General features: G+C 74.5%; 50 protein-coding genes and 2 pseudogenes. 31 read left to right on the top strand and 21 right to left on the bottom strand.

The features are described 5' to 3' along the window. Window positions 1–959: 959 nt before the first annotated feature. From AB0P03_RS25975 to AB0P03_RS25955, 5 genes are all read right to left on the bottom strand, one after another. The gene (locus tag AB0P03_RS25975) at window positions 960–1592 is read right to left on the bottom strand and encodes a hypothetical protein (RefSeq protein ID WP_363589409.1); all 633 of its coding nucleotides are present in this window, start codon (window positions 1590–1592) and stop codon (window positions 960–962) included. A gap of 2 nt (window positions 1593–1594) precedes the next feature. Continuing rightward, the gene (locus tag AB0P03_RS25970; protein WP_363631012.1) at window positions 1595–3544 is read right to left on the bottom strand and encodes a DNA-binding protein; all 1950 of its coding nucleotides are present in this window, start codon (window positions 3542–3544) and stop codon (window positions 1595–1597) included. A 337-nt stretch (window positions 3545–3881) separates the two neighbouring features. Beyond that, complete coding sequence (locus AB0P03_RS25965; protein ID WP_363631010.1) at window positions 3882–4247, bottom strand: hypothetical protein; 366 nt, start codon at window positions 4245–4247, stop codon at window positions 3882–3884. A 949-nt stretch (window positions 4248–5196) separates the two neighbouring features. After that, window positions 5197–5397 (bottom strand): hypothetical protein, encoded by a 201-nt coding sequence (locus AB0P03_RS25960; protein ID WP_363631009.1) that lies wholly within the window; start codon window positions 5395–5397, stop codon window positions 5197–5199. A 42-nt stretch (window positions 5398–5439) separates the two neighbouring features. Continuing rightward, complete coding sequence (locus AB0P03_RS25955) at window positions 5440–5946, bottom strand: cupin domain-containing protein (protein WP_363631008.1); 507 nt, start codon at window positions 5944–5946, stop codon at window positions 5440–5442. 80 nt (window positions 5947–6026) lie between these two features. Between AB0P03_RS25955 and AB0P03_RS25950 the strand changes: the two genes are divergently transcribed. The 4 genes and pseudogenes from AB0P03_RS25950 to AB0P03_RS25935 all read left to right on the top strand — a co-directional run bounded on the left by AB0P03_RS25950 (window position 6027) and on the right by AB0P03_RS25935 (window position 8905). Continuing rightward, a complete protein-coding gene (locus tag AB0P03_RS25950) occupies window positions 6027–6884 on the top strand; it encodes a LysR family transcriptional regulator (RefSeq protein ID WP_363631007.1) in 858 nt (285 codons plus the stop codon). Window positions 6885–7088: 204 nt separating this feature from the next. Then, window positions 7089–7508 (top strand): YciI family protein, encoded by a 420-nt coding sequence (locus AB0P03_RS25945; RefSeq protein ID WP_363589418.1) that lies wholly within the window; start codon window positions 7089–7091, stop codon window positions 7506–7508. Further along, window positions 7460–7756: pseudogene (locus AB0P03_RS25940) on the top strand (sigma factor); the annotation flags it as partial. The gene AB0P03_RS25945 and the pseudogene AB0P03_RS25940, both read left to right, overlap by 49 nt. Before the next feature lie 411 nt (window positions 7757–8167). Beyond that, on the top strand, window positions 8168–8905 hold the full coding sequence (locus AB0P03_RS25935; RefSeq protein ID WP_363631023.1) for a DUF6596 domain-containing protein: 738 nt from the start codon (window positions 8168–8170) through the stop codon (window positions 8903–8905). A 78-nt stretch (window positions 8906–8983) separates the two neighbouring features. Here the strand turns inward: AB0P03_RS25935 and AB0P03_RS25930 are convergent, their stop codons facing one another. Next, the gene (locus tag AB0P03_RS25930; RefSeq protein ID WP_363631006.1) at window positions 8984–10171 is read right to left on the bottom strand and encodes a serine hydrolase domain-containing protein; all 1188 of its coding nucleotides are present in this window, start codon (window positions 10169–10171) and stop codon (window positions 8984–8986) included. Window positions 10172–10396: 225 nt separating this feature from the next. Here AB0P03_RS25930 and AB0P03_RS25925 point away from each other — a divergent pair, with 225 nt between their 5' ends. The 5 genes from AB0P03_RS25925 (at window position 10397) to AB0P03_RS25905 (ending at window position 16733) form a co-directional block, all read left to right on the top strand. Then, the gene (locus tag AB0P03_RS25925) at window positions 10397–11119 is read left to right on the top strand and encodes a MarR family transcriptional regulator (RefSeq protein WP_363589426.1); all 723 of its coding nucleotides are present in this window, start codon (window positions 10397–10399) and stop codon (window positions 11117–11119) included. 265 nt (window positions 11120–11384) lie between these two features. Beyond that, a complete protein-coding gene (locus tag AB0P03_RS25920) occupies window positions 11385–11585 on the top strand; it encodes a hypothetical protein (RefSeq protein WP_363631005.1) in 201 nt (66 codons plus the stop codon). Between the two features lie 23 nt (window positions 11586–11608). Continuing rightward, on the top strand, window positions 11609–11809 hold the full coding sequence (locus AB0P03_RS25915) for a hypothetical protein (protein ID WP_363631003.1): 201 nt from the start codon (window positions 11609–11611) through the stop codon (window positions 11807–11809). A 585-nt stretch (window positions 11810–12394) separates the two neighbouring features. Continuing rightward, window positions 12395–15181 (top strand): M4 family metallopeptidase, encoded by a 2787-nt coding sequence (locus AB0P03_RS25910; RefSeq protein ID WP_363631001.1) that lies wholly within the window; start codon window positions 12395–12397, stop codon window positions 15179–15181. A 274-nt stretch (window positions 15182–15455) separates the two neighbouring features. Beyond that, on the top strand, window positions 15456–16733 hold the full coding sequence (locus AB0P03_RS25905) for a serine hydrolase domain-containing protein (protein WP_363631000.1): 1278 nt from the start codon (window positions 15456–15458) through the stop codon (window positions 16731–16733). Here the strand turns inward: AB0P03_RS25905 and AB0P03_RS25900 are convergent. Further along, window positions 16727–20281, bottom strand: a complete 3555-nt coding sequence (locus AB0P03_RS25900) for a BTAD domain-containing putative transcriptional regulator (RefSeq protein WP_363630998.1) — start codon at window positions 20279–20281, stop codon at window positions 16727–16729. The two genes, AB0P03_RS25905 and AB0P03_RS25900, sit on opposite strands and share 7 nt — an antisense overlap. Window positions 20282–20638: 357 nt before the next feature. On the opposite strand from AB0P03_RS25900, the gene AB0P03_RS25895 reads away from it, so the two are divergent. Next, the gene (locus AB0P03_RS25895; protein ID WP_363589091.1) at window positions 20639–20914 is read left to right on the top strand and encodes a hypothetical protein; all 276 of its coding nucleotides are present in this window, start codon (window positions 20639–20641) and stop codon (window positions 20912–20914) included. Between the two features lie 103 nt (window positions 20915–21017). Here AB0P03_RS25895 and AB0P03_RS25890 read toward each other — a convergent pair whose 3' ends face one another. Then, window positions 21018–22343, bottom strand: coding sequence for a cytochrome P450 (locus AB0P03_RS25890; RefSeq protein WP_363630996.1), 1326 nt, complete (start codon window positions 22341–22343; stop codon window positions 21018–21020). Window positions 22344–22589: 246 nt separating this feature from the next. On the opposite strand from AB0P03_RS25890, the gene AB0P03_RS25885 reads away from it, so the two are divergent. The 3 genes and pseudogenes from AB0P03_RS25885 (at window position 22590) to AB0P03_RS25875 (ending at window position 25142) form a co-directional block, all read left to right on the top strand. Continuing rightward, window positions 22590–23693 (top strand): NADH:flavin oxidoreductase/NADH oxidase, encoded by a 1104-nt coding sequence (locus AB0P03_RS25885; protein WP_363630994.1) that lies wholly within the window; start codon window positions 22590–22592, stop codon window positions 23691–23693. A 299-nt stretch (window positions 23694–23992) separates the two neighbouring features. Continuing rightward, window positions 23993–24310: pseudogene (locus AB0P03_RS25880) on the top strand (maleylpyruvate isomerase); the annotation flags it as partial. Between the two features lie 127 nt (window positions 24311–24437). Further along, window positions 24438–25142, top strand: coding sequence for a hypothetical protein (locus AB0P03_RS25875; RefSeq protein ID WP_363630993.1), 705 nt, complete (start codon window positions 24438–24440; stop codon window positions 25140–25142). Window positions 25143–25172: 30 nt separating this feature from the next. Here the strand turns inward: AB0P03_RS25875 and AB0P03_RS25870 are convergent, their stop codons facing one another. Beyond that, on the bottom strand, window positions 25173–26306 hold the full coding sequence (locus tag AB0P03_RS25870; protein WP_363589083.1) for a HAMP domain-containing sensor histidine kinase: 1134 nt from the start codon (window positions 26304–26306) through the stop codon (window positions 25173–25175). Continuing rightward, window positions 26303–26974, bottom strand: a complete 672-nt coding sequence (locus AB0P03_RS25865) for a response regulator transcription factor (protein ID WP_063353004.1) — start codon at window positions 26972–26974, stop codon at window positions 26303–26305. Before AB0P03_RS25865 ends, AB0P03_RS25870 begins: the two co-directional genes overlap by 4 nt. 188 nt (window positions 26975–27162) lie before the next feature. Between AB0P03_RS25865 and AB0P03_RS25860 the strand changes: the two genes are divergently transcribed. Together AB0P03_RS25860 and AB0P03_RS25855 are read left to right on the top strand one after the other, a co-directional pair. Next, entirely contained in the window at window positions 27163–27813 is a 651-nt protein-coding gene (locus AB0P03_RS25860; protein WP_363630991.1) for a M15 family metallopeptidase, read from the top strand. 192 nt (window positions 27814–28005) lie between these two features. After that, entirely contained in the window at window positions 28006–28932 is a 927-nt protein-coding gene (locus tag AB0P03_RS25855) for an endonuclease/exonuclease/phosphatase family protein (protein WP_363630990.1), read from the top strand. 48 nt (window positions 28933–28980) lie between these two features. Here AB0P03_RS25855 and AB0P03_RS25850 read toward each other — a convergent pair whose 3' ends face one another. The 4 genes from AB0P03_RS25850 to AB0P03_RS25835 form a co-directional block, all read right to left on the bottom strand. After that, window positions 28981–30015 (bottom strand): hypothetical protein, encoded by a 1035-nt coding sequence (locus AB0P03_RS25850; protein ID WP_363630989.1) that lies wholly within the window; start codon window positions 30013–30015, stop codon window positions 28981–28983. After that, a complete protein-coding gene (locus tag AB0P03_RS25845; RefSeq protein ID WP_363589075.1) occupies window positions 30012–30902 on the bottom strand; it encodes a hypothetical protein in 891 nt (296 codons plus the stop codon). Before AB0P03_RS25845 ends, AB0P03_RS25850 begins: the two co-directional genes overlap by 4 nt. Further along, window positions 30899–31816, bottom strand: coding sequence for a hypothetical protein (locus AB0P03_RS25840; RefSeq protein WP_363630987.1), 918 nt, complete (start codon window positions 31814–31816; stop codon window positions 30899–30901). Before AB0P03_RS25840 ends, AB0P03_RS25845 begins: the two co-directional genes overlap by 4 nt. Before the next feature lie 87 nt (window positions 31817–31903). After that, complete coding sequence (locus tag AB0P03_RS25835; protein ID WP_363630985.1) at window positions 31904–32830, bottom strand: hypothetical protein; 927 nt, start codon at window positions 32828–32830, stop codon at window positions 31904–31906. 335 nt (window positions 32831–33165) lie between these two features. Here AB0P03_RS25835 and AB0P03_RS25830 point away from each other — a divergent pair, with 335 nt between their 5' ends. The 4 genes from AB0P03_RS25830 to AB0P03_RS25815 all read left to right on the top strand — a co-directional run bounded on the left by AB0P03_RS25830 (window position 33166) and on the right by AB0P03_RS25815 (window position 37211). Next, window positions 33166–34134 carry an ATP-binding cassette domain-containing protein gene (locus AB0P03_RS25830; protein WP_363589069.1) on the top strand — a complete coding sequence of 323 codons (969 nt, stop codon included), beginning with the start codon at window positions 33166–33168 and terminating at the stop codon, window positions 34132–34134. Beyond that, entirely contained in the window at window positions 34131–34982 is an 852-nt protein-coding gene (locus AB0P03_RS25825; protein WP_363630983.1) for an ABC transporter permease, read from the top strand. Before AB0P03_RS25830 ends, AB0P03_RS25825 begins: the two co-directional genes overlap by 4 nt. A gap of 175 nt (window positions 34983–35157) precedes the next feature. Beyond that, window positions 35158–36537: a histidine kinase gene (locus AB0P03_RS25820; RefSeq protein ID WP_363630981.1), complete on the top strand. Its 1380-nt coding sequence runs from the start codon at window positions 35158–35160 to the stop codon at window positions 36535–36537. Next, entirely contained in the window at window positions 36534–37211 is a 678-nt protein-coding gene (locus AB0P03_RS25815) for a response regulator transcription factor (protein WP_363586833.1), read from the top strand. The genes AB0P03_RS25820 and AB0P03_RS25815 overlap by 4 nt, the downstream gene beginning before the upstream one ends. A gap of 32 nt (window positions 37212–37243) precedes the next feature. On the opposite strand, the gene AB0P03_RS25810 is transcribed toward AB0P03_RS25815, so the two are convergent. Then, complete coding sequence (locus AB0P03_RS25810; RefSeq protein WP_363630979.1) at window positions 37244–37705, bottom strand: SRPBCC family protein; 462 nt, start codon at window positions 37703–37705, stop codon at window positions 37244–37246. 221 nt (window positions 37706–37926) lie between these two features. Here AB0P03_RS25810 and AB0P03_RS25805 point away from each other — a divergent pair, with 221 nt between their 5' ends. The 3 genes from AB0P03_RS25805 to AB0P03_RS25795 are packed head-to-tail and all read left to right on the top strand — an operon-like array spanning window position 37927 to window position 39768. Further along, on the top strand, window positions 37927–38514 hold the full coding sequence (locus AB0P03_RS25805) for a hypothetical protein (RefSeq protein ID WP_363586831.1): 588 nt from the start codon (window positions 37927–37929) through the stop codon (window positions 38512–38514). A 53-nt stretch (window positions 38515–38567) separates the two neighbouring features. Next, window positions 38568–39281, top strand: a complete 714-nt coding sequence (locus tag AB0P03_RS25800) for an AraC family transcriptional regulator (RefSeq protein ID WP_363586830.1) — start codon at window positions 38568–38570, stop codon at window positions 39279–39281. Window positions 39282–39291: 10 nt separating this feature from the next. Continuing rightward, entirely contained in the window at window positions 39292–39768 is a 477-nt protein-coding gene (locus AB0P03_RS25795) for a hypothetical protein (RefSeq protein ID WP_363630978.1), read from the top strand. A 65-nt stretch (window positions 39769–39833) separates the two neighbouring features. On the opposite strand, the gene AB0P03_RS25790 is transcribed toward AB0P03_RS25795, so the two are convergent. Beyond that, a complete protein-coding gene (locus AB0P03_RS25790) occupies window positions 39834–40487 on the bottom strand; it encodes a class I SAM-dependent methyltransferase (RefSeq protein WP_063352855.1) in 654 nt (217 codons plus the stop codon). Window positions 40488–40724: 237 nt separating this feature from the next. Here AB0P03_RS25790 and AB0P03_RS25785 point away from each other — a divergent pair, with 237 nt between their 5' ends. Continuing rightward, a complete protein-coding gene (locus AB0P03_RS25785) occupies window positions 40725–43484 on the top strand; it encodes a M4 family metallopeptidase (protein WP_363630976.1) in 2760 nt (919 codons plus the stop codon). 51 nt (window positions 43485–43535) lie between these two features. Here the strand turns inward: AB0P03_RS25785 and AB0P03_RS25780 are convergent, their stop codons facing one another. After that, window positions 43536–44645, bottom strand: a complete 1110-nt coding sequence (locus AB0P03_RS25780) for a LuxR C-terminal-related transcriptional regulator (protein WP_363630975.1) — start codon at window positions 44643–44645, stop codon at window positions 43536–43538. A gap of 300 nt (window positions 44646–44945) precedes the next feature. On the opposite strand from AB0P03_RS25780, the gene AB0P03_RS25775 reads away from it, so the two are divergent. The 5 genes from AB0P03_RS25775 (at window position 44946) to AB0P03_RS25755 (ending at window position 49712) form a co-directional block, all read left to right on the top strand. Beyond that, window positions 44946–46070 carry an alpha/beta hydrolase-fold protein gene (locus AB0P03_RS25775; RefSeq protein WP_363586826.1) on the top strand — a complete coding sequence of 375 codons (1125 nt, stop codon included), beginning with the start codon at window positions 44946–44948 and terminating at the stop codon, window positions 46068–46070. 91 nt (window positions 46071–46161) lie between these two features. Then, complete coding sequence (locus AB0P03_RS25770) at window positions 46162–47265, top strand: RICIN domain-containing protein (RefSeq protein ID WP_363630973.1); 1104 nt, start codon at window positions 46162–46164, stop codon at window positions 47263–47265. A gap of 184 nt (window positions 47266–47449) precedes the next feature. Then, on the top strand, window positions 47450–47872 hold the full coding sequence (locus AB0P03_RS25765) for a hypothetical protein (RefSeq protein WP_363630971.1): 423 nt from the start codon (window positions 47450–47452) through the stop codon (window positions 47870–47872). An 11-nt stretch (window positions 47873–47883) separates the two neighbouring features. Beyond that, on the top strand, window positions 47884–49107 hold the full coding sequence (locus AB0P03_RS25760; RefSeq protein WP_363586823.1) for a histidine kinase: 1224 nt from the start codon (window positions 47884–47886) through the stop codon (window positions 49105–49107). After that, window positions 49104–49712: a response regulator transcription factor gene (locus tag AB0P03_RS25755; RefSeq protein WP_363586822.1), complete on the top strand. Its 609-nt coding sequence runs from the start codon at window positions 49104–49106 to the stop codon at window positions 49710–49712. Before AB0P03_RS25760 ends, AB0P03_RS25755 begins: the two co-directional genes overlap by 4 nt. A 71-nt stretch (window positions 49713–49783) precedes the next feature. On the opposite strand, the gene AB0P03_RS25750 is transcribed toward AB0P03_RS25755, so the two are convergent. Continuing rightward, window positions 49784–50305 carry a peptidylprolyl isomerase gene (locus tag AB0P03_RS25750; RefSeq protein WP_363630969.1) on the bottom strand — a complete coding sequence of 174 codons (522 nt, stop codon included), beginning with the start codon at window positions 50303–50305 and terminating at the stop codon, window positions 49784–49786. Between the two features lie 255 nt (window positions 50306–50560). Here AB0P03_RS25750 and AB0P03_RS25745 point away from each other — a divergent pair, with 255 nt between their 5' ends. Together AB0P03_RS25745 and AB0P03_RS25740 are read left to right on the top strand one after the other, a co-directional pair. Continuing rightward, complete coding sequence (locus AB0P03_RS25745) at window positions 50561–50803, top strand: hypothetical protein (RefSeq protein WP_363630967.1); 243 nt, start codon at window positions 50561–50563, stop codon at window positions 50801–50803. Beyond that, a complete protein-coding gene (locus tag AB0P03_RS25740) occupies window positions 50742–51083 on the top strand; it encodes a hypothetical protein (protein WP_363630966.1) in 342 nt (113 codons plus the stop codon). The genes AB0P03_RS25745 and AB0P03_RS25740 overlap by 62 nt, the downstream gene beginning before the upstream one ends. Window positions 51084–51128: 45 nt before the next feature. Here the strand turns inward: AB0P03_RS25740 and AB0P03_RS25735 are convergent, their stop codons facing one another. After that, the gene (locus tag AB0P03_RS25735; RefSeq protein WP_363630964.1) at window positions 51129–52748 is read right to left on the bottom strand and encodes an ALF repeat-containing protein; all 1620 of its coding nucleotides are present in this window, start codon (window positions 52746–52748) and stop codon (window positions 51129–51131) included. 148 nt (window positions 52749–52896) lie between these two features. On the opposite strand from AB0P03_RS25735, the gene AB0P03_RS25730 reads away from it, so the two are divergent. Continuing rightward, window positions 52897–53850, top strand: a complete 954-nt coding sequence (locus tag AB0P03_RS25730) for an NAD-dependent epimerase/dehydratase family protein (protein WP_363586817.1) — start codon at window positions 52897–52899, stop codon at window positions 53848–53850. A 13-nt stretch (window positions 53851–53863) separates the two neighbouring features. On the opposite strand, the gene AB0P03_RS25725 is transcribed toward AB0P03_RS25730, so the two are convergent. Next, a complete protein-coding gene (locus AB0P03_RS25725; RefSeq protein WP_363586816.1) occupies window positions 53864–54187 on the bottom strand; it encodes a DUF1330 domain-containing protein in 324 nt (107 codons plus the stop codon). A 183-nt stretch (window positions 54188–54370) separates the two neighbouring features. Further along, on the bottom strand, window positions 54371–55786 hold the full coding sequence (locus AB0P03_RS25720) for an MFS transporter (RefSeq protein ID WP_363631022.1): 1416 nt from the start codon (window positions 55784–55786) through the stop codon (window positions 54371–54373). Window positions 55787–55818 lie beyond the last annotated feature (32 nt).

The following is a 55818-nucleotide window of genomic DNA, read 5'->3' as shown; positions in this document are numbered from 1 at the left end:
GCCGTCTGCTCCGCAGACATGACGCGCCGTCACTAGCGTGACGGAGCGTTGCGGCGCCCCTCCGGGGCGCAGTTACGGAAAGTGCTGTTTCGGCGCGTCCGCGCCGTGGGTCTGCGGGGGCCTGGACTTGGCGGTGAAGTGCTGCTGAGTGGGTGGCCGGCGCTCCGCGCCTGGCCCTACGGGCCCGTCCCTGGTTGGCCTTGGCGGGTATTTCTGCTGGTCAGTTGGGGTTTGGCGCACTCCGTGCGCTGGGCTGACTGGGAGGAGGGGGGTCGGGGTCCTGCCTCGGCTTCCCCTGGTCAACTGGTCGCCGATCCGCCGGCCTTCCCCGTTCGCCATCGCATTCTGTCGCCAACACGCCCAACAGCGCAACCTCTCCCCACCATGACCGACACAATCAGTGAGTGGTCTAGTCCTCTCACAATGGTCTAGACCCATATGTCTAAGGATCGACCCGGGAACGTCCGAACAATGCACCCGACGCCGTATCAGAAACACCGCGTCAGAAAATCCCGCCGCAGCCCACATACCCCCGGAGAATGCCCACCGAGCAGGCCCCTCCACACCGTTGACGATGTAACGTGAAATCCCGCTACAACCACCAACCCGACCACCCGACCCCGTATCAGAAAACCCCCGTCAGAAAACCCTGCCGAAACCGCCACCCCAACCCATGGAAAACCCCCATAAAAACCGACCCGCCCCGGACGGCGGCCCGGCGCAGCACAGCGGGCGGGCGGGCGGGCGGGCGGGCGAGCCCGGACAGCGACGAGCGGGCACTGGGCCACACAGCGCCCGCCCCTCGCCCCCGTCGGCGGCCCGGCGTAGGACCACCAGGACCAGGCCGACCCCACACCCACGACCGTCGCCGACGTCACTGTGTGGGGTCTGAGCTGGGGGATGGGGTTGGTGCCGCGCCCGGTGGGGTGGGTGTGGCGCCGAGGTGTGGTGGCGGGTGGTCAGGCTCCGAGGCCGATGTGGGAGACGTAGGTGTAGGCGCCCCAGTCGGAGTCGAGGTCGGCGATGATGTCGTCCCAGATGCCGTCCAGGGCGTCGGCGTCGCCGGTGGTGAGGGCGTCGACGGCGTCGTCCCAGACGTAGCGGACCTGGAGGGGGCGGATGCGCAGGTTGTCTCGGCGGCGGGGTTCGTCTACCACCTGCTGGTTGATGGGGTGGATTTCCACTTTGGTGCCGCGGCCGCTGTTGTTCAGGTGGTCCTTGAAGATCTGGGGGTTGTTCAGGACGTTGCGGGCGCGCAGCGTCCAGTAGGCGGTGTCGATGGCTTCGATGTTGACGCGGCGGGGGGTGCGGGTGCCCTTGGTCCAGGCCCGGAGGGTGGCGGCGTTGGCGGTGCTGCCGGCGTCGGCGAGGGCCTGGGCGAGGGTGGCGGGGCCGCCCTTGTGGCTCGTCAGGTAGCGCATGCGGGCGGTGAGGCCGCGGCGGGTGGTCGGTGGGGACTTGATGCCGCCTTCGATGATCATGCGTTCCAGGGCGTCTTCGAGGGCCCGGCCGAGGGCGATTTTTCCGTGGACGTTTCCCTGGTCGCGGTCGGCGCCGTAGCGGCCGAAGTTTTTCCATCCGTCGGTCGACATTTTCAGGTGCTCCGGGTGCGGGTGCGGGGCAGGGTGTACTGGTCTTTGAGTTTCAGTTGCGTGGTCAGGCGGCCTTCTTCGAATACGCCGCCGTTGGCCTTTCGCCATTCGCCGCCGGTGACGTGGAGTTCGTCGGTTCCGCGCAGCGCGACAATCGTCAGTCCGGCTTTGTGGGCGCGCTGGGACTTGTACCAGAGGTTCGCGAATGCCTGGGAGCGGATGATGTGCATCCAGTCGGGGCGGCGGATGTCGCGGTTGTAGGTGGATTCGCCGATGGTCGATGCGAATTTTGCGTAGATGGCCTTGATGTACTTCTCGGTCACCTGGTCGCCGTCGCGGATCGCGTTCTCGCGGGCGATGGTGAGGATGCGTCGGAATTTCTCCAGCATTCCTTCGGTGGCGCCGCTTGTCCAGGCCTCGGTGATGTGTGGGGCGTCGGCCAGGCCGAGCTTGTGGCAGCGGATCAGCAGGCGCATGGTGGCTTCGTCCAGGAGTACTGGGCCGGCTTCGTGGCGGTTGCCGATCGGGTCGGGCAGGTGCGGGTGTTCCCAGGCGGGGCGGGCGGGGAGCAGGTAGATGCCGGAGCGTTTGGGGTCCCAGCCGCCGTCGGGGCGGTGCTGGAGGGCGCCGATCGGCAGGTGGGTCTTGAGGGCGGAGCAGTAGGCGGCGTTGGTGTCCAGGACGTCCACCGTCACTGGGTCGGCGCCCGCCTTGAGGGAGGCCGTCAGCGGGGCGTTCTCCCATTTGTGGCGTCCTTCCCAGATTTCGTCGGCGCCGTTCCGGGATTTCTTGGAGAGGAATTCCAGGCGTTCCGGGTAGGCGGTGTGCTCGTACGCGGCGCCGACCCGGGTCGCGTCGAAGAGGGCCATCGCGGCCGGAATCGCTTTCTTCTCCAGCGCTGCGGACGTGGCTTCGATGTCGCCGTCGTGTTCCTCCAGGGCCTGCTCGACCGCCGAGGTGATCGTGTCGAGGTAGTAGCCGAGCTCGCGGCCGGTGCTGGCGTACTCGCGGAACTTCGCGGACGGCGCCGAGGTGGTGACCGGGTCGGGCGTAGCGGATGGGGAGTTGGTGCGGGCAGGGGTGGGCTGGGTGTCCTGGTTGGCGACGTCGGCGGTTTGGGTGGGTGTGGCGGGTGCGGGGGCGGTTCGGGCCGGGGTGGGCATCGCGGTCGGGCCAGCTGAGGTGGTCGGGGTGTTTTGGTCACTCGGGACGAGCGGGGTCTGGTCGGTGGTGGTGGTCGGGCCTGCGGGTGCGGGGGTCGGGGTGGTCGGGGCCGCCTGGGCGAGCGCGGTGGCCGGGGGAGCGGCGCCGGCGGGGGTGCACCAGCCGCCGGGGTGGAGCGCGCGGCCTCTGATGCGGTGGGTGACCGGGCGTTCGCACTGCTCGCACGGCGTGGCGGGGTGGGTGAGGACTTCGCCGTCCGGGCCTCGGTCGTAATCGGCGCCGAGTACGTCCCCGGGGGCGGCTTCAATCAGCAGGAGCGGCTGCCGTTGGTCGGTTGCCGGGGCGGGAGCGGCCGGGGCGGGGGCCTGTTGCTTGGTGGGCGAGGTGGCGCTGGCCTCGGCGGCCGTGATGGCTGCGGACGAGGCCTCGGAGGCTACCGGGGCGAGCGGCGCTGTCGGGGCGGGCGCAGCGACCGGGTTCGCGGGGATGGGTGCGGAGGTGGCGGGTACCGGCAGCGGTGCTGCTGTGGGGGCGGTGGTGCCGGGGGGCCAGGTCAGGGATTGGGCGGCATGGGTGGGGCCGGCGAGCAGGTCGAGTGGGCGCATGCCCCAGTGGTCGGCGAGCGCGTCGATCTCGTCCAGGGACCAGGGTTGTGCGCCGGACTGACGGCGGCTGATCTTGTCTTGGGTTAGGCCGAGGGCGGTGGCGAGCTGGCGCTGGCTCTCGCCGGTGCGCTGCTTGATGGCGGCGATGGTGAGTCGCAGCGTTTCCAACGTGCTCAACGTCATGGAGGCATCATACCCATTTCTGATGGGTATTTTCCATCAGAAATGGGTGGGGTCGCTGCTTTTGAGTGATGGGGTGAGCAGCGTGTTGACGTGCAGGCCCGGCGCGGCGCGGGCGGCTTGGACGGGCGCGCCCTGGCGGTATCCCGGAGCGCCCTCGCCCTGGGGGTCCCGGGTCCGACCTGCGAGCGCTGGTCGGTACGGTGGCCGCCGGGGTCCGCTCGGCGGTGGCGGACCTGCGGCTGGCCGGCGAGAAGAGAGCCCGGCCACTGCCGAGATGCTCGCGCGCCCTCGGCCCGTGGGTCGTCACAGGAGGCCGACAGTCGGCCCTCGCCGAACGTCAGGGCTGGGCGCGGGGGTGGTCCGGCTCGCCGAACCGTACCGTCGGGATCGTGCACGCCGCACGGTGTGGCCCGGTCACCGCGGTGGCCGGGCCAGACTGCTTCGCGGCCCTGCTCGGCGCCGGCCCCCGGGCGGTGGACCGGGCCCGCCCCGCAGCGGTCCGGGACGGGCAGGGCGGCCGGGCTCTGAAGGTGCGCAGCTCGCGAGCGGTGCCCACGGCGTTCGCGGCGGCCGGGGTGTCCGAGACGACGGAGATGACGGAGACGGCGTTGCGGACGGCATGGGCGAGCTGGTCGGCCTGCGAGCCGGTCGGGTCGGCGACGACCCCGGCGAGGGGTTGCAGAACGAGCTGAACGGGCGCCATGACGCCCTTCTTCGGAAGAGATGTCTTCCTTCACCCCTCCGAGGTGCACAGATCACACACTGCGTCCTGCCGCCGACCGGACGGTTCCGTGGCTTTGATCAGCGTCGTGGACTGCGGTCTGGGCAGATGTTGTCGTCGTTGAACTCAAAGTGCACGTCGCTCGGCTGTAGATGGTGAGACCTGCGGACAGTGCACAAGTTCCCGTCGCGGTTTCCGCGGCCTGCGTTGCGGGCGCCGGCGTACTCATGACGCCGCTTCTCGGTCCATGGGGCATCACATGCCATGCCAGGTTTCCCTTCAGCGAGATCATTTTCTTTCACCTCGGGCCGACGAGTGCGCTCACACGATGGTTACAGGAGGCAGGGCGTACGGCTGCCGAGGATATTTCCATGGCCGGGGACCGGTGGCGCCCTTGGAGGCCCCTCGGCCATCGCTTTGAACGGCCTGTGTGAGGGGGTGGTCCCAGGGGCTTGCGGATGTGGTGTGCGCCGCCCGGTCTGTGGGGACTGTTTGTCCGGAAGGGCAATGAGGATTTGCCCGTCGGGCTACGGACAGCGCCAGAACGGAGACGGTGCCAGAGCCCGTCCCATTGGTTCGGTCGAGGATCTCCAGCGTCGTGGTCGGGGTCGTAGCGCTCGGCCCTGGTCTCGGCGGGGTGGTCGCGTACGCGCCGCCACTTGGCGCAGATGTCGGCCGCGGTGGCGAAGGCGGTTCCGTCTCCGGCGCCGGCGTACGGGTCGGCGGCGCGCTCGCCCTCCCGGGCCCGGTGCAGGGCCTGCTGGATGGTCTCCAGGGTCGTCCCGGCCGCCCGGCGGCGGACGTCGCCGGGCGGCCCGCGGGCGGGACGGGGCGGGACGGGGCGGGGCGGGGCGGGGCGGGGGCGGGGGCGGGGGCGGGGGCGGGGGCGGAACGGAGGGGCCGAGCGGGGGGGGGCTGGGGCGACTCCCGGTCACATCCCGGCGGCGGCCGGCCAGGTGACCGCCGCCGCGGCGGCGAGGAGCCCGGCGTTGAGCGCGACGCGGCGGTCCCCGCCGGTCAGGTGCACGGCGATCGGGCGCAGCCGGTCGCGGTCGCGGGTCGCCTTGAGCGCGCCCGCGTAGAGGTAGAAGGCGGCGAGCGGTGCGGCGAGGAACCAGTAGGCGATGGTCATGACGTCCTTTCACGGTCACCGCCGGCGGGTGACCCGTGGGCTTCAGGCCACGTCGGTGGCGGGCCCGGTGGCGGGCTCGGTGGCGTAGCGGCTCATCGTGCGCAGGCCGGCCTCGGGGGTCGGCGGCCTGCCGTCGGCGGTCATGTCCCGCAGGTCCCGGAAGTACTGCACGTACAGGTCGGGGGTGAACACGCTGAGCATGACGGCGCTGTGGTCGGTCACGTTGGCGAAGGTGTGCGGGGCGCCGGGCGGGACCATCACGAACGTGCCCGCGCTCGCGTCGTGGTGCCGGTCCCCGACGGTGAAGCGCACCGTGCCGGAGATGACGTAGAAGCCTTCGTCGTGGCGGGCGTGGCGGTGCTGCGGCGGTCCGGGGGTGTGCGGGGCGAGGAGGGACTCGGTCATCGCCAGGCGGTGCCCGGTGCGGCTGCCGTCCTCCAGGACGCGCATGCGCGTGGTGCCCAGGACGATCGTCTCGCCGTCGCCGGGGGCGACCACCGATACGGTGGGGCCGGCCTGCGGTTCGCTGGTCTTCGCTGTGTCGGTCATGTTCCGAGTCCACCGCCGGGGCCCTGCCGGTGTCCAAGACCCGTTGCGCCACGCCGATACCCGGGGGGTATCGTCGCAGCGTGGAGCTACGTACCCTGCGCTACTTCGTGGCGGTCGCCGAGGAACTCCACTTCGGCCGGGCCGCCACCCGCCTGCACATGAGCCAGCCGCCGCTGAGCCGGGCGATCAAGCAGTTGGAGAAGGAGAGCGGCGCCCTGCTGTTCGCCCGCTCCCCCGCCGGTGTCACCCTCACCCCGGCGGGGGCCGTGCTGCTCGACGAGGCGCGGGACCTGCTCGACCGGGCCGAGCGCCTGCGCGCGCGCGTCGCCGCGGCGGCCGGCACCGCGACCCTGACCGTCGGCATCCTGGGCGACGGCACCGACCCCGGCATCACCAGGCTGGCGGCAGCCTTCCGCCGCGGCCACCCCGGCGTCGAGATCCGCGTACGCGACACCGACCTGACCGACCCGACCTGCGGACTGCGCGCCGCACTGGTCGACGTCGCCCTGACCCGCGCGCCGTTCGACGACACCGCCCTGGCGGTGCGCGTCCTGCGCACCGACCCGGTCGGCGCGGTCCTGCGCGCCGACGACCCGCTGGCCCGGCGCGGCCGCCTGGAACTGGCCGACCTGGCCGACCGCCGCTGGTTCCAGTTCCCCCCGGGAACCGACCCCCGGTGGCAGTCGTACTGGAACGGCGGCACCCCACGCGAGGGCCCCGTGGTACGCGGCGTCCAGGAATGCCTCCAGGCCGTGCTCTGGAACAGCACCGTCGGCCTGGCCCCGCTGCTCGGACACGACCTGCCCGAGAACCTCACCACGGTCCCGCTGGCCGACATGGCACCCAGCCCGGTGGTCGCGGTGTGGAACGACGGCGACACCAACCCGCTGGTCCGCTCGTTCGCCGAGATCGCGACGGCCGCGTACCGCCAGACGTGAACACCGCCAGGCCTGAACACCGCCAGACGGGAGCACCGCCAGGCCTGAACACCGCCAGACGGGAGGGGACGGCGCCCCGCGGGAGGGTGGCGTCCGTCGAAAAAAGTGGTCCCGGTCCGCCCGCCGTGTCGATCCGCGGCCACGCCGTTCGACCTGGGACGGAGAGCGGGGCGGGCACCGTGCCGCGGGCAAGGGAGAGTGACGATGCCGACGTACATGCTGATCATGCGGGGCACGGACGAGAGCATCGCGAAGATGATGGAGACGCCCTTCGAGGAGATGCTCGAGACGGTGGGCCGCTTCAACGAGGAACTGATCCAGGCGGGCGCGCTCGTCACCGCCGAGGGACTGGACGACCCCACCCAGGGCGTGGCGGTCGACTTCAGCGGACAGACCCCGGTGGTCACCGACGGCCCGTACGGCGAGACGAAGGAACCGTTCGGCGGCTTCCACGTGATCGACGCCGCGTCGAAGGAGGAGGCCGCCGAGTGGGCCAAGCGGCTCCCCGCCACCACCGGCTCGAAGGCCGAGATCCGCCACGTGCCGGGCATCGACGAGTTCCCGCAGGACAACGAGTGGATCGCCAAGGAGCGGGCGTGGCGCGAGCGGACCGGCCAGCACTGACGCCCACCACCCCCGACGGCCCGCCGAGCACCGAATCGGCTCGGCGGGCCGCCGAGGCCCTCCGGCGGATCGAGTCCGCCCGGATCGTCGGCGCGCTGACCCGCTACACCGGGGACTTCGCGCTCGCCGAGGACGTCGCCCACGAAACGCTCGCCGAAGCACTCGTCAGCTGGGCGCGCGGCGGCGTGCCCACCAGCCCGGTGGGCTGGCTGCTGGCGACCGCGCGCCGGCGGGCCATCGACGCCTTCCGCCGCGCCTCGGCACGCGACGAGCACCACACCCTGCTCGCGGGCCAGCCCGCCGAGGGCCAGTCAGCTCCGGCCCGGCGACCGCGCCCAACCCGCCGCACGAACTGCCGTGGGACCCCGACCGGGTCGACGACGACGTCCTCGCGCTCATGTTCACCGCCTGCCATCCGGTGCTCTCCCCGAGGCCCGGGTCGCGCTCACCCTGCGCACGGTGGGCGGCCTGTCCAGCGACAACGCCCTCGCACTCATGTTCACCACCTGCCATCCGGCGCCCCCAGGCCCGGGTCGCACCCACCCTGCACACGGTGGGCAGCCTGTCCAGCGAGGAGATCGCCCGGGCGTTCCTCATGCCCACAGCCACCGACCGAGGACCGGATCACCCGGGCGAAGAAGACGATCACCGCGACGCACGTGCCGTTCGAACTGCCACCGTCCAAGGACCGGCGCGAACGGCCCGGCGCGGCCCTGAGCGTCCTGTACGTGACCTCCACCGAGGGCTCGACGGCGACCACCGGCGACCACCCGCTACGCCCCGACCTCGCCTACGAGACACTCCGACCGGCCCGGATGCCGACCGCCCCGCCGACCGTCGAACCGGAGGCGTGCGCACCGCTCGCGTTGCTCGAACTCGGCCCCGCGCGTTTTCCGGCCCGCACCGGACCCCACGGGGAGGCGGCGCTCCTGGAGGACCAGGACCGGCACCGGCGGGACCGGTCGGCGGTCCGCCGCGGCCCGGCCGCGCTCGGCCGGGCCACCGCCACCGGCCGGGGCCCGGGCCCGTACGGCCTCCAGGCCGCGATCGCCACCTGCCACACGGCCTCGCCCTCGACGCAGGAGACCGACGGGGAACGCGTCGTGCTCCTCCACGAGGTACTCGGCCGTGTGGCCCCCTCCCCCGTCGTCGAGCTCAACCCGGCCGTGGCCGTCGCCATGGCGAACGGACCCCGGCAGGCGCTGCACATGGTCGACGAACTGGCCGTCTCCGGCCGGCTCTCGGGGTCACACCTGCTCCCGGGCGTACGCGGCGAACTGCTGACCCGGCTCGGCCGCACCACCGAGGCTCGGGCCGAGCTGGAACTCGCCGCCCGGCCGGGCCGCAACACCCGCGAACGGTCGGTACTGCTGCGCAAGGCGGCCGCGTTGCCCTGACGCCCCGGCCGGACGCCGTCACCAACCCGGCCCTCACGAGCGGGGCCGTCACGAGCCCGGCCCTCACGAGCCGGGCCGTCACGAGCGGGGGCAGAACTCCGCCTCCAGCTCGGAGGTGAACACCGCGATCGGCCAACTCCCCTCGACCCAGTCGCCGTTGACGTTGGTGGCGAGCAGGTGCCGGCCGTCGCGGGTGCCGAACGCGTAGGACCACGAGCCGTTGACGGCGCCGCCCATGCCCCAGACGGTGGGACCGCAGTCGAGCCTGATGCCGGCGACGCCCAGACCGTAGTCCGCCTGGTCGATCCACTGGTGCCCGGTCGGGACCATCGTGAACATCTCCCGCTGCTGGACGGGCGGCAGGAGCCGCCCGCCCAGCAGGGCGGCGAAGAAGGTGTTCAGGTCGCGAACGTCGGAGATCATGTCGCCGGCGGCCCAGCCCCAGGACGGGCTCAGCTCCGTCACGTCGTAGGCGGTGGCGTTCGCCCCGGTGAGCCCCAGACGCGAGTACTCGCGCCCGTGCGGCCCGTGGACGGCGGTGTCGCCGGAGGAGGGCTCGTAGGTGCCGGTGAGGCCCAGCGGGGCGGTGATCCGCTGCCTGATCTGCGCGGCCAGGGTGGCGCCGGAGGCCCGTTCGACGATCAGGCCGGCGAGGACGTAGTCGGTGTCGGAGTAGGTCCAGCCGGCGCCGGGCGCGAAGTCGGGCCGGTGGGCGACCGCGATCCGGACGAGCTGTTCGGGGGTGTAGCCGTCGAAGCGGTGCCGGAGGAAGGGCAGGCCGCTCGCCTCCTTCCGGACCTTCTCGTCCATCGCGTAGTTGTAGATGCCGCTGGTGTGGTTGAGGAGTTGGCGCACGGTGGTCCGGTCGCCGTCGTAGCCGGGGGCGCCCAGGAGGCCGGGCAGCCAGCGCTCCACGCTGTCGTCGAGGCTCAGCCGCCCCTCGGCGGCGAGCTGGAGGACGACGGTGGCGACGAAGGTCTTGGTGGTGCTGCCGATGCGGAACCGGTCCTGCGCGAGACGGGCCCGCCCGGTGGCGAGGTCGGCGACGCCCGCGCTGCCGAACCACCGGCGGTGGCCGTCCCGGACCTCGGCGACGGCGCCGGGCAGACCGCCCGTGGCCACCGCCCGGTCCAGCACCCGCTGGACCCCCGGGTGCCCGCCCCCGCCGTCCGGCGCGGGCGCGGCGAACGCCGGTGCGGTGGCGGCACCGGCCAGCACGGCCCCGGCGAGCAGGGTGGCGACGGCGGCGCGCGTGGTGGTTCCCATGGCGTGTTCCCCCTCGATGTGGTGTCGCGGTTCGGGAAGGAAGCTACGAGCAAATTCACATAATGGTCAATGCGAAACCCGCCAATGGTGGATGTATACGCAGGCAGATGCCGCAATATTCTTGCAACGACCCTCCCGGTGAATGCAACAGAACGTCGCGGTCCCATTGCAACAGCGGGCGAGCCGGACGGATACTGTTCACGCGACGGAAGGAGACGAGGACGGATGCCCGGAGCCAGGCTGACCCCGCAGGACCGCCACCGGATCGCCGCCGGACTGGCCGAAGGGCTGGGCTACGGCGAGATCGCCCGGCAGATCGAACGGCCGACCTCGACCGTCACCCGCGAGATCGCCCGCAACGGCGGGCCCTGCGACTACCGGGCCGAACACGCCCAACGCGCCACCGCGCAGCGCTCCCGCCGCAGCGGCACGACCGCCCGACGGGCCGCCGCCGCCACGCCGCCGGCCCAGGGCCGCGACCCGCAGGCGGTCCGCGAGTTCGCCGACGAACTGGCCGAGCTGCTGGTGCACAGCGGCCTGCCCAGAATGGCCGCCCGGGTCCTCGCGTGCCTGTACGTCACCGACGACGGCAGCCTCACCGCGGGCGAACTGGTGCAACGGCTGCAGGTCAGCCCGGCCGCCGTCTCCAAGGCCGTCGGCTACCTGGAGGGCCAGGCGCTGATCCGCCGCGAACGCGGCGAACAGCAGCGCCGGGAGCGGTACGTCATCGACGACGACGTCTGGTACCGGGCGCTGCTGGCCAGCGCCGAACGGAACACGACGCTCGCCGCCGTCGCCCGCCAGGGCGCCGAAACCCTCGGCCCCGGCACACCGGCCGGCGCCCGGATGGACGACGCCGCGGCCCTCCTGGACCGGATCGGCCAGGACATCGTGCGCTCCGTACGGCAGTGGCGGGAGGAGAGCCGGCCCGGATCGCGGACCGGCTGATCCCGGGCACCCCCTGCGGGGCGGCCGGGTGAGATGCGCAAGGGTCCGGGCGGGCGGGCTCCGCACCCGACCGGGTGCCGTATCCGCGGATCCGCGGCCGGTCTTCGACAAGGCGGTCGCGGTGGACCGGCAGCCCCCCCCCGGGCGTGCCGACGGCCGGGCGTGCCGACGGCCGGGGCCGCCGGGGACGGGCCGGACGGCGATGGCGGGCACGCGCAAACGACCGGAGGACTTCCCGCTGCCGAGGCTCAGCACCCGTCAGCTGATGACGATCTCGACCGCGACCTCGCTGGTGATGGCCGCGGTGTCGATCTTCCAGGCGCCGGAGGGACGGCGGAGCACGATCACCGGCCAGTACGTGCCGCCGCCGTACAACCCCGACCAGTCCACCGGTCCGGCCGGCGGCCAGGCCCCCAACCGGCCCGCCCAGGCCCAGCAGCACGGCAACCCCTCCGCGTACCACTGAACGGACCGAGGAAGGACCGATCGATGAGCACCCAGGTTCAGATGACGACGGCGCAGGAGGCCACCGCCGAGGACCACACCGCCACCGAACCGGAAGAGGAACGCCGCCGCCGGGAGAACACGATGCCGCTCACGGCGGGGGGACCGGCGGCGGCCGGCCTCGGAGTCGCGCTGCTGTCGATGCTGATGAACAACCAGCGGGGCACGGTCGCGGTCCGCATGTGAGTGCACACCCCCCGGACCCGGCCGAACGACACAAGGACCCCCGGCACGTCCGGCGGCCCGGCAGGAGCTGGTTCGGACCACAGGGCCGGAAGCCCGGGACCGACCGACGGGGCAGAGCCGGGCACGGAGTCGCGTCTCCGCCCACCCCAGATCGACACACAGGCCGAACCAGACCCGGCCCTTGCACACACCCGACCCACCGAGACCCACCGAGACCCACCGCGACCCAGGAGAACACACCCTGGAGGACATCGCACCGACGCCCGGGGGCGGCCACGGACAGAGCGAAAGGCAGAGCGATACCGGCCCGAGCGACGATCAGACGGCACGGGTGACGATCAGACGGCCCGGGCCGTCCCGCTCCGGGCAGCCCCCAGCGAGGTAACACGGAACACCGACGACCCCGAACCACCCCACGACCACACCCGACACCTGCCCATCCACAATCTCCACAATAGAGCCGCGCACCGCAGGGGCGGCCGGAGGGCGGCAAACGGCTGAACCGGGCCTGTCCGGTGCCCCGTTCCTCCGTGAAAGGCAGCTCTGTCGTGCTGCCGTCACTGCCGATTTCCGTGGAGGACCGCAGTGCACCACCGTTCCCGTTCAGTGGCCAGGGTGCTCGGCTCGGGCGCCGCCTTGAGCCTGGCGCTGGCGCTCACCGTGACCGCCTCCCCCGCCCTGGCCGCGCCACCGGGCCCCACCGCCGAGTCCGATCCCGTCCCCGGCCTGGTGGCCGGCGAGGGCACCGCCGCCCCGCAGCTGGTGACCGGACTGTCCGAGGCGGCGCCCGGCGCTCCGGCCGAGGCGGCCCGGGCCCATCTCGCCGCCCACCTGGACCGGTACCGGGTCGATCCGGGGCAGCTGGCCGAGCTCGCGGTCGAGCGCACGGCCGCCGACCGGCGCACCGTCAGGTTCCAGCAGTACCACGGCGGCATACCGGTGCTCGGCGGGCAGTACCTGGTCCGCCTCACCGGCGAGGGGACCGGCCAGCGGGTGGAGTCGGTCGGCGGCAAGTACTTCACCGGGCTGACCGCACCGACCGCCCCCGCCGTGCCGGACGCGGTGCTGCGCACGCTGGCGCTCGGCTCGCTCCAGGACCCGCGCGCCCGGGCCGGGGCCACCGCCGAGGACCGCGGCCTGGTCGTCCTGCCGGGCGGCACCGGCCGGCTCGCCCGGCACTTCACCGTGCACACCGCCGACCCGGGGAACGGCGAGCCACTGGTCCGCGAGGTCTACGCGGACGCCACGCTCGGCGTGGTCGCCCTCGCCCACGACTCCCCGGCCCCGTACCAGGTCAGCGGCGCCGACGACACAGGGGCCGACGACACAGGGGCCGGCGACACCGGGGCCGGCGCCGCCCGTGGCGCGGCCGCCGCCCAGCCCGCCACCGGGACCGCCCCCGACCTCCTGGGCCGTACCGTGCCGGTGAACATCTCCCGCCAGCCGGACGGAAGTTACCAACTCGTCGACCTCACCCGGCCCGTCACCATCACCACCTACGACGCGACCGGACGGGACTACAACGAGTTCAGCGGCCGACTGCCCGACGGCAGCCTGCCCGTCGGCTCCCCGGACCCGGACTTCCCCGCCTCCACCGGCACCAGCGGCGCCACCGACGCCCACCTCAACGCCGCCGCCGTGTACGGCTTCTACCACGACCGGCTCGGCCGCGACGGCCTGGACGGCAAGGGCGGCGCGATCACCTCCGTGGTGAACGTGAGCAACCGCGGCAAGCCCTTCCCCAACGCCGCCTGGGACGGGCAGAAGATGCTCTACGGCAACGGCAACGCCAGGTTCCTGCCGTTCTCCGCCGCCCTCGACGTGGCCGGGCACGAGATGACCCACGGCGTCATCCAGCACACCGCCAACCTGGTCGGCGACGGCCAGTCCGGCGCGATGAACGAGGGCATCGCCGACTACTTCGGCAACGCCATCGAGGTCACCGCCCGCGGCATGTCCATGGACGACCCGGCAGCCCCGCTGATGGGCGAGAACCTGTGCCGCACCGGCACCCCGCAGGACTGCGCGAACCGCCGCCTGGACGACCACCGCACCACCGTGGACGACTACCTCGGCGCCGGGCTCGACCTGGACAACGGCGGCGCGCACCTCAACTCCACCATCTTCAGCGGCGCCCTGTGGGACATCCGGCACACCCTCGACCCACTCACCGCCGACCGCCTCGTCTACCGGGCGATGGCCGAATACCTCACCCCACTGGACGACTTCGTCGACGGACGCAACGCGGTACTCGCCGCCGGCCGGGCCCTCAAGCTCAGCGGAGCCCAACTGCGCAAGGTGGCGGCCGCGTTCGACGCACACGGGATCAAGGCCGGCTGGCAGAGCCGACTCGGGACGGACACCCGCCCGCTGCTGCCCGGCACCTCCGCCCCGGTCGGACCGGCCGCGGGCGCAGGCCACTGGGTGATGGGCAACACCGACCCGAACGGCAAGGGCACGACCGCCCTGTACACCGGCTCCACCACCACCGCCGCCACCCCGACCCGGCTCAGCCCGGACGACGGGCGGATCCACGGCTGGGCCGCCACCGACGGCAAGTCCGCCGTCTGGCTGGCGATCGGTCCCGACACCACCGGCACGTGGGGAACGGAGGTGCTGACCCGTCCACTGTCCGGCGGCCCGGTGCGCAGCGTGTTCCACTCCTCCGACCAATCGCCCGGCAGCGTCCAGGTATCCGGCGGGGACATCGCCTTCACGGTGACCGACAACGACACCGGCCGCACCCGGGTCCGCCTCTCCCACGACGGCGCCCCGCCCGTGGAACTCCCGCTGCCCGAGGGCCACAACCTCACGTCCCTCGCGTTCAAGGACGGCCTGCTCGGCTGGATCGAGTCCTGGACGGCCGACGGGGCCACCGTCCAGGCGCCGACGGCCTTCTCGACCGCCACCGGCAAGGTCACCGCCCAGTACCCGGTGAGCACCCCGAACGGCACCGACCCGCCGTACCTCGCCTCCCCGCTGCTCGCGGGCGGCCGCCTGCTCTGGCTGGCCGCCCCGGCCGACCGCACCCGCCCGACCGCCCTGCGCTCCGGCGCCCTGGACGGCTCCGGCGTGCGCGACCTGCTCTCCACCGACTCGCCGTACACCCCGGCGGACATGGAGCTCACCGCCACCGACCAGGCCGTCACCTTCACGCACCGCAGCGCCCAGCCGAGCAGCGGCTGGTCGAACGCCGCTCTGCCCAAGCTGTACCAGCTGCCGGTCAGCGGCGGCACCCCCGTACGGGTCTCCTGCAACCGGGGCAGCCAGTTCCACGCCGCCGCCGACCAGGGCACCCGGGTGGTCTGGCTGGACGCCACCGCCGGACGCAACGACCTCGTGGTCCGCGACCGCCCGGCCGGGTCCTGCTGATCCGAGCGCGGCAGCGTCGTCCGCCCCGGTGCCGGCGGGCACCGGGGCGGACAGCGAGGCGGGCACCCGATCCGGGGCGGACAGCGGGCGCCTGACAGCGCGCTGTGCGCGGTCTGCCAGCGGCGGGCCACAGGCTGGGCCCGTCCAGATCACCCGGCAAGCAGAGGGAACCGCATCCATGCCGTCAGCTACTTCTCCTTCTTCCACTCCTTCTTCGGCGGCCCCTTCGCCCTCCCGCGCGGGGTGGTCGCGCCGCCTGCGGCTGGCGCCGCTCGTGCTGACGGCGTCGGCCCTCACCGTGGGGCTGGCCGCCGGACCGGCGCTCCCGGCCCCCCTCCCCGCCGCCGCAGGGTCCGCGCCCTCCGCGCCCCGGGGCGGGGCCGAGGCGCAGCGGGTCCAACTGGAGAAGCTGGCGCGGCAGTTGGTGGCCGCCGGGGCGCCGGGCGTGGTGGTGCGGGTGGACGACGGCCGGGGCCGGCCCGTCGAGATCGCCGAGCAGGCCCCCTGGGCCGCGGCGGACCAGCGGCTCGCGGCGGGGGACGAGTTCCGGATGGGCTCCAACACCAAGACCATGATGGCCGTGATCGCCCTGCAACTGGCCGCCGAGGGGCGCCTCGCGCTGACCGACCCGGTGGAGGCGTGGCTGCCGGGCCAGGTGCCCGACGGCCGGGCGATCACGCTGCGGATGCTGCTGAACCACACCAGCGGCCTGCCCGACTACACCGAGGACCCCGCCGTCCTGCCGTCGATCCTCGGCAAGGACCCGCACCGGTGGACCTCCGCCGAACTGCTCGCCGTGGGTGTCAAGCGCCCGGCGCTGTTCCCGCCGGGCACCCGGTGGTCCTACAGCAACACCGACTACGCGGCGGTCGGCGCCGTCCTGGAACGGATCACCGGAGCGAGCCTCGCCGACCTGATCCGGGACCGGATCGCCCGTCCCCTGGACCTGAAACACACCTACCTCGCCACGGACGGCAACTGGCACGGCCGCTACGTCCGCGGCTACGAGCCGGACTCCGCCCACATGCCGGCGGGGGTGCCCGCGGCGTTCCGGGACGTGGCCGGGGTGCACCGCGACGGCCGGGTGGACGTCTCCGGCAACGACCCGGGCTGGGGCGGGGCGGCCGGGGCCGTGGTGTCCACCGCGCAGGACTGGTCCCGCTTCTACAACGCGCTGATGTCCGGCAGGCTGCTGCCCGCGGCCCAGCTGGCGCAGCTGCGCGCCACCGTGCCGATGGACCCGCAGAACCCGGTGGACGGGCCCGGCTCCGGCCTGGGCATCGGGACGGTCCGCACCCCCTGCGGCACCGTCTGGGCCCACGACGGGGGGATCACCGGCTACTCCAGCACCAACCTCACCGACGGCACGGGCAGCCGTACCGCCACCGTCCTGATCTCGACCGAGTTCCTGTTCGAGTTCGGAGCCGACGCGGAGCTCACCGCGGCCGGCCAGGCCCTGCAGAGTGCGGTGACCTGCGCCATGTTCGGCAAACCGGCCCCGGCCCCGGCCCCTGCCCCGGCTCCGGCTCCGGCTCCGGCTCCGGCTCACTGACCGGGCGGCCCGGCCGCGGGCGAGGGTACGGGTGCGGCCGAGGGTGCGGGTGAGGGTGAGGGTGCGGGCGAGGGCGAGGGTGAGGGCCCGGCCGCGGGTGCGGGCGAGGGTGAGGGCCCGGCCGCGGGTGCGGGCGAGGGTGAGGGCCCGGCCGCGGGTGCGGGCGAGGTGATGATCGCGGACAGCAGGTCCCTGGCCTCGGTCCGCGCCATCGCCGCACCCGCGGCGTGCGCGGACGCGAACCCGGCGGCTCCCAGGTCCGCCGTGGCCCGCCCGGCGATCCTGCGCACGTCGGTGTCACCGAGGTCGTCCGAGCCCCGCAGCAGGTCGGCGGCGCCGAGCAGGAGCGCCGCCTCCCCCGGCCGGCCGCGGCACAGCTTGATGTCGGCGGCCGTCACCGCGATCCGGGCCGCGACCGCCGAGTTCCAGGTCAGCACCAGGTGCACCGCCGGGTGGTCGAGCCGGCGCACCGCCGCGCCGGGCAGGCCGTCCGCCGCGTCCAGCTGCGCGAGCACGCCCAGCAGCAGGGCGGTGAGGTGCGAGGGCGCCGGCTGGCCGCCGGGGGCCTGGTCCAGGGCGGCCAGGGCGTGCGCGCGGGCCGGCTCCCGTCGCCCGGCCCGCCATTCCAGCTGGGCCAGGCCCAGGCACACCAGGGCCCGGGGCTCGGCCCATCCGGCCTGCGCCACCTCCTCGAGCAGGCCCGCCAGCTGCCGCCGCGCGCCGTCCGCGTCCCCGGCCTGGGCGCGCATCAGGGCGGCCTGGACATCGCTGTCGACCGTGTCCTCCTGCATCCCGAGTTCCTGGAAGTACCGGGTGGCCCGCTCGTTCATCGCCAGCGCGTCGGCCAGGTCGCCGGAGCGCCGCCGCAGCGAACCGAGGGTGCTCAGCGCGGTCGCCATGCCCCACCGCTCGCCGAGCGCCTCGAAACCGGCCAGCGCGTGGGCGAGGAAGCCCGTCGCCTCGGTGACGTCCCCGGTGTGCAGGGTCAGCAGGCCCCGCACGAGCAGGGTGAACGGGCCGCTGGAGGGGTCCTTACGCTCGCCGTCCGGGAAGTCCGGGGAACCCGAGGGGGCCGGGAGGGCCGGGAAGTCGGGCGTGCGCGGCGGCGGCTGCGGGCCGGCGATGGCCGCGGCCAGCCGGGCCAGCTCCAGCAGGGGGTGGACACCGGGGTCGACACCCGCCATCGCCACCTCGATCCGGCCGAAGGCGGCCGCCCTGTCCTCCGGCCGGCCGATGGACTCGGTGCCGACCTCGTACGTCGCGACCACCAGCGCGCGGGCCGCCGGATCGGCCGGCCCGGGGACCTCCAGCACCCGTTCGAGCAGGTCCAGCGACTCCGGCGGATAGCCCCGCATGGACCAGAACCAGCACAGCGCGGCGCCGAACCGGACCGCCGTCGCGGCGTCCCCGGACTCCACCGCCCAGCGGACCGCGGCCAGCAGGTCGTCCCGCTCGGCCGACAGCCGGGCCAGCCAGCGCAGCTGGTCGCGGGTGCGCAGCCGCGGCTCCGCCGTCTCGGCCAGGGCGAGGAAGAACCCGCAGTGGCGTTCGCGGGCGGCACCGTCCTGCCCGCGGCGGGTGAGCTGCTCCAGGCCGTACTCCCGGATGGTCTCCAGCATCCGGTAGCGCGGCTCTCCCGTGGCGGCGGCTCCGAGCGGGTGCAGCAGCGACTTGTCGACCAGCGCCGCCAGCAACTCCCGGACATCGCGGGTGGGGGCGTCGTGGTCGCCGGGGTGGTGGTCGGCGTGCGGGGCGCCGAGCCCGCCGACCGCCTGCGCCGCGTCCTCGGTGAAGCTGCCGGGCGCCACCGACAGCCGTTCCAGCAGCGCCCGCTCGTCGGCGGCCAGCAGCTTCCAGCTCCAGGCCACCACGGCGCGCAGCGTCTGGTGGCGGGGCAGGGCGGTGCGGCTGCCCCGGGTGAGCAGCCGGAACCGGTCGTCCAGCCGGGCGGCGACCACCTCGGCGGGCAGGGTGCGCAGTTGGGCGGCGGCCAGTTCGATCGCCAGTGGCAGGCCGTCCAGGCGGCGGCAGATCTCGACCGCCGCCGCCGGCGAGCCGTCCTCCTCGGCGAAGCCGGGGCACACGGCGGCGGCCCGGTCGTGGAACAGCCGGACCGCCGCGCAGGCGCGGGCCTGTTCGGGTGTCGAGCCGGGTTCGGGCAGTTCCAGGGGGAGCACCGGGTGCAGGTTCTCGCCGTCGATGCGCAGCGGCTCCCGGCTGGTGGCCAGTACCCGCAGCCCGGGGCACCGGCCGAGCAGGGTCTCGGCCAGCGCGGCCGCCGCCTCGATCACGTGTTCGCAGTTGTCCAGCACCAGGACCGGGTCGTCGTGCGTGAGCACCTCGGTCAGGCGGTCCAGGATCTCCTCGGTGGTACCGGGGGTGCCGGGGCGGCGGGCCGGGGCCGCGGCGCTCTTGGGCAGGTCGGCCTCGCGCGTCCGCAGGGCGTCGAGCACCGCGCGGGGCACGTCCGCCGGGCCGGCCGGGGCCAGGGCGGCGAACCACACCCCGCCGGACGGTGTGAGCCGGCGGCCGGCGGTGGTGGCCAGCCGGGTCTTGCCGGACCCGCCGGGTCCGACCAGGGTGACCAGGCGGGCTCGGCCGAGCAGCTCGGCCACCCGGCGGATGTCGTCCTCGCGGCCCACGAAGCTGGTCAGCGGCGCGTCCAGGTTGCCGGGCGGCCGTGCTCGGCGGGGTTCCGGCCGTTGGGGTTCCGGCCGTTGGGGTGGCGGCTGTTGGGGTGGCGGCTGGTCGGCGGGCGTGCGGTGGCCGGGGAACTGCTGGCGGTCAGGGGGCGTGCGGTGGCCGGGGGGTGCCGGGAGCTCGCCGCGCAGGACCGCGAGATGGGCCGCCCGCAGCTGCGGTCCGGGGTCGCTGCCGAAGGTGTCGGCCAGCCGGGCGCGCAGCCGCTGGTAAGCGGCCAGTGCCTCGGCGCCCCGGCCGCCGGCGGCCAGTGCCCGGATCAGCTGGGCGTGCAGCCGTTCGTGCAGCGGGTGCCGCGCGGTCAGCGATTCGAGTTCGGCGATCAGCTCCGGTCCGGCGCCCAGCGCGAGGTCGGCCTCGATCCGGTCCTCCAGGGCGACCAGCCGCGCCCGCTCCAGCCGCCGGGCCTCGGCGTCGGCGAACGGCGCCTCGCGCACGTCCGCCAGCGCGGGGCCGCGCCACAGGGCCAGGGCCTCCCGCAGCGCGGCGGCGGCCTCGGCCGGCCGGCCCTGCGCGTGCAAGTGCCTTCCGGAGCGGGCCAGTTGCTCGAACCGGGCGGTGTCCACCGCGCCGGCCTCGACGGCCAGCCGGTACCCGGCCGGTCCGAAGGTGAGCAGCGCGGGGTCGCCCAGGACGCCCCGCAGGCGGGACACCAGTGACTGCAGGGCGTTCGTCTGGTCGGCCGGTGGTGCCTCGGCCCACAGCGCGTCCGCCAGGGCCTGCGGCCGGACGGCGCGGCCGGCGTCCAGCGCGAGGTAGGCCAGCAGCGCCCGCAGCCGCGCGCCGCCGATCGGCAGCGGGCCCGCTCCGGCGTCCAGTACCAGGGGTCCGAGCAGGCCGACGCGCACCGGGTCACTATCGCAGCACCACCGGTTTGATCGTCAAGTCGCCGGCCGGCGCCCACGCGCCCGCCCCGGCCGTGAGCGGTGTCCGGGGCGGTGTCCCGGCGGGGCCGGCGGCCTCGCCGGTCGCCGGGCGGCCCGTCACCGGGGCTGCGGCGCCGCGCGGGCGGGGCGCTCCCCGGGCTCCGGCGGGCCGCCCGTCACGTCCTCGGGGCGGCGATGGGGGGCCCGGGTGAACCGGTAGCCCCGGACAGCCATCCCCGGTCGCGCTCCGCATACGAATGTGTGTGGATGGTGACAGGCCGCCATTTCGTGGCGGTCCGATCGACCATCACCACCCTTATCTGGAAGGGCTCTTCCCCCATGCGTACTGCGCGCCGTGTCCTGACCGTCTCCGCCCTCTGCCTCCCGCTCGTGCTCGGCGGGGCGACCATCGCCTCCGCCGCCACCCCCGACAACATCCCCTCCCTGAACTACGACCACGGGGCGTTCTCCGTCGGCCCGAACGGCAGTGCCCTGCACATCACCGACGTCCAGTTCGGTCCTGACGGCGCCTCGTTCCTCGACGCCGCCGTCGCGGTGGGCCCCAACGGCGTCGCCGGCTACGCCACCGAGACCGGTATCGGCATCGGGGGCTGATCCCCGCCGCTCCCCCATGCCGGGTGCCCCGGGGCGGTTCGTCCCGGGGCACCCGCACGCCCGGGGCCGGGCCGCGCGGGGCGCGCCGGCGGGCCCGCGGCGCTCACCCGGCCCGGCGCGGGCTGACGAGCATGCGGATGTCGTCGGCCGCCCAGAGGACGAACCGTTCGGCCGGGACCACCCGGTGGCCCGGCACGGGCCGAAAGCGCAGGCGCTTGAGGAGGACGGCCAGCAGCAGTTCGCACTCGACCATGGCCAGGGCGGCGCCCTCGCAGCTGCGCGGGCCGAACCCGAAGGGGACCCAGGCCAGCCGCGCGCGTCCGGCCGCCTGCTCCGGGGTGAAGCGCTCGGGGCGGAACCGTTCGGGCTCGGGCCAGTGGTCGGGGTTCAGGTGGACGGCCCAGAACGGGTAGAAGACCACCGCCCCGGCCGGGACCTCGTACGCGCCGAGGGTGAGCGCCTGGGTGGTCTGGCGCGCGCCGTACGGGCCGGGCGGGTAGAGGCGCATCGACTCCTGGAGGACCGTCCGCAGGTACGGCAGGCGCCGCAGGTCGGCGTACCCGGGGGCCGGGCGGTCGCCGAGCACGCGGTCCAGTTCCCCGGTGACGCGTTCGGCCGCCCCGGGGTGGCGGCCCAGCAGGTGCAGGGTCCAGGAGACGGCCACGCCGGTGGTGTGGTGGGCGGCGAGCATCGCCGCGAGGACGGTGTCGCGGATCCGGGCGGGGCGCTCGCCGGCCTCGACCAGTGCGCCGACCAGGTCGCTGCGGTCGGCGCGGGCTCCGTCGCGGTGGGCCGCGATCACCCGGTCGACCGTCGCGCGCAGGAGGGCGAGCGCCCGCGCGGTCCGCTCGGCGCGCTCCTGCGGGTCGACGGCGGGGGGCACCTGGTAGAGCCGTTCCAGGTAGTCGGCGAGCACCTCCTCGAAGGCGGCGGCGACGACGTCCGGGCCCTCCACCTCGCCGCCCAGGGCGTACGCGCAGATCATCCGCAGGGACAGGGCGGTCAGGTCCTGCTGCAGCGCGACGGCCTCGCCCCGCGTGCCCCGCGCGGCCCAGCGGTCCGCGAGGCCGGTGGCGAGCGCGGTGAAGCGGTCGAAGGCCTGCTCGTGCGAGGGGCGGCCGGCCAGGACCGAGAGCAGGGTGCGGCGCCACGGGGCGTGTTCGTCCGCCGGGAGCACTTGCAGGTTGCCGGCCTCGAACAGCGGGTCCAGGAAGGAGAACAGGCGCTCGGGGCGACGGTCCAGGTGTGCGGTGGCCTCCAGCAGCACCGGGTCGGCGACCGACACGGCCGTCTCGGCGCCGGGCAGCTGGAACCGCGCCACGGGGCCGTACTCGGCGTGCAGCCACAGCTGGTAGGCGTGCAGCCCGCCGGCCTGCGCGATGGCGCCGACCCCGCCGTCCGGCCGGGGGTCGGGACCGGGGATCTTCATCGGACCTCCTGGTGACGCATGGTCGGATCCGCCGCCCGGACGGTGGACACGGGCGGCGCAGCGCCGACGGCCGTGGGGACCAGGATCGCGCGGGAGCGGGTCCGCCGGCAGGTGGCGACACCGGATGAAATGGCCAGCGCTTGCAAGCAATCAGCGTGCACAACTATTGTGGTGTCACACAAATTGCACTTGCAATCATTCGAGAAGGTTTCCCCCGGCCCCGCCTCCGCCGACAGGAGTCCGCCCATGAGCACCACCCTCTTCACCCCCTACACCCTGAGGACCCTGACCGTCCCCAACCGCGTCTGGATGGCGGCGATGTGCCAGTACAGCGCCGCTCCGGACGGCGACGCGGCCGGAGCCCCGACGGACTGGCACTTCGCCCACGTCGCGGCACGCGCCACCGGCGGCACGGGGATGATCATCATGGAGGCCACCGCCGTCAGCCCCGAAGGCCGCATCACCCCCTACGACCTCGGGATCTGGAACGACACCCAGGTCGCGGCCTTCCGGCGGATCACCTCCTTCCTGACGGCACAGGGCACCGTGCCGGCCCTCCAGCTCGCCCACGCCGGCCGCAAGGCGTCCACCGAGCGCACCTGGATCGACCGCGGCCGCGCCCTCGCCCCGGACGAAGCCCACGGATGGACGCCGCTCGCCCCCAGCGCCCTCCCCTTCGCCCCCACCCGGACCAGGCCCGACGAACTCACCGAGGAGCAGATCCGCGGGATCGTCCGGCAGTTCGCCGACGCCGCCCGGCGCGCGCTCGACGCCGGCTTCCGGGCCGTCGAGATCCACGGCGCCCACGGCTACCTGATCCACCAGTTCCTCTCCCCCCACAGCAACCACCGCACCGACGCCTACGGCGGCTCCTTCGAGGGCCGCATCCGCTTCGCCCTGGAGGTCGTCGACGCCGTCCGCTCGGCGTGGCCCGAGGACCTGCCCGTCCTCTTCCGCGTCTCCGCGACCGACTGGCTCACCGAGAACCCGCAGGACGGCCGCACCGGGTGGACCTCGCAGGACACCGTCCGCCTCGCCGAGGAACTCCTGGCCCACGGCGTGGACCTGATGGACGTCTCCACCGGAGGCCTCGTCCCCGACGCCACGATCGACGCCGGACCCGGCTACCAGGTGCCCTTCGCCGAGGCCGTGCGCAGCGGGGCCGGCATGCCCGTGGCGGCCGTGGGCCTGATCACCGACCCCGTCCAGGCCCAGGACATCCTCGCCGCCGGCAGGGCCGACGCCGTCCTGCTCGGCCGCGAACTGCTGCGCGACCCGTACTGGGCGCGCCGCGCCGCCGCCGAACTCGGCGCCCGGGTCTCCACCCCCGTGCAGTACCACCTCGCGTAGCGGCGCCCCGGTACGGGCGGACGGGGGCCCCGCGGTTCCGGCGGCCCGGTTCGCCGTGGAGGCCCGCCGGCCCCGCACACCCGTGACCAGCTCTTCGGGCACCGCGGCGGGGACCGCGGCACAGGGCGAACCGTCAGCGGGGGGCGGCCACATGGCCGAACTGTCGAACGGTGCGACGACCTGGGTGGCGGCCGGGGACAGCATCACACCCCCGGTCCGCCGGGCCCGGGGGTGCGGGCGGGCAGTTCGCGGGGACGGAGGACTTCGCGCGGTGTCGGACGGCGTTGCGGGCGGCGGTCGCCGGGCTCGCCGGTCCGGCGCCGCGGGTCGGTACGCGCGGACAGGTGCTCACGGCGGGCGACCACCTCGACGCGTACGTCCTGGAGTGGACGCTGCACCATCTCGGCCTGGCCGCGTTCCTGCCCGGGGTGCCGGGGCCGCCGGCGCAGGGGCTGCGGCGCTCGCGCGCGCTGCTGGAGGGGATCGCCGGGGCCGCGTTCCCCGCGTCGTTCTCCGACCGGGACGCACTGCTGGTCGGGACGGGACGGCGCGCCTCCACCGGTGCGCAGCGGGCCGCGCTGGGCGCTCTGGCGGGGCGGTTGCCGCTGGTCCTGGGCTGGGCGGCGGCTGGGCGGCGGCTGGGCGGCGTCGGAAATTTTTGTCGGGTCCCTGTCTAGTTCGCTTGCGTCCTGGTGTGGTGGGATGTGCCCGTCACGGGATTGAGGGCGCTGACGGGGGTGCACGGTGAGGGGTGGACGGCTGTGCGGGCTGGACGGGGACGCGGCGCGGCTTGCCGCGGCGGGCCTGGTCCGGCTGGGTGCGCAGGAGTGGGTGGGCGACGCGGCCGGGGCTCCGGCGTGGCTGGGGCGGATGCGGGCGGCGTCGTTCGCGGACGCCTGGCTGGCGTTCGGCGAGCCGCCGGTGCCGGGGCTGCGGGTGCCGGCCGGGGAGGTCCTGCGGGCGCTCGCGTACCGGGCGGCGGAGCTGGTGCTCCAGGCCCGCGAGGGGGATGTGCCGGCGGTGCTGGAGTGGCTGGGCCGGCGGTCGGCGGAGGCCCGTGAGCAGGCGGGCCGGGCGGAGGTGACGCACCCGGCCGAACCGGCCGCGCTCGCCCTGGTGTGGCACGGCGTCCAGGCGGTCACCGCCGGCGAGGGGGACGGGGGCGGGGGCGCTTCGGCGGCCGGCCGGGAGGCTGAGGGCCGGGAGGCGCACGGCCGGCGTATCGACGAGCGGGGCGAGGCGTACGTCCGGGAGCGGCACCGCCGCCGGGACACCCTGGCGCTGATGCTGGCCTGTGCCCGGATCGCGGCCGCCGCGCTGGTGGATTCGTGCGGCGGCGATCCGGGCCGGGTGGACGGGTGGCTGGAGGAGGACGCGGCCCGGTACATGGCGCTCGGCGGCCCGGCGCCGCTGTGGGTGCCGGGCCGGCCCGGGCAGCCGACGGGGTGAGGCCGGGGCTCGGCGGGACGGCGGCCGGGCTCAGCGGGCGGGGAGGCTGAGGGTGGCGTGCAGGCCGCCGCCGGGGGCGGGGGCGAGGCCGAGGTCGCCATGGTGGGCGTCGGTGACGGCCACGACGATGGCCAAGCCGAGGCCGTGACCGCGGCGGGCGGGGTCGGACTGGGCGGTGCGGCCGCGACCCCGCAGGAAGGGCTCGGTGAGGGTGGGGACGGTCTCGGGGGCCAGGCGGGGGCCGGTGTTGGTGACGGCGAGCCGGACCCGGCCGGGGCGGTCCGGATCGGCCCCGGTGGTGACGGTGACGGATCCCCCGGTCGGCAGGTTGTGGCGCAGCGCGTTCTGCAGCAGGTTGACGGCGGCCTGGCGCAGCAGGACCGGGTTGCCGGTGGCGGGGGCGGGCCGGCAGTCGGTGGTGACGGTGACGCCCAGGGCGGCGGCCTCCTCCTGGACGGCGGCGAGGGCGTCGCGGGTGGTGCGGGCCAGGTCGAGGGGTTCGAGTTCGGGGGCGGTGTGGCCGAGGTCGGCGAGTTGGAGGAGGGCTTCGCTGATCTCGATGCCGCGCTGGTTGGTGTCCTGGAGCCGGGCGACGAGGGTGGTCCAGTCCTGGCGGGCCGGGTCGGCGGCGGCGACCTGGAGCATGGTGCGGGTGATGGCCAGGGGGGTGCGCAGTTCGTGGGAGGCGTTGGCGGCGAAGCGCTGCTGGGCGTCGAAGGAACGCTGGAGGCGTTCGAGCATCTCGTCGAAGGCGTCGGAGAGGTCGGTGAACTCGTCGCGGGGGCCGGCGAGGGCGATGCGGTGTTCGAGTGCTCCGCTCGCGGCGCGGTGGGCGGCCCTGGTGATGTCCTGGAGGGGCCGCAGGACGCGGCCGGCGATGAACCAGCCGCCGATCGTGCCGACGGCGGTGAGCAGGGCCAGGGCGTAGCCGGAGATGGTGAGCAGGGAGCGGAGGATCTCCTGGCGGGAGGGGGCGGAGAGGCGGTCGCGGGGGTTGGAGGAGGTGAGCGGGTAGTTGGGGATGTAGCGCATGCCGACGTAGACGACGGCCAGGCAGAGGGTGCCGGTGATGACGGCGAAGAGGGTGTAGCTGAGGGTGAGTCGCAGGCGGGCGGTCAGGCGGCGCGGTCGCGGCGCGGGGCGGGTGCGGGGCGGGGCGCTCACGTGGGGGTGCCGTCGGTGAGGCGGTAGCCGACGCCGGGCACGGTCTGGATCACCCAGGGTTCACCGAGTCGTTTGCGCAGGCCGGAGATGGTGATGCGGACGGCGTTGGTGAACGGGTCGGCGTTCTCGTCCCAGGCGCGTTCGAGGAGGTTCTCGGCGCTGATGACGCCGCCGCGTGCGGTCATCAGGACCTCCAGGACGGCGAACTGCTTACGGGAGAGGGCGACGTAGCGGCCGTCGCGGTAGACCTCGCGGCGGAAGGGGTCCAGGCGCAGTCCGGCGTATTCGAGGACGGGGGGCGCGGCCTGGGCGGGGCGGCGGGCCAGGGAGCGCAGCCGGACGACGAGTTCGGCGAGGTCGAAGGGTTTGGTCAGGTAGTCGTCGGCGCCGAGTTCGAAGCCGGCGACCTTCTCGTTGAGGCGGGCGGCGGCGGTGAGCATGAGGACGCGGCAGCCCAGGCGGTGCTCGACGATGGTGCGGCAGACGTCGTCGCCGTGGGTGCCGGGGATGTCGCGGTCCAGGACGACGACGTCGTAGGTGTGGACGGCGAGGCGTTCGAGGGCGGCGTCGCCGTCCGTGACGATGTCGCAGGCGATCGCCTCCAGGCGCAGGCCCGCCTGGACCGCCTCGGCGAGGTAGATCTCGTCCTCCACCACCAGGACCCGCACGCGCTGTTCTCCCGTCCCGCTCTTGCTGTCGTTGCCGTTGCCGTTGCCGTTGCCGTCCATTGGACACGAACGGGCCTATCGAAAACGTATCGGCTAGTGCAGACGTCCTGGTAACACCGCTTTTCCTCCCATGGTGTGGCCGCCGGGTTTCCCCGTCGCGGCGAAGTGACGAGCGCCGGGAGGCAGGGATGGACGGGACGACGCGCCAGGAGGCGACGCGGTGGCGGCCGGTGGGGGGCGGCCGGCGGGCGGTGGCCGTGGGCACCGGGGCGGTGGTGGTGCTGGCGCTGGCCGGCGCCTGCGCGGCCGCCGATCCGCCGGCGACCGAGGCGGCGCTGCGGACCCTGGCGGCCACCGTCGCGCCGTTCTCCTCCTCCCTCGCTCCGGGGTCCGGTTCCTCGGCGGGGGCGGACGGCGACATTCCCGACGGCACGACGCTGACCCCGTTCGACACCGGGGCGCCGGCGGTGGGCAACCTGGACGGACCGCTGCTGGCAGCCGTCCAGCAGGCCGCCGGGGACGCGCGCGCCCAGGGCATCGAGATGACCGTCACCTCGGGCTGGCGCAGCAAGGAGTACCAGCAGCGGCTGCTCGACAAGGGGGTGGCCAGGTACGGGAGTCTGGAGCGGGCCAGGCAGTTCGTGAACACGCCGGAGAAGTCGGCGCACGTCTCGGGCAAGGCGATCGACATCGGTCCGACCAATGCCGACTACTGGCTGATCCAGCACGGCGCGCGGTACGGGCTCTGCCAGGTGTACGCCAACGAGATCTGGCACTTCGAGCTGCTGACCAGCCCTGGCGGGACCTGTCCGGCCCAGTTGCCCGACGCGGCCGGGTAGGGGGCGTTCATGATCCGATCGCAGGAGGGGCTCGCGCCGGGGGCGGGGGCGGTCTCAAGGCCGGGAGCGGTGGCGGGGGCGGGACAGGGGACGGTGGGGGGCGCCTCGACGGGTGTCTCCCGCCCGGGCGGCCGTCGATGCCGTCGGCGGCGGCAGCGGCGCGAGCCGGTCGGGCGCTGGCGGCGCGGCCGTGTGGCCGCCGCCGTGGCCCTGCTGACCGCTCTCGCCCTGGCCGGTCACCGGCGGGTGCCGAGCCTGGGCGTCCAGCTGGGGAGCCTGTGGGAGAGCGCCCTGCCCTGGGCCGGTGTCGTGGTGCCCGCCGTCCTGCTCGCCGCCGCGCTGCGGCGAGCGCCGGTGCCGGCGTGCGCCGCGGTGGTGCTGGCCGCGGTGTGGGCCGTCGTGCTCGGGCCGGTGCTCGCCGGCGGCGGCCCGCCGCCGCCGGGGGGCGGTGCGGGCCCGGCCGGCGGTGCGGGCCTGACCGTGGTCACCCACAACGTGAGCGCGCAGAACCCGGACCCCGCCGGCACGGCCCGGGCGCTGCTCGCCGCCCGCCCCGACCTGGTCGCCCTGGAGGAGGTCACCGACGCCGCGCTGCCCGTCTACCAGCACGTGCTGGACGCCGAACTGCCGCACCGCACGCGGATCGGCACCGTCGCGCTGTGGAGCCGCTACCCGGTGACCGACGCACGGCGGCTGACCATCGACCCGGGCTGGAGCCGCTCACTGCGGGCCGAAGTCCAGGCCCCTGGTGGGCCGTTGGCCGTGTACGTGGTCCATCTCGCCTCCGTCCGGCTCAACGTCACCGGCTTCGCCACCGCTCACCGCGACCGCAACCTCGCCGCGCTCGGCGCCGCGCTGGACGAGGAGCCCCTGCACCGGGTGCTGCTGCTGGGCGACCTCAACACCGCCGCCGGGGACCACGCGCTCACCCCGGTCACCAGCCGGCTGAGCTCCGCGCAGGACAGCGCGGGCGGCGGCTTCGGGTTCACCTGGCCGGCGGTCTTCCCGCTGGCCCGGATCGATCACGTCATGACCCGGGGCCTGCCCGCCACCGCCGCCTGGACCCTGCCCGCCACCTCCAGCGACCACCTGCCCGCCGCCGCCCGGCTGACGGTGTGAGGGGCGTGCGGGCGGCGGGCCCGGGGGCGGCGGGCCCGGGGGCCGGTGTCAGGCGAGGAGGTCGGACTGGAGGGTGACCACCTGGCGGAAGGCCGCGTCCGGGACGCCGTCGGGGTTGGTCATGGTGACGACGGCGACGAGGTCGGAGGCGCAGAGGTAGGCGATGCGGGCGTTCGGGGTGCCCTTGGCGCCCTTCGCCGAGCTCTCCTGGGCGTCCAGGTGGACGCCCTCGACGGTGTCCCAGGCGCTGTGGGAGGTGCTCTTCGCGCCGGGCAGGGCATTGGGCTTGGCGTCGGAGCGCAGGGAGGAGAAGACGTTCCAGGACTCGAAGGAGGCGCCGAAGCGCAGCAGCCGGATCTGGGTGCGGGTGCCGTCGGAGGCCGTCCACTCCCGGACGGTGGCCGCCCGGCAGGCGTCCTGCAGGAGCAGCGCGCGGAGCTCGGCCGGGTCGCGCTGCTCGGCGAGGATCGCGTCGCAGGTGACCCAGTCGGCCGGAGCCTGGCCGGCGGGGGCCGTGGACGGGCTCGCGCCCGCCGACGCCGACGCCGACGCCGAGGCGGAGGCGGAGGCGGAGGCGGTCGGGCTCGGGGTCGCGCTCGCCGACGGGGTGCCGGTGGCCGAGGCGGTGGGAACCGGGTAGAGCGCCGGGGTGAGGCTGCCGCCGGCCTCCTTGGGGGCGGGCAGCAGCAGGTAGCGCAGGTCCGCGGCGTGCAGGGCGTTCTTGCCGCCCGTACGGTCCGGCGTGCTGCTGCCGGAGGGCAGCGGCGGCAGCGTCAGCGGCGGGAAGGTGTAGCGGCCGTCGCCCGGGGTGGCCAGGCCGGGCAGGTCGGTGCGCTCGGGGGCGGTGACGGCCAGCGCGGCACCGGTGCCCGCGAGGGCGAACACCAGGGTGGCGGTGGCCCAGCGCGCGGCCGCCCTGCGGCGGGCGCTGCGCCGGGCAAGGCGGGCCTCGTGCTCCTCGGGGGTCTCCGCGGCGGGAGCGGCGGGGAACTCGGCGAAGGTGCCCGCGGGGGTCTCGACGGCGGCCTCAGCGGGGGTCTCGGCGGGGGCGGCGGGTTCGTGCGGGGTTGCGTGGTCGGTCATGCGGACGCTCCCGGGCGGGCGAGGCGGTCGAGCTGCAGGGTGAAGAGGGCGACGATCCGGTCCTTGGGCAGCGGTGCCACGCCCTCGACGTTCATGACCACCAGGAGGTCGCCCTCGGCGGCCGAGCACTCCAGGTAGTCGATCGGCGCGGACGGCGGCGCCGGCATCAGGTAGCAGTGCGCCTCGGGGTGGCCCGGGATCTCCGGGCCGATCCGGAACAGGCCGGTGTCGCCGGTGAAGACCGCGGTGTACTCGTTGAGCTTCTGCACTTCCTGCTGGTTGAACTGGCGCAGCTTCAGGCCGACCACCAGGTCGTCCTCGCTGGTCCGGTACGTCCGCACGCCGGTGGCCTTGACGTGCAGGCCCTCCCAGTAGGAGCGGAGCTTGTCGCGCTTGTCCTTGGGGATCTGCTGGAGTTCGTCGTCCAGTTCGGCGGACAGGAACTCGGCGCCGAGTTCGGTGTCGTTGCCGTAGCCGCCCTCGTCCGGGCCGGGTTCGTAGCCGGCCGGGACGGGCAGCAGCAGGTCGCGCAGCGAACCGAAGTGGTTGCCGTTGGACTTGGCGCCGAACGGCGTGGCGGTCGCGGTCGGGACGGGCGCGGCGGACGGCCCGGCGGCGACGGCCGGGGCGGGGTCGTCGTACTGGGTCTTGATGATGCCGACGCCGATGGCCACCCCGGCCAGCGCCGCCGCTGCCGTCGCGGCGCCCGCGCGCAGCAGGCGGCGGGAGGCGGGGCGCGGGGCGGCGGGATCGGCGGCGGTCGGCGCGGCGGGATCGGCGGCGAACTGCTGCTCGGCGGCGGACTGTTCGACGGCGGCCGGGGCCGCCTCGGGGGCGGTCGGCGCCGGCGTGGCGGCCGGGGTCCCGGTCATGCTGTTGTCGGTCATACCAGCCGCTCCCATTGCTGCTTGGCGAGGTCCTTCACGACATCGGGGTTCACCGGCTTGGGGTCGAAGACCTCCACCACCATCGCCACCGTGCCGCGCTGGGCTACGGCCTGGCCGTAGTAGTACCGATCGGCGCTGTCGGCCCAGTACCTGGGTGCCTCGTCCACCCGGTAGCCGCCGTTGGCGCCGTCGGCGAACGGCTTCAGGTTGCGGGTGGTGCCGACGGCGTGCGTGGCGGCTTCGTTGGCGCGGTCCGGCGCGTACTGGACCAGCGACACGCGGTACCTGGTGTCGCCCTTCTTCCAGTCCACCTCGGCCGCGCGCCGGAAGCCCCGGGAGTTCAGGTCCTTGAAGTCGCGGACCGCGCTGTCGCTGTGCTCGGCGAACTCGCCGACCGACACCCAGCTCGGCTTGTCCGGGAATTCTCCCCAGGCGGCGCTGCCGTCCGGGGCACCGATCAGCAGTTTGAGCAGGTCGCCGTCGATGGCCAGCGGTTTGGGCTGCTGGGCGGCGAAGGCGGTCGGGTCGACCACCGCGGCCGGGTAGGACGGGCGCGCGACCTGGATCGGCGGCAGCGGCGTCGGCGGGCGCTGGGCCTGGACGGCGTAGCCGACGCCGCCGCCGGCCAGGGTGCCCAGCACCAGGCCGGACACCGCCAGCAGCACCGGGCGCGGGCGGCGCGGGGCGCGGGGCGCTCGCTCGGGGGCGGGCGGCAGGAGCTCGGGAGCCGGCGCGTCGGACGGGAACGCCTCGGCGGCGGACGGCGGTTCGGTGGTGAACTGCGGTGCGGAGAAAGGCAGTTCAGCGACAGGCGGTTCGGTGGCGGGCGATTCGGTGGGCGCGGTGTGGGGCTGCGGCGGGGAGGCGGGCGCCGGCGCGGTGCCGGGCGGGGGCAGCGCGGGTTCGGTGGTCACGGGGTGGCTCCAGAGGAGGGTGGGAAGGACGGCGTCGGGACGGGCGGCGGCGCGGGTTCAACCGCGTTCAACCGCGTTCAGCTGCGTTCAGCCGCCGGAGGCGAGCCACTCGCGCTGGCGCTTCATCAGCCCGCTCAGCAGCGCCTTGTCCGGTGTCCCCTTCACCTCGACGTCGATCGTGTACTGGACGTCGCCCTGGCTGGAGATGCCGGTCATCGAGCCGGTGTACGCCTGCTGCTTGGGCTTGTGCAGGTAGCCGTGGGCGTTCGGGTCGCCGTCGATGTCGATCGGGTCCTGCGACTTGAGGGTGTATCCCTGGACGAACTCGCGCGCCATCGAGGTGGAGCCGAAGCGCAGCAGGGTGACGGTGACCTCGGCCTTGCCGTCGGCCGTCCGGTACATCCGGGTGGCGCCCGACTGGTAGCCGTACGAGCCGAGGATGTCCATGATGCCGTCCTGCTTGCCGAACAGGTCGGCGACGTCGTCGTTGGTCATGGTCATCCCGTCCGCGGGCCCGTACGACTCGCCTCCGTCCGGGATCGGGAGCAGGAAGTAGCGCAGGTCGCCCTCGTGCTTGCCGCCGTTGACGGTCCCCTTGACGGTGCTGGCCGGCTTGGGGGTGGTCGGGGCGGCGGTGGGCGTCGGCACCGGTAGCGGGGTGGCGGAGGCCGTCGGGCTCGGACTGGAGGCGGTGGTGGTGGCCGGCGCGGGTGCGGCGGCGGCGGCCGGGCGGGTGTCCGGCCTGCCGACGGCGACGGTCACCGCGGCGCTGGTCGCCGTGACGGCGAGCAGGCCGGCGGTGGCCAGCGCGACGCCGACGGCGCGCGGCAGCCGGCGCGCGGCCGGTTCGGGTGCGACGGCGTGCTGCGGCGCAGCGTCGGGCTGCGGTACGACGGGGTGCTGCGGTACGACGGGGTGCTGTGGCGCAGCGGGGTGCTGCGGTACGGCGGCCGGTTCCGGCGCGGCGTCGGGCTGCTCCGGAACGGCGGCTGTTTCGTTTTCGGGCGCGGACAAGGAACTCCCCCGGGAAAATGTGGGATCTCGCGCACGGACTTCCTCGCAAACCGCTCCCCCGGCGGTTCTCCGGACCGTCCATCACGCGTCTCAGCAGGCATTATGAGAGACCGTTCGCATCACTGCCAACAAAGTTAATCGCCGCACTCCGGTCCAATACTCGATGAATCGGACACGTCGTGATGTAACCGCAACAGGCGGTCCTGACGTGGTACCGGGGTACCGTGCCCCCTCCGATGATCGGTCCGGGGTACCACGGATCGCGCCGGCGCCGCGCCTAGCGTGGAGTGTGAGGGAGGCCGGGACGGTCCGGCCCCGGAGCGTAGGGGTGAGCGATGATCGAGGCGCACCAGCTGACGAAGCGGTACGGGGAGAAGACCGCCGTCGACCGGCTCGACTTCATGGTCAAGCCCGGCACGGTCACCGGCTTCCTCGGGCCCAACGGTGCCGGGAAGTCCACCACCATGCGGATGATCGTCGGGCTGGACGCGCCCACCAGCGGCTCGGTGCGCGTCAACGGGCGCCGTTACGCCGCGCACGCGGCGCCGTTGCAGGAGGTCGGGGCGCTGCTGGAGGCCAAGTCGATCCACCCGGGGCGCTCCGCGTTCAACCACCTCATGGCCCAGGCGCACACCCACGGCATCCCGCGCTCGCGGGTGGAGGAGGTCGTCGAGCTGACGGGGCTGCAGTCGGTGGCGAGGAAGCGTGCCGGGGCGTTCTCGCTGGGCATGGGCCAGCGGCTGGGGATCGCGGCGGCGCTGCTGGGCGACCCGGCGACGGTGATGCTGGACGAGCCGGTCAACGGTCTCGACCCGGAGGGCGTGCTGTGGATCCGCAACCTCCTCACCTCGCTGGCCGCCGAGGGCCGCACCGTCTTCGTGTCCTCGCACCTGATGAGTGAGGTCGCGCTGGTCGCCGACCACCTGATCATCGTCGGGCGGGGCCGGCTGCTGGCCGACACCACCGTGCAGGACCTGGTCCGCCAGGCCGGCGGCGACGTGGTGAAGGTGGCCAGCGCCGATCCGGCCCGGCTGCGCACGGCGCTGGCCGGGCCCGGGGTGGAGGTCACCGGCCGTTCCGGTTCGGAGGAGCTCCTCGTCACCGGCCTGGCCGCGCGGGAGATCGGCCTGCGGGCCGCCGAGCAGGGCATCGCGCTGTTCGAGCTCACCACCCGCACGGTCTCCCTGGAGGAGGCGTTCATGGAGCTGACCAGGGACGCCGTGGAGTACCACGGCACCACCACCGCGACCGGGCCCGCCGCCAGTGCGGGTGCCGGCGCCGAGTCCCCGAGGAGCGCGGCATGAGCACCATCGCACCGAGCCAGACGTCCGCGGCCGCCGACCGGCGGCCCGCGCGCCCCGCCTACCGGGTGACGCCCGTGCGCGTGCTGCGCTCGGAGTGGGCCAAGCTGTGGTCGCTGCGCTCGACCTGGATCACGCTGGGCCTGGGCCTGCTGTTCCTGGTCGCGTTCGGGTTGATCGCCGCATTCCAGTTCAAGTCGAGGATCACCTCGGGGCGCCCGATGGATCGGGGGGACTTCGCCGACGCCAGTGCCCTGAGCCTGTCGCTGTTCGGCACCAACTTCGCGCAGCTGGCGTTCGGCGTCCTGGGCGTGCTGGTCGCCGCGGGCGAGTACTCCACCGGCATGATCCGCTCCACCCTGGCCGCGGTGCCGCGCCGGCTGCCGGTGCTGTGGTCCAAGGCGGCGGTGTACGGGGTGGTGGTGCTGCTGCTGGGCACCGTCGGGGTGTTCGTCGCCTTCGCGGCCGACAGCGGCATCCTCTCCGGTACCCGCGCGGCGATGACGTTCTCCGACGCCGGCGTCCTGCGCGGCCTGCTGGGGGCCGGGCTCTACCTCGCCCTGGTGGGCGTGATCGGTGTCGCGCTGGGCGCGCTGCTGCGGTCGGTGGCGGGCGGCATCTCGGTGCTGGTGGCCTCGCTGATGCTGGTCCCCGGCCTGATCTCGCTGCTGCCCTCGTCCTGGCAGGACCACATCAGCCCGTACCTGCCCAGCAACGCGGGCCAGGCGATGTTCGCCCTGCACCACGACGCGACCACGCTGTCGCCCGCCGCGGGGCTGGCGGTCTTCCTGCTGTGGACGGTGCTCGCCCTGGCGGGCGCGGCCGTGCGGCTGATGCGCAGCGACGCCTGAGGGCTGGGAGACTGCGTGGACGTCCCGGTGCGGTGCCCGTTCGAGTCGGGTGCCGCACCGGGCCCGTTTCGTATCCGTATCCGTTCCGGGGTGAGCTGGACGAAGGTGACGTCCGTTGCGGATGGGCTGGACGAAGGTGACGACCGTTCCGGACGAGCTGGACGAAGGTGACACCGTGAGCGAGCACGACACCGCCGTGGGGGCGGGGGGCGACCCGCTGTCGGGGTACCCGGTGTTCGCGCGCCTGGCCCGGCTGGGGCAGCGGGCGCGGCAGGCGGACCGCGACCACCCGTGGGTGCTGGACACCGCGGTGGTGGCCGCGGTCTTCCTGCTGTTCTGCCTGCCGGACCTGCTGCCCTTCCACGACGGCGGGGAGCGGGCGCGCGAGCACCGGATCGTCTTCGCCCGCCCGCCGCTGGCGGCGCTGCTGGCCTTGCAGGCGGGGCTGCTGCTACCGCTGCTGTGGCGCCGGCGGCGACCGGCGGCGGCGTTCGCGGCGGTCGCGGCCGTGTTCGTCCTGCAGTGGTCGCTGGGGGTGGCGCTACGCGCGGACGTCGCGCTGCTCGTCGCCCTCTACAGCCTGGCCCTGCACGGGAGCCTGCGGCACCTGGCGTGGGCGTGCGCGGCGATGACCGGCGCGTCGGCCCTGGTCGCGGTGGAGCTGTCCGGCGGGCTGCCGGTCGGGGACGCGCTGTTCTTCCTGTTCAGCGCGGCGACGGCGGCGGTGGCCGTCGGCATCGCGGTGCGCATCCGCCGGGCCCAGCTCGCCGGGCTGCGCGAGCGGGCGGCGCGGCTGGAGGTCGAGCGCGACCAGCGCAGCCGGCTGGCCACCGCCACCGAGCGCACCCGGGTGGCCCGGGAGATGCACGACATCATCGGCCACAACCTGTCCGTGATCATCACCCTGGCGGACGGCGGCGCGTACGCGACCGAGGCCTCCCCCGAGCGGGGCCGGGAGGCGCTGCTGCTGATCGGGGAGACCAGCCGCCAGGCGCTGGGCGAGCTGCGGCGCATGCTCGGTGTCCTGCGCGACCAGGGCGAGCAGGGCCCCGAGTTCACGCCGCAGCCGGGCATCGCCGACCTCGACGGGCTGTGCGCGCGCATCCGGGCCGCCGGGCCGCAGGTCGTGTACACCGCGCGCGGCGAGGTGGAGCGGCTGGACCGCGGGGTGCAGCTGATGGCGTACCGGATCGTCCAGGAGGCGCTCACCAACACCCTCAAGCACGCCGGGCCCGACACCCGGGCGCACGTGACGCTGGCCGCCGAGGGCGGCCGCCTGCGGGTGCGGGTGCGGGACGGCGGTCCGCCCGGCGGGGCGGTGCGCGGCGGTGCGGCGGGCGAGGAGGGGCACGGGCTCACGGGCATGCGCGAACGCGCGGCCCTGTACGGGGGCACCGTCACCGCCGGGCCCGGGCCCGGGGCAGGATGGACCGTGGAGGCCGTCCTCGACCTCACCCCCGACGGACCCGACGGACCCGACGGACCCGACGGACCCGGCGGCCCCGGCGCCTTCACCCCCGACCCCGACCCCGACCCGACAGGCGGCCTGACGTGACCACGGTCCTCATCGTCGACGACCAGCCGCTCCAGCGGTACGGCTTCCGGATGCTGCTGGAGAGCCAGCCCGGCACGGAGGTCGTCGGCGAGGCCGCGCACGGCGCCGAGGCCGTGCGCCTGGCGGCCGACCTGCGGCCCGACGTCGTCCTGATGGACATCCGGATGCCCGGCATGGACGGCATCGAGGCCACCCGGCGCATCGTCGCCACCGGCGGGCGCTCGCGCATCCTCGTCCTGACCACCTTCGACCTCGACGAGTACGCCCACGCCGCGCTGCGCGCCGGCGCCAGCGGCTTCCTCCTCAAGGACGCCCGCCCGGAGGACCTCCTGGCCGGGATCCGCGCCGTCTCCGAGGGCGACGCCGTCGTCGCCCCCGCCATCACCCGGCGCCTCCTGGACGCCTACGCCCACCACCTGCCCGTGCGCCCGCCCGGCGCGGCCGCCGAGGACGATCCGCGGCTGAACGCCCTGACCGAGCGCGAGCGCGAGATCCTGGTCGCGGTCGGCCGGGGCTGGACCAACGGCGAGATCGCGCAGCGCCTGGTGCTCGCGGAGTCGACCGTCAAGACGCACGTCAGCCGGGTGCTGTCGAAGATCGGCGCCCGGGACCGGGTGCAGGCCGTGATCTTCGCCTACGACCGCGGCCTGAACCGGCCGAACCCGCCGGCCTGAGCCGTCCCGCTCCTGCCGTGGGGGGCGCGGCGTCAGGGGCGCTTCTTCGGGGCGGCTTCGAGGTCGGTGGCGGCGGCGGCCAGGATGGCGCCGAAGACGTGGGCGATGACGGGCTTGCCGACCCGGCGGGCGAAGGCCGCGCCGACGAGGGGGATGGGGAGCGCGAAGCCGGTCGTCCAGACGACCAGGGTGCCCTCGGGGACCTCCTCGAAGGCCATCCGGCCGAACTCGTGCCGGGCCGGCGGGAAGCTGCGGTCGACGGTGTAGTCGAAGCCGTGCGGGGCGTTGTAGGCGGTGATCCGCTCGTTGAACCAGCCGATCAGCCAGGTGTGCAGCCGCACGGCGCCCACCCCGTAGGGCGCGCCCTCGCCGGGCCGGGCCAGGCGCGCCCTGAGCACGAACGGGGAGCGGGTGTAGTTGGTGCTCGTGGCGCACCAGTCGAACACCTCGGCGATCGGCGCCGCGATGACCCGTCGCACGGTCACGGTTTCCATGGCTCGTCCCTCTCCTGCAGCGGGGGGCGCGGGTGTCTGCCGCGCCCTGTTCACCGATGAAGACCGGGCGCGGACCGAAACCGTGACATCGGGTGGGGGCGTCCTCGGGGGTGGCGGTGTCGGGCGGGTGGGCGGCGGGGAGAGGGGGCGGGGTGGGGCGCGAGGCTTCCGTGGAGTGGGGGGCGCTGCACCGGCGGTGTGCGGTGGGTGTGGTGGCGGGGGTGGCGGTGCTGGGGGGCGCGGCCGGGCCGGTGGTGTGGGCGGGGTCGCAGGATCTGCCGGGCGATCGGCGGTGGTGGCTGGTGGTGTGCGGGGTCGCGCTGCTGGCGGCCGTCGGTGCCTCGCTGCCGCTGCTGCGTCGGGTCTCCACCACCGACTACGTCGTCTCCTGTGTGGCGCTGGTGCTGCTGCTGGTGCTCGCCCTGGGCGCGGTGTTCGCGGCGGCGCAGGCCGCCTACGCCGTCCGGACCAGGCTGCACGAGCCGCCCGGCGTCACGGCCACCGTGACGGGCTGCCGGACGACGGGCCGGGAGCTGGACGACCAGAACCAGGGCCGCGACATCTACGGCTGCACGTACCACTGGAGTGCCGGCGGCCGGGAGTTCAGCGAGGAGCGGCCCACCGGGAAGCTGTATCCGGACGGCCACGAGACCAGGGTGTGGCTCGCCGGCGAGCGGATGATCACGGGCCGGCCGAGCCTGCTCGGGATCCCGCTGTGGATCGCGCTCGCCCTGGCCGGGCTGGTGGGCACGGTCCGGTTCGCGATGGCCCTGGCCTGGAAGGCCCGCGAGGTGGGCCTGCGGCGCTAGGGGGTGGCCGGAATCCGGGGTGGCGGGTGCGGCGCTCTGGCAGCATCGGGCGGATGGGGCAGCGGGAGGGGATCGGGCGGCGCTTCGTGGTGGGCGCGGGGTACGCGCTGTACCGGGGGCCGTTGGCGGACAGTACGTCACATCGGCACGCCGCGTTCCAGGTTGCCGTCGCGGCGGCGGGCGGCGAGGTGACGATCGTGGACGGGGCCGGGGTCCGCCACCGGGGTGCGGCGGTGGTGGTGGCGCCGATGGTGTGGCACCGGATGGCGCCGGTCCGGGAGGTGTCGGCGTTCTTCGTCGATCCGCACTGCGCGTTCGCGGACCGGCTGCGGGCGGGGTGCGGTGACGGTGTCACCGTGGCACCCCAGTGGCGGGACCTGGTGGAGGAGGACCTGTGTCCGTCCGGGGTGCTGCCGTCGGCCGAGGTGGACGTGCGGCTGTGGGCGGCGATGGAGGCGCTGACGGACCACCGGGTCGCGCTGCCGGGGCTGGCGGCGCGGGTGGGGCTGTCGCCGCAGCGCCTGCGGGCGCTGGCGCGGCGGCAGTTGGGGGTGCCGCTGGCGCGCTGGCGGATCTGGCGGCGGCTGGCCCGCGCCGCCGACGCGCTGGGCGAGGGGCGCACGCTCGCCGAGGCGGCGCTGGCGGGCGGCTTCGCGGACCAGGCGCACTTCAGCCGGCAGATGCGGGAGATGACGGGGCTGACGCCGTCCGCGGTGCTCCCGGTGCTGCGCGCCTCGGGCCGGGCTGGTGCCTCGGGCCCGGCGTAGCCTCGTCCGCATGTGTCTGATGGTGTGGATCGGAACCGAACAGCCCGTGCTGCCAATCCCCTGCACCGCCGGTCCCCAGCTCGGGACCTGCTACTGCGGGGTTCGCGAGATCGCCGCCGACGCGCCCGTTCGAGCCCGCTTCACTTCACCGCACGTGACCTACGTCGGCTCGCACGAGGGCTGCGGCTGCGGATTCAACAGCTCCCGGTTCGAGTGGGAGGGGTTCACCGACACGGCCGACGCGATGGCGCTCGTCGACGCGATGCGGGACGAGGAGCGCGAGGAGTTCCTCGCTCAGAAGCACTCCCGAGAATTCCTGGCGGCGCTGGTGTCCGCGGCCCTCCCGCACGGGACGGTCGACATCTACATGTGCTGGGCCGGGGACGAGGACGAACCGCCCGACCGCGTGGAGAGCATCGAGACACGCCGGCTGACGGAGCGTTTGACCCCGCTCCAGGAGCGGGTGAAGTACACGACGCCCGGCTGAGCAGGAGGCGCGGGCCCGCCGGCGTACCCGTGGTCACCGGTCGCACGGGGAACCCGACGGGCGGCCTACGCGCGGCGGGCGACGTAGAACGACAGCGAGCCGGTGAGCGTGGAGACGGTCTCGGTCTCGCGCACGCCGTGGAAGCCGGCCTCGGTGATCAGCCGGGGCAGGATGCCGTCGGCGTTGGGCTGGGTGTCCTCCTTGCCGTCCGCCAGTTGCACGATGCGGAACGCCAGGCGCATGGCGGCCGTGCGCTGGCGTCCGAAGTCGGCGATGACGAGCTTGCCGCCGGGGCGCAGCGCCGTGTGCATGGAGGCGAGGACGGCCTGTTTCATGGGGATGGGGCACTGGTGGAGGACGAGGCTGGAGACGACGGTGTCGGCCGTTTCGGCGCCCACGAGGTCGGCGACGGCGTCGCCCATGCCGATGTGCCATTCGGGGGTCACTCCGGCGGCGGCGGCCTTGCGGCGGGCCACTTCGAGGGTGGTGGGGTCGGGGTCGACGCCGATGACGCGGGCGCGGGGTTCGACGCGGCCGAGGAGGACGGCCAGTGAGCCGGTGCCGCAGCCGACGTCGAGGATCACGTCGTCGGGGCGGGGGGCCACGTGCATGGCGAGCAGGCTGCGCCACAGGCGTTCGCGGGTGAGGGAGACGATGGGGTCGTAGAGGCGTACGGGGCCGAGGCGGCCGGCGGCGGGGGTGAAGGCGCGATCGGTCATGCGGGTCAGTGTCGGCCGGGGGGTGTGGTGGCGTCTTGAACGAATCGCTCGCCGGGCGGGGCGGGTTGGGGTTTCCGGGCCGGTTGCGGGGCCGGTTGCGGGGGTCGGGTTCCGGCCCTCCGAGGGCACATAGAAAGTCTATCGACATATGACGTTGGATGACTTATCGTGATCGTCGCGGTGGTCCGGCGCGGCCGGCCCGCCGCGACCACCGTTCGGCCCTGCGAGAGGACCTCCGTGCCCCGTCGTTCCCGCACGTCCACAGCACTCGGCATCGGCGCCACCACCGTGGTGGCGCTGGCCCTGGCCGCGCCGCCCGCCCTGGCCGGGCCCGCGGCCACCCCCGACCCGGTGCCCTCCCTGGTGGCCGGTCAGGACACCGCCGCCCCACAGCTGGTCACCGGCCTGGCCGAGCCGGCCGTCGGCAGCCCCGCCGACGCCGCCCGCGCCCACCTCGCGGCCCACGCCGACCGCTACCACGTCGACCCCGGCGAGCTGGCCGAGGTCGGATCCGAGAGCACCGCCGACGGCCGGCGCACCGTCAGGTTCGAGCAGCGCCACGACGGCGTGCCCGTGTTCGGCGCGCAGTACCTGGTGCACCTGACGGGCGAGGGCGCCGGGCAGCGCGTCGAGTCGGTCGGCGGCAAGTACTTCACCGGCCTGACCGTGCCGACCACCGCCACCGTCCCGGCCGCCGCCCTGCGGGACCTGGCGCTCGGCTCCGTCCAGGACCCGAAGGCCCGGGCCGCGGCCACCGCCGAGGACCACGGCCTGGTCGTCCTGCCGGACGGCGCCGGCCGGCTCGCCCAGCGCTTCACCGTGCACGCCGCCGACCCGGCGACCGGGGCGCCGGCGGCCCGCGAGGTCTTCGTGGACGCCACCGTCGGCGTGGTCGCCCTCGCCTACGACACCCGCGCCCCGCTCCCGACGGGCGGCAATGCCGGGAGCGCCGCCGACGGGAGCGCCGCGGCCGGCCTCGAACCCGCCACCGGGACCGCGCCGGACGCCCACGGCAACTCCGCCAAGGTGAACATCGCCCGCCTGCCGGACGGCAGTTACCAGCTCACCGACCTCACCCGGCCCGCCGCCATCACCACCTACGACGCGGGCGGCCGGGACGAGATGGACTTCGGCGGCGGCATCCCCGCCGACCTCCCCCCGGCCCACTCCCCCGGCCCGGACTTCCCGGCCTCCGCCGGCACCAGCGGCGCCACCGACGCCAGCGTCAACGCCGGTATCGTGTACGACTTCTACCACGACCGGTTCGGCCGCAACGGCCTGGACGGCAAGGGCGGCGCGATCACCTCCGTCGTCAACGTGACCCAGGACGGCGCCCCCTACGCCAACGCGTACTGGGACGGGAAGAAGATGGTCTACGGCAGCGGGGGCCCCAACTACTACCCGTTCTCCGCCGCCCTCGACATCGCCGGGCACGAGATGACCCACGGCGTCATATCGAACACCGCCGACCTGGCCGGCATGGGCCAGGCCGGCGCGATGAACGAGGGCATCGCCGACTACTTCGGCAACGCCATCGAGGTCACCGCCCGCGGCATGTCCATGAACGACCCGGCGGCCGCGCTGCTCGGCGAGAGCAAGTGCCGCACCGGCACCCCGCAGGCCTGCGCGGACCGCCGGATGGACGACCACCGCACCACCGTGGACGACTACCTCGGCGGCACGGTCGACAACGGCGGACAGCACCTCAACGCCACCATCTTCAGCGGCGCCCTGTGGGACGTCCGGCGCACCCTCGACCCGCTCACCGCCGACCGGGTGGTCTACCGGGCGCTCACCGCCTACCTCACCCCGCTCGACGACTTCGTGGCCGGGCGCAACGCGGCCCTGGCGGCCGGCCGCGACCTCGGCCTCAGCCACGCCCAACTGCGCACCGTGGCAGCCGCGTTCGACGCGCACGGGATCAAGCCCGGCTGGGAGAGCCGGATCGGCATGGACAGCCGCACGCTGGCGCGCAACCTCTCCTACTCGATGGCGCCCCCGGCCGCCGGCGGCGGGCACTGGGTGGCGATGGCCCCCGCCCCCGACCCGGTCAAGGGCACGGGCGGCACCCGCCCCGACACCACCGCGCTGTACACCGGCTCCACCACCGGGCGCGGCGCCCCCGTCCGGCTCAGCCCGGACGACGGCCGCTACCACAGCTGGCCCGCCACCGACGGCACCACCGCCGTGTGGAAGGCCATCGGCACCACCGCCCAGAACCACAGCCGCGAACTGCTGGCCGCACCGCTGTCCGGCGCCGGCCCGGTCCGCAGCCTGTTCCTCGCCGACGGGACGGAGCCCGGCAGCCCCCAGGTCTCCGGCGGCGACATCGCCTTCACCGTGAACGACTTCACCACCCACCGCACCAGCATCCGGCTGTCCCACGACGGGGCCCCCGCGGTCGAACTGCCGCTGGCCGACGGGCACCACCCGGACGACCTCACCCTCAAGGACGGCTACCTCGCCTGGACCGAGTCCTGGCAGGACGGACAGCAGTACGTCACCGCGCCGACCGTCTACTCGATCGCCGCCGGCAAGGTCACCGCGCAGTACACCGCGCACGCCGCTCCCGGCGCCGCCGCGAGCACCGCCTCCTCCGCCCGGCTCGCCGGCGGACGGCTGCTGTGGCTGGACACCCCCGACGGCGCGACCGCCCGCGCCTCCATCCGCTCCGGCGCCCTGGACGGCTCCGGCGTGACCGAGGTGCTGGCCGCCGACTCGCCGAACGCCCCGACGCGCGGCGGCAGCCTCACCGCCTCCGACCAGGCCGTCACCTACAAGGTCGAGGGCACCAAGCCCGCCGGCGGCTGGACCAACGCCGCACTGCCCAAGCTCTGGCAGCTGCCGACCGGCGGCGGCACCCCGCAGCGCCTCTCCTGCGACCGGGGCGGCCAGGACCAGCCCGCCGCCGACCAGGGCACCCGGGTGGTCTGGCTGGACTCCACCCCCGGCCGCACCGACCTGGTCGTGCGCGACCGCGCGGCGGGCACCTGCTGACCGCCTTTCCCTGACCCCCACCCCCCAGGGGTCCGGCCCGGCACGGACGGCTCACAGCCAACCGCGCCGGGCCGCCTGCACGCCCGCCTGGAAACGCGTGGTGGCCCCCAGCTGGGCCAGCAGCGCCGAGACCCGGCGCACCACCGTGCGCCGCCCCAGCCCCAGCCGCCGGGCGATGGCGTCGTCCGTGGCACCGCTGGCCATCAGGGTCAGGATGCGGCGGTCCCGCTCGCCGATCTGCAGGTCGGCGGCGGACACCGACGCCGGGACGGCCAGCCGCCAGAGCGTCTCGAACACCGCGGCCAGCGCCCGCAGCAGGCCCGAGGGCCGGATCAGCAGCGAGACGACGCCCGGGCGCCCGTCGGCCGCCAGCGTGACGATCGCCAGGTCGTCGTCGCCCAGGGCCAGCTTGAGCGGCGGATCGTCCAGCGTGCGGGCCTGCTCCCCCGCCTCCATCATGCGCGCCATGTTGGGGCCCGCGACCGGGTCGTCGAAGGCGCAGCCGTGGTAGATCGAGCGGTAGACGACCCCGGCGGCCATCCGCTGGCGTTGCAGCACCTCCTGGTCGAGGTAGTAGGCCGAACTGCCGGAGTAGGGCGGCACGTCGATGACCCGCACCTGGTGGCGGGCGGCCAGCTGGAGTCGCCGGCTGGCCGCCAGTACCTGGGCGGCGTCCTCGACCACCTCCAGGGCGCCGTAGGTGCCGGCGTCGCGCCGGGCGAAGCGGTAGAGGCGTTCCAGTTCCGCCCCGGCCCGGCGCGCCGCGGCCTGCCGGACGGCGTCGCTCTGCAGCACCGCCTCGACCACCCGGCCGGGCGGCAGCGCCTCCCAGGCGCGGTCGCGGTGACCGTCGTCGCGGTGACCGTCGTCGCGGTGACCGTCGTCGCGGTGACCGTCGTCGCGGTGACCGTCGTCGCGCGGGCCGTCGTCGCGCGGGCCGTCGTCGCGCGGGCCGTCGCCGCGCGGGCCCTCACCGTTGCAGGCCACGACGACTCCCTCGTCGGCGAGTTCCCTGAGCACGGCCAGGACGACGCCCTCGCCGAGGCCGACCCCGGCCGCCAGCTCCGCCGCCCGCGCCTGCGGACGGCCGACCAGGCAGCGGTAGATCCGGCCGCGTTCGGAGTCTGGATCCAGCACGTCGTGCACGACGTCCCCCGTCATCGTGTCGGTGTATCGGTGTATCGGTGTATCGGTGTGTCGGTGTATCGGCTCGTCAGCTCGGCGCTGTGCCGTTGTGTCGGCCCGTCCGCTCGTCGGTTTGTCGGCTTGTCGTTGTGCCGGTGTCGCCCGGACGGGCCGTCGGAGGCTACCCACGCCGGTGGCGCACATGCGCCAGTGGCCCAGGTGCGCCGCAGGGCGCTCTGGCGGACCGCGAGGTGATCTCGCAAGAGTTGTCGGTGCTCAGACAGTTCCAGCGGTTCCCCCCGGGAACAGCGGCACCCTCACGGCCAAGGACGACCCATGACACCAGCCCAGCCCGCCCGGCGCCCGCCCGTACGGCCCCCGCGCGCCCGGCTCCGGCACGCCAGGACGGCCGTCGCCGCCCTGGCCGCCTGCCTCCTGCTGCTGGGCGTGCCCGCCGCGCCCGCCGCGCCCGCCGAGGCCCCCGCCCCGCCGCCGATGAAGGACGGCTTCGGGCTCACCCAGGTCGGCGCCCCCACCGGCAGCGCCACCAACTTCGTGCTCACCGTCACCACACCCCAGGTCGCCGGGGAGCACACCATCCGGATCCTGCTGCCCGCCGACTACGCGGCCAGCCCGGCCAAGCGCTACCCGGTCCTGTACTTCCTGCACGGCGCCTCGGACAACCCGAGCGACCCGGCCCTGGCCTACCCCGCCCTCACCGCCGCGCAGTCGATGATCACCGTCATCCCGGACGGCGGCCTGCGCGGCTGGTACACCGACTGGCTCGACCAGAACACCGCCGCCGGGGCGCAGAACTGGGAGACCTTCCACCTCGACCAGGTCGTCCCGTTCATCGACGCCAACCTGCGCACCCTGACGGGCCGCAGGAGCCGGGCCGTCGGCGGCCTGTCGATGGGCGGCTTCGGCGCGCTGCACTACGCGCAGGACCGGCCCCAGCTGTTCGGCCAGGTCCTCACCATGTCCGGCGCGAACGACCTCTCCGTGAACGAGATGATCATCCGCGGGGCCGTGGTCGCCACCCTGACCAACGCCGGCACCGTGCTGTGCGGGCCCAGCGACGGCAAGCCCTGCGGCCTCGACTTCGGCCCCACGGTCTCCAGCGACGCGATCTTCGGCTCGCCGTACCCGGTGTTCAACGCCGACTGGCGCTGGAACGCCGCGGACCCGGTCTCCCGCGTGGGCGCGCTCGCCGACACCGGCATCGCGGTCTACACCGGCAACGGCAACGGCAGCGCCTCCGACATGGAGTTCTGGGCCGAGGGCACCGCCAAGCGCCTCAAGGACCGCCTGGACGCCCTCGGTTACCGCTACCACTACGTCGACTACGGCAACGGCGCCGGCTGGGGCACCGCCTGCAACGGCGGCCACAGCGCGGGCTGCTGGGCGCAGGACCTCGTGGACTACGTCCCGCGCCTGGAAGCGGCCTTCGCCGCCGCCTGACCGGCCCGCCCTCCTTCCTTCCTTCCTTCCGCCTCCTCTCCCCTCTCTCCCCTCTCCCTCTCCCCGTTCCCGACGAAAGGACCCGACCCCCGTGCTTTCCGCCACGACCCCGAGCCGAACGGCTCCCTGGCTGCGCCTGATCGCGGCCGTCCTGGTGGCCTGTTGCGCCGCCCTGGGCTTCACCGCCTCCCCGTTCGCGACCGCGCGGGCCCACGCCGCCACGGCGCCGGCCGCCGCCTGCGCCTCCCCGCAGCAGTGTCTGACCATCAAGTCCCTCAGCAACGGGCGCCAACTCGACGTCCAGAACGGCACCATGGGCGACGGCGCCTACATCGTCACCAACTCGGCGCCCGGCTACCACCAGTCCTGGCGGCTGAGCGTCGACCCCTCCGACTTCTCCTTCACCATCGTCAACAACGACACCGGCAAGTGCATCGACCTGGCCTTCTTCACCCCGGCCCTGCGCCAGCAGACCTGCGCCGGGCAGGCCAGCCAGCGGTGGTTCCTGCAGCCGGTCGCCGGGGCCGCCGACGCGTTCATGATCCGCCACCTGGGCGACAACACCTGCCTGGACCTGCTGCTCGGCGCCCAGTACGACGACGCCTGGACCGACCAGTACACCTGCAACGGCACCGCCAACCAGCAGTGGTCCACCGGCTTCCCGCAGGCCGCCCGCAGCCTCGCCGTCGACCACGCCGCCAAGCAGTGCCAGAAGGACGTCTCCTCCTGCTCCTGGGCCGTCAAGAGCGAGGCCCCCGCGGCGCCGCTGCCCAAGATCTGCGTCTCCTCAATCTGGTTCAACAACACCAGCAGCGCCGCCCAGCAGAACTTCGCGGTCACCAACATGACCGGCTGGTCCAGCACCCTCGGCGGGGAGATCGGGGCGGAGATCTCCGGCGGCGCGCCCGGCGGCGTCTTCACCACCGCGGTCAAGACCGCCGTCAACTACAGCAACGTCTGGCAGGGCTCGACCACCGTCAACAACGCCGTCACCGTCAACGTCCCGCCCCAGCAGTACGGCTGGGTGACGCTGGCCGAACTCGCCCGCAAGGTCACCGGCAACTGGACGTTCGACGCCCGCGGCTTCCCGTGGACCGCCGAGGACACCGTCACCGTCCCGCTCACCTCCGACCCCAGCGGCGGCGCCACCCTCTACATCGCCAACACCAGCCCCACCTTCACCAGCTGCACCTGAGCCCCACCGCACGACCGACAGCCAGCCGCCGCCCGGCCCCGCCGGGCGGCGGCCCCGTTTTCCCCCGGCCCTTCCCCGGCCCTCCCCCCAACCCTGACCTGCCCTGACCTGCTGACAATTGTCACGGTCGGCCGGTGCGGCAGCACACTGCCGGGCGGGGGCGCGGCGCGGACAGCATGGGGGCATGACCTCCACCGACGTGAACCACCCCGACACCGTTCGGGCCTTCCGCACCGTCAGGCGACTGGTGTTCGCCTACCTGGGCCTGAGCGTCGTCACCCTGGCGGCCGCCTACGTCCTGCGCAACCACCCCGACCTGGTGAACCCGGCCGTGTGGATCCGCGGCACCCTCGTCGTGGCCAGCGCCGTGGTCACGTACCTGTTCACCACCCGGGCCGCCCGCGGATCGCACGCGGCGTACCGGCGGCTGCGGATCATCTCGGCCGTCATGATCGCCGCGATCGTCGTGATCATCTGCGTGCCGGGGACCTTCCCGTTCTGGATGAAGGCCGAGCAGGCCCTGTGCGGGCTGGTGCTGGCGGGGGTGGCCGCCGTGATCAACGGACGCCACCTGCGTACCCTGTTCGCGCGATCCGATGCGACGTGAGGCGGGCGAGGGTGGACGAGGACACGCAGGCGACCCTCCCCGGGCACGCCGCCGCGGAGCGCGCCACAGGGGAGCGCGCCCCGCAACGGTGGGTGCAGGGCTGGCGGCGGATCATGCTGAGCGCCGGGATGCTGGTCTACCCGTGCCTGACCGCCGTCGCCGTGAGCGGCAACGTGTCCGGGGCGGCCCTGGTCGCCGGGTACGCGGTCGTCGGCGCGTTCTGCCTCTGCTTCGTCCTCACCGCCACCGCGATGATCCACCGCCGGCGGCGACAGGTGTTCCTGCTGCTGGCGGTGATGAGCGCGCTGTTCCTGGCCGCGCTGCCGTTCGCCCACGAGAACGCGTTCTACCTCGCCATCGTCGTCGTCTCCTTCGTCGCCGTGCTGCGGCGCCGCCACGCCACCCTGGTGACCGTCACCGCCACCCTGGCCGCCCTGCTGGTGCCGTGGGCGGTGCCCGCCTGGCACGCCGGGCCCGGCACCTTCCAGGCGCTGGCCCTGCTGTTCACCGTGCTCACCACGGGGGCGTTCGCGGAGATCGCCACCACCAACCAGGCCCTGGTGGCCGCCCGGGCCGAGGTGGCGCGGCTGGCCTCGGAGGCCGAACGCAACCGGATCGCGCGCGACCTGCACGACCTGCTCGGGCACTCGCTCACCGCGATCACCGTCAAGTCCCGCCTGGCCCAGCGCCTCGCCGCCAAGGACCCCGACCAGTCGCTGGCGGAGATGGCCGCGGTGGAGTCGCTGTCCCGGCAGGCGCTGGCCGACGTCCGGGCCGCGGTCACCGGCTACCGCGACGTCACGCTGGCCGGCGAACTCGCGCGCGGACGCGAACTGCTGCGCGCCGCCGGGGTGGTCGCCGACCTGCCGACGTCCACCGACCCCGTCGCCACGCGGGACGGGGAACTGTTCGGCTGGGTGGTGCGCGAGGGCCTGACCAACGTGGTCCGGCACGCCCGGGCCGACCGCTGCACCGTCACCGTCACCGGCTCCTCCGTGGAGATCCGCGACGACGGGACGGGCGCGGACGGCAGAACCGGCGGGACCGGCGAGGGCAGCGGGGTCGGGAAGGGCAGCGGGGTCGGGAAGGGCCTGAGAGGGCTGCGGGAACGGGTCGCGGCGGCCGGCGGTACCGTCGAAGCCGGCCCGCTGAGCCCGCGCGGGTGGCGGCTGCTGGTCACCGTCCCGCCGAGCGCCCGCCACGGGCGCGCCCCCGCCCGGAAAGGGACGACATGACGATCCGCCTGCTGCTCGCCGAGGACCAGGAACTGGTCCGCACCGCGCTGTGCGCCCTGCTCGACCTGGAGGACGACTTCGAGGTGGTCGCCGCCGTCGGACGCGGCGACCAGGTCGTCGACGCGGCCCGCGAACACCGGCCCCACGTGGCCCTCCTGGACATCGAGATGCCCGGCCTCGACGGCCTGGCCGCCGCCGCCGTCCTGGCCCAGCAGGTGCCCGACTGCCGGGTCGTCATCCTCACCACCTTCGGACGCGCCGGCTACCTGCGCCGGGCGATGGAAGCGGGCGCGGTCGGCTTCGTCGTCAAGGACGCGCCGGCCGAAGTGCTCGCCGACGCCATCCGCCGGGTCGCGGCGGGCGAACGCGTGGTGGACCCGGAACTGGCCGCGGCCACCCTGGCGGCCGGCGCCTCCCCGCTCACCGCCCGGGAACGCGACGTGCTGAACGCCTCCCGCTCCGGGGCCGGCGTCGCCGAGATCGCCGGCAAGCTCTACCTCTCGGAGGGCACGGTGCGCAACTACTTCTCCTCCGCCATCGCCAAGACCGCCAGCCGCAACCGCACCGAGGCCCTGCGCACCGCCGACGACCGCGGCTGGCTGTGACACCGCCGGACGACGGGCGCAGGGCTGCCGGACTGCCGGACTGCCGGACTGCCGGACTGCCGGGGCAGGCGTCAGAGCCGCTCGACGGTGACCTCGGTGATCACGACGTCCTCCACGGGGCGCTCGCCGTCCGTGGGGACGGCCGCGAGGGCGTCGACGACGGCCCGGGAGTCGGCGTCGGCGACCTGGCCGAAGATGGTGTGCCGACGGTTCAGGTGGGCGGGCGTGCCGACGGTGATGAAGAACTGCGAGCCGTTGGTGCCCGGGCCGGAATTGGCCATGGCGAGCAGGTAGGGCCTGGTGAAGTGCAGTTCGGGGTGGAACTCGTCGGCGAAGGCGTAGCCCGGGCCGCCGGTGCCGCTGCCGGTGGGGTCGCCGCCCTGGACCATGAAGCCGGCCACCACGCGGTGGAAGAGCGTGCCGTCGTAGTACGGGCCGCTGCCGGGCCCGCCGGTGCGCGGGTCGGTGTACTCCCGGGCGCCCTCGGCGAGTTCGACGAAGTTGCGGACCGTCTTCGGCGCGTGGAACTGGAACAGCTCCAGCCGGATCGGGCCCAGGGTGGTGTGCAGGGTCGCGAACAGGCCCTTGGCCATGGCGGACTCCTTTGCTCGGATGGTCGGAGAGGGGATCAGCGTCGGCATCCTGGCACACGGCGGGTTCGTGATCGCACCCGGCGCGGGGCCTCGACACCGGCAAATGCCTCGTGGCGCCAACTCATCTGCATGGCAAGCGGGTTGTCTGCTTGAACGCCGGATCGGCCCGGTTTCGGGCGGGGTCGGGGGTGCGAGCCGGGGCTGCGGGTTGAGAGGATCGGCCCGGAAACGGGATGGACGGGAGAGGGGTGAGACGTGGTCGGTACCGTGCTGGTCGGTGTCCTGGTGATCGCGGTCGGCGGGTGCGTGTGCGTGGTGTGGGCCGAACGCGGCGGCCCCCGCTGGGTGCGCGCCGTGGCGTCCGTGACGCTCGCCTCGGGGTCCCTGCTGCGCCGCTCCTCGCGCAGCCGGCGCCGGAACCGGAGCCTGAGCGGCGGTGACAGCGGCGACGATGGCGATGGCGGCGGCGGTGGCGGCGGCGGCGGCGATGGTGGCTGAGCGCCCCGCCCGCGGGCGCGACGACGACGAGCGGCTGCGGCGGGTCTTCGAGGCGGTGCTGGCCCAGACCCTGTCCGGGACCGGACCGCTCACCTGCACGGGCCTGGACGAGGACACCGAGAACGCGCTCTGGGCGGTCTGGGAGGCGTACCCGCACGCTTCGGCCGAGCTGGTGCAGGCCGCGCGGCGCGCCTTCGCGGGCCAGCTGGACGGCAGCAACGCGGCCCGCTGGCACGCGGACCTCGCCCGGGCGGTCGCCGAGCGCCGCCCCCGCGGCTGAACGTGCGTCCCCGGACGCGTGGGCGGCCGGGGACGCTCGGGGGCGTCAGCTCTCGGTGGAGCGGCGGCGGGAGGCGACGACGAGCGCAGCACCCGCGGCCAGGGCCGCGGCGGCGCCGCCGGCCTCCCAGCCGAGGCCCTCGGTGCCGGTGGCGGCGAGCTGGCCGGGGCGGGTGGTGCCCGTGGTGGCCGTGGCCGTCCCGGCGGTGGTGCCCGCCGCGATCGCGCCCGCGGTCGTGCCCGTCGTGGTGGTCAGGGCGGCGGGCTGGACGGCCGACTGGGCGCCGGTGGCGGTCTGCGGCTGCTCGGCGGGCCGGGCCGGCTGCGGGGCCGGCTTGTTCGCGGCGGCCTCGTCCTCGGCACGGGCCGTGAACTGGCCCTCCTTCAGGAACTTCACGACGTCCTCGTCGGTACCGCCGTCCAGCGCCCGGCTGGCGGCCTCGCACACGGCCCGCCCACCGGCCGCCATGATCTGGGCGAGCTTCACCCGGTTGTCGTCGGCCCGCTGCTTGGGAAGCTCGACGTCCAGGAAGTGCCGCACGTCGGCGACGGTGCCCGCGAGGGCCTTCTCCCCCGCCTCGCGCACGCCCGGGCCGGTCTCCTTGTCGTCCAGGATGCCCTGCACCTTCGCACGGGCCTCGTCCTCGGCACGGGCCGTGAACTGGCCTTCCTTCAAGAACTTCACGACGTCCTCGTCGGTACCGCCGTCCAGCGCCCGGCTGGCGGCCTCGCACACGGCCCGCCCGCCGACCGCCATGATCTGGGCGAGCTTCACCCGGTTGTCGTCGGCCCGCTGCTTGCGGAGCTCGACCTCCAGGAAGTGCCGCACGTCGGCGGCGGTACCCGCGAGGGCCTTCTCCCCCGCCTCGCGCACGCCCGGGCCGGTCTCCTTGTCGTCGAGGATGCCCTGCACCTTGGCGCGGTCCTCGTCCTCGGCGCGGGCGATGAACTGGCCCTCCTTGAGGAAGGCCAGGATTTCCTCGTTGCTGCCGGATATCGCCTTCCCGGCGGCCTTCTTCAGTGCCGGCCCGGCGCCGTCGAAGATCCGGGCGACCTTCAGCCGGTTGTCGGTCTGACGCCGCTCGCCGAGCTCGACGTCCAGGAAGTGCCGCACGTCGGCGGCGGTGCCCGCGAGGGCCTTCTCCCCCGCCGCGTGCACAGCCGGGCCGGTCTCCTTGTCGTCGAGGATGCCCTGCACCTTGGCGCGGTCCTCGTCCTCGGCACGGGCCGTGAACTGGCCCTCCTTGAGGAACTTCGCGACGTCCTCGGCGGTGCCGCCCCGCAGGGCGGCCGTGGCGGCCTTCTTGACGGCCGGCCCACCGACGGCGAGGACCTGGTAGGCCTTCACCCGGTTGTCGATCACGCGCTGGTCGTGGAGCTCGACGTCCAGGAAGTGCCGCAGGTCGGCGGCGGCGCCGTTCAGCGCCTTCTGGGCCGCCTCGCGCACGCCCGGGCCGCTCTCCTTGTCGGCGAGGATGCGCCGCACCTCGGCGCGGTCGTGCTCCTCCTGGCCCGTCCCCTGGTCCTCGGCGCCCTTGGACGCGGTGTCAGGGCCGGAGACGCCGGCCGGCTGGGGGTTGTCGGCGGCGGAGGCCATCGACGGGAAGAGGACAGTGGGGGCCAGGACGGCGGCCGCGACGACGGCGGACACCCGGGGCAGCTTCATTCAGTACCTTGTGTTGTGCGGAGAGATTGTGAACGCCCGCCAGCATAGATCGTCTTTTACGGTTGCCATACCAAGTATTTGCCGTCGCCCGCACCGCACCCTCGCAGCACCCGCGGCACCCACGGCCCCAGACCCTAGGGTGGGGCGGATGAGCTTCCACGTGGTTGTCGGATACGGGCCCGCCGGGGCCGCCACCGCCCGCCTGCTGGCCGGGCAGGGGCACGCCGTACGGGTCGTCACCAGGTCGGGGAGCCCCGCGCGGGGCGGGGCCCCGGTGCCCGGCATCGAGCACGTGGCGCTGGACGCGGGCGATCGCGCGCGGCTGGCGGAGGCCGCACGCGGCGCAGCGGCGATCTACGGCTGCGCGGCGCCGCCGCTGCCGCAGTGGGCGGCGCGGTGGCCGGCGCTGGCCTCCTCGCTGTGCGCGGCGGCCGAGGCCACCGGGGCGGTGCTGGTCATGCTCGGCAACCTCTACGGCTACGGGCCGGTGCGCGGCCCGATGACCGAGGACCTGCCGCTGGCCGCGGCCGGTCCCAAGGGGCGGGTGCGGGCGGCGGCGTGGGAGCAGGCGCGGGCGCTGCACGGGGCCGGGCGGATCCGGGCGGTCGAGGTGCGGGCCTCGGACTTCTTCGGCCCCGGGGTGACGGACGGCGGGCACCTGGCCTCGCGGGTGATGCCGGGCCTGCTGAAGGGCCGGAACATCGCGGTGCTCGGCGACCCGGACGCGCCGCACAGCTGGACGTACCTGCCGGACGTGGCGCGGGCGTTGGCCGAGGTCGCGGGCGAGGAGCGGGCCTGGGGGCGGGCCTGGCACGTGCCGACGGCCCCCGCGCTGCCGGTGCGCGCGATGGTGGAGCGGCTGGCCGCGCAGGCGGGCGTCGGACCGGTCGCGGTGCGCCGGCTCCCGCAGGCGCTGCTGGGCGCGGCGGGGCTGTTCTCCCCGCTGCTGCGTGAACTGCGCGAGGTCCGTTACCAGTTCGACCGCCCGTTCGTGGTGGACTCCTCCGCCTACGAGGCCGCCTTCGCGGTGCGCGCGACCGCGCCGGAGGAGCAGGTGGAGGCGACGGTGCGGTGGTGGCGCGAGCGGGCGCAGGGGCGTTGAGCCCCCGGGCCGGTCAGTGCTTGAGGGCGTCGGCGCCGCGGTAGCCGGCGGGCACGCCCCGGGCGAAGACCACGTCGGCGGCCATGTGGCGGGTGCGCAGCGGGAGGATCTCCTGGTAGGCGGGCGAGTCGTACCAGGCGCGCAGGCGTTGGTGGTCGGGGAACTCGATGAGGATGAGGTCCTGTCCCCAGGTGCCTTCGACGGTCTCGATCCGGTCGCCGTGGATGAGGAAGCGGCCGTCGAAGGGGTCCAGGGTGGCGTCGATGCGCTGGAGGTACTCGACGATGTCGGGGCCGAACTCGACCGAGTGGACCTGGGCCATCGCGTAGGCGGTCATCGCTGTTCTCCTGGGGGTTGGTCCGGTGTCCGTGGTCTCCGACGGTACGGGTGGGGGTGGTGGGGGCGAATCCGTCGCGGATCGGTAGGGGGTACGTAGCGCGGCTGCCCCCGGCGGGTGCCGGGGGCGGGCTGGCGGGTGGTCAGGTCGTGGCGGGTGGTCAGGTCGTGGCGGGTTGGGTGGTCAGGTCGTGGCGGTGTCCTTGGCGGCGGGTGCCGGGTGGGTAGTGGCGGGTGCGGCCCCGGCGGGCGGGGCGGGGATGGTGGCGGCGACCGCGGCGGCGGCCAGGGCCACGCCGCAGCCGATCAGCAGGCCGACCCTGAAGCCGCTCTCCGAGGGCAGGGTGTGGCCGCCGAGGGTGGTGGTCAGCTGGGCGAGGACCACGCCGACCACGGCGGCGGAGACGGAGGTGCCGAGCGAGCGCATCAAGGTGTTGAAGCTGTTCGCGGACGCCGTCTCGGACAGCGGCACGGCGCTCATGATCAGTGCGGGCATCGCGCCGTAGGCCAGGCCGACGCCGCTGTTGCACACCAGTGTCACGACCAGGACGCCCCAGGTGGAGCCGATGAGCACCATCGAGAGTCCGTATCCGGCGGCGATCGCGAGGGAGCCGGCGACCAGGGTGAACTTGGGGCCGCGCGCGGCCGACAGGCGTGCGCCCAGTGGTGAGACGGCCATCATCATCAGGCCGGAGGGCGCCATCCACAGGCCCATGGCCAGCATCGACCGGCCCAGGCCGTAGCCGGTGGCCTCGGGGAGTTGGAGCAGCTGGGGGATGATCAGCGCCTGCGCGTACATGCCGAAGCCGACCAGGACGGATGCGGCGTTGGTCAGCAGGACCCGGGGGCGGGCCGTGACCCGCAGGTCCACCAGCGGTTCGGGGCAGCGCAGTTCCCACCGGCCCCAGGCGAGGAGCAGGACGGCGGCGGCGGCGAACAGGCCGAGGGTGAGGGGGTCGGTCCAGCCCCAGTCGGCGCCCTTGGAGACGGGCAGCAGGAGGCAGACCAGTCCGGCGCCCAGGCCGGCCGCGCCGACGGGGTCGAAGCGGCCGCCGGCGGGGCGCCGGGCGGGGGCGGGGACGAGGAAGCGGATCATCGCGGCGACGACGAGGGTGAGGGCGGCGGCGCCCCAGAACAGGGCCCGCCAGCTGGCGTACTGGGCGACGGCGGCGGCGATCGGCAGGCCGAGGCCGCCGCCGATCCCCATCGAGGCGCTGACCAGGGCGATGGCGGAGCCGAGCCGTTCGGGCGGCAGGACTTCGCGCAGCAGGCTGATGCCGAGCGGGACGACGCCCATGCCCATGCCCTGGAGGCCGCGGCCGATGATCATCGGTACGGCCGCGGAGGCGAGGGCGCACAGGACCGATCCGATGAACAGCGGTACGCAGCAGGCCAGGAGCATGCGGCGTTTGCCCAGCAGGTCGCCCAGGCGTCCGCTGATCGGGACGAAGACGGCGCCGGCGAGCAGGGTCGCGGTGATCGCCCAGGAGGCGTTGGACGGCGCGGTGTGCAGCAGTCGGGGCAGTTCGCCGATCAGCGGGGTGACCAGGGTCTGCATGATCGCGGCCACGGTGCCGGTGAAGGCGAGGGTGGCGACGATGCCGGTGGTGGGGGTGGTGCCGGCGGTCGGGG

The organism is Kitasatospora sp. NPDC088779 (assembly GCF_040685395.1).
Classification (GTDB): domain Bacteria; phylum Actinomycetota; class Actinomycetes; order Streptomycetales; family Streptomycetaceae; genus Kitasatospora.
This window is presented reverse-complemented; position numbering and strand designations above follow the sequence as displayed.

Excerpts from the sequence above, each read along its gene's own strand:
- AB0P03_RS25890 (WP_363630996.1), bottom strand. The coding sequence starts at position 22,343 with ATGAAGATCCCCGGTCCCGACCCCCGGCCGGACGGCGGGGTCGGCGCC.
- AB0P03_RS25800 (WP_363586830.1), top strand. The coding sequence starts at position 38,568 with ATGGGGCAGCGGGAGGGGATCGGGCGGCGCTTCGTGGTGGGCGCGGGG.
- AB0P03_RS25850 (WP_363630989.1), bottom strand. The coding sequence starts at position 30,015 with ATGACCGACCACGCAACCCCGCACGAACCCGCCGCCCCCGCCGAGACC.
- AB0P03_RS25945 (WP_363589418.1), top strand. The coding sequence starts at position 7,089 with ATGCCGACGTACATGCTGATCATGCGGGGCACGGACGAGAGCATCGCG.
- AB0P03_RS25915 (WP_363631003.1), top strand. The coding sequence starts at position 11,609 with ATGAGCACCCAGGTTCAGATGACGACGGCGCAGGAGGCCACCGCCGAG.
- AB0P03_RS25895 (WP_363589091.1), top strand. The coding sequence starts at position 20,639 with ATGCGTACTGCGCGCCGTGTCCTGACCGTCTCCGCCCTCTGCCTCCCG.
- AB0P03_RS25810 (WP_363630979.1), bottom strand. The coding sequence starts at position 37,705 with ATGGAAACCGTGACCGTGCGACGGGTCATCGCGGCGCCGATCGCCGAG.
- AB0P03_RS25790 (WP_063352855.1), bottom strand. The coding sequence starts at position 40,487 with ATGACCGATCGCGCCTTCACCCCCGCCGCCGGCCGCCTCGGCCCCGTA.
- AB0P03_RS25960 (WP_363631009.1), bottom strand. The coding sequence starts at position 5,397 with ATGACCATCGCCTACTGGTTCCTCGCCGCACCGCTCGCCGCCTTCTAC.
- AB0P03_RS25970 (WP_363631012.1), bottom strand. The coding sequence starts at position 3,544 with ATGACGTTGAGCACGTTGGAAACGCTGCGACTCACCATCGCCGCCATC.
- AB0P03_RS25920 (WP_363631005.1), top strand. The coding sequence starts at position 11,385 with ATGACGATCTCGACCGCGACCTCGCTGGTGATGGCCGCGGTGTCGATC.
- AB0P03_RS25725 (WP_363586816.1), bottom strand. The coding sequence starts at position 54,187 with ATGACCGCCTACGCGATGGCCCAGGTCCACTCGGTCGAGTTCGGCCCC.
- AB0P03_RS25825 (WP_363630983.1), top strand. The coding sequence starts at position 34,131 with ATGAGCACCATCGCACCGAGCCAGACGTCCGCGGCCGCCGACCGGCGG.
- AB0P03_RS25965 (WP_363631010.1), bottom strand. The coding sequence starts at position 4,247 with ATGGCGCCCGTTCAGCTCGTTCTGCAACCCCTCGCCGGGGTCGTCGCC.
- AB0P03_RS25830 (WP_363589069.1), top strand. The coding sequence starts at position 33,166 with ATGATCGAGGCGCACCAGCTGACGAAGCGGTACGGGGAGAAGACCGCC.
- AB0P03_RS25885 (WP_363630994.1), top strand. The coding sequence starts at position 22,590 with ATGAGCACCACCCTCTTCACCCCCTACACCCTGAGGACCCTGACCGTC.
- AB0P03_RS25930 (WP_363631006.1), bottom strand. The coding sequence starts at position 10,171 with ATGGGAACCACCACGCGCGCCGCCGTCGCCACCCTGCTCGCCGGGGCC.
- AB0P03_RS25925 (WP_363589426.1), top strand. The coding sequence starts at position 10,397 with ATGCCCGGAGCCAGGCTGACCCCGCAGGACCGCCACCGGATCGCCGCC.
- AB0P03_RS25765 (WP_363630971.1), top strand. The coding sequence starts at position 47,450 with ATGACCTCCACCGACGTGAACCACCCCGACACCGTTCGGGCCTTCCGC.
- AB0P03_RS25860 (WP_363630991.1), top strand. The coding sequence starts at position 27,163 with ATGGACGGGACGACGCGCCAGGAGGCGACGCGGTGGCGGCCGGTGGGG.
- AB0P03_RS25750 (WP_363630969.1), bottom strand. The coding sequence starts at position 50,305 with ATGGCCAAGGGCCTGTTCGCGACCCTGCACACCACCCTGGGCCCGATC.
- AB0P03_RS25735 (WP_363630964.1), bottom strand. The coding sequence starts at position 52,748 with ATGAAGCTGCCCCGGGTGTCCGCCGTCGTCGCGGCCGCCGTCCTGGCC.
- AB0P03_RS25955 (WP_363631008.1), bottom strand. The coding sequence starts at position 5,946 with ATGACCGACACAGCGAAGACCAGCGAACCGCAGGCCGGCCCCACCGTA.
- AB0P03_RS25775 (WP_363586826.1), top strand. The coding sequence starts at position 44,946 with ATGACACCAGCCCAGCCCGCCCGGCGCCCGCCCGTACGGCCCCCGCGC.
- AB0P03_RS25795 (WP_363630978.1), top strand. The coding sequence starts at position 39,292 with ATGTGTCTGATGGTGTGGATCGGAACCGAACAGCCCGTGCTGCCAATC.
- AB0P03_RS25975 (WP_363589409.1), bottom strand. The coding sequence starts at position 1,592 with ATGTCGACCGACGGATGGAAAAACTTCGGCCGCTACGGCGCCGACCGC.
- AB0P03_RS25755 (WP_363586822.1), top strand. The coding sequence starts at position 49,104 with ATGACGATCCGCCTGCTGCTCGCCGAGGACCAGGAACTGGTCCGCACC.
- AB0P03_RS25780 (WP_363630975.1), bottom strand. The coding sequence starts at position 44,645 with ATGACGGGGGACGTCGTGCACGACGTGCTGGATCCAGACTCCGAACGC.
- AB0P03_RS25845 (WP_363589075.1), bottom strand. The coding sequence starts at position 30,902 with ATGACCGACAACAGCATGACCGGGACCCCGGCCGCCACGCCGGCGCCG.
- AB0P03_RS25730 (WP_363586817.1), top strand. The coding sequence starts at position 52,897 with ATGAGCTTCCACGTGGTTGTCGGATACGGGCCCGCCGGGGCCGCCACC.